This is a genomic window from Bradyrhizobium sp. Rc3b (assembly GCF_900114915.1).
Taxonomy (GTDB): domain Bacteria; phylum Pseudomonadota; class Alphaproteobacteria; order Rhizobiales; family Xanthobacteraceae; genus Bradyrhizobium.
On record NZ_FOUS01000004.1, the window covers coordinates 112,445 to 170,115 of the forward strand.

Here is a 57,671-nt window from a genome sequence, read left to right on the forward strand (position 1 = left end):
GAGCGCGATGACGAAGCCGGCGCCGATGATCGCGGCGAGGATCTGGGCGATCAGGCGCGTGCGCGCCGGGCCGATCAGGCGAAACAACAGGATGGTGACGGCGATCGCGACCGCCGCGGCCGACAGGCCCATGACGACGACCACCCCGAATGCGCTGAGCCAGCGCGCCCCGCCGCCGATCACGAGCACGTCGATGAAGGGCGTCGAGAACAGCAGCGCGATCGCGGTGACGGTCAGCGCGATCGCGGCGATGCGGACCGAGAACAGATTGGCGAGCGTCGCCGGCGAGGACATGATCAGGTCGAGATCGGCGCGGGCGTAGAACACCCGCGTCACCGATTCGATCGCCTGCGACAGCATCAAGGTCCAGGCGAGAAAGATCGTCGCCGAGATCACGATCAGCGAGGATTTGTCGAGCGGCAGCTGCAGATCGGCGAAACGGCCGATCACCGCCCAGGCCGGCAGGTGCAGCAGCGCGGCGAAGCAGATGAGGCCGATGACGGCGGCGCGCGCCCGCTTGCGCCGTCCGCCGGTCATCATGGCGAACCATTCGCGCCAGGCGAGCCGGAGCTCGTGGCGTGCGAACCAGGAGAGCGCGGTGGCCGAGCTCATGCGGCTTCCGGAAGCGTCACCAGCGCGATGAAGAGATCCTCCAGGCTGGTATCGGCATGGCCGTTCTGCTGGCGCAGCTCGGTCAGCGTGCCCTCGGCCACCAGGCGGCCCGAGGCGATCACGCCGATGCGGTCGGCCATGCGCTCGGCGACTTCGAGAATATGCGTGGTCATGATGACGGTGCAGCCGGCGCGGACACGTTCGCTGAGCAGGCCCTTCACGTGGCGGGCGGAGACGGCATCGAGCCCCGTCAGCGGTTCGTCGAGAATGATGAGGCGGGGATCGTGCACCAGCGCGCCGGCGAGCGCGACCTTCTGGCGCATGCCCTTGGAAAAGCCTTCGCAGCGCTCGTGTCGGTGCGGCTCGAGGCCGAGCGAGCCGAGCAGGTCCTGCGCGACCGGCTCCGAGACCGACGGCGCGATGCCCCAGAGGCCGGCGACGAATTCGAGATATTCGAGCGGGGTCAGCTTGTCGTAGATCATCGGCTCGTCGGAGACCCACGCCATCACCTGCTTGGCGGCGACGGGATTTTCGAGCGCATCGATGCCGAAGATCGAGACCGCGCCGGCATCGGGCCGCAGCAGGCCCGCGACCATGCGCAAAGTGGTGGTCTTGCCGGCGCCGTTGGGACCGACCAGCGCATAGAATTCGCCGGCGTGGATGGTGAGATCGAGGCTGTCGACCGCCAGACGGTCAAAACGCTTCGTTAACCCCAGGACTTCCAGCGCCGACTTGTCCCGCTTCATGACGCCCACACTATCCGGGTTTTGCATCGCTCGCGACCATGATCCCAAGATGTTTCGGCACCGTGAATCTACGGCCCACAAATTCCGCCATCCGGTTTCGACTAATGGCAAGTCACCGTTTGTTGACAGTACGGAGCGGTTCAGGCTGAATTGGTTCCGGACAAATGGCGCTAACGCAGCGAGACGACTGCGTAGCGACTGGACACAAGATGCGGCAAGGCGGTCGGGAAGAGCCGCCGGCTGTATCGGGAGGACGCGCGTCAATGCTGGATTTCGTTCAGCAGCTGGTCAGCGGTGTTGCGCTCGGCTGCGTCTACGGCCTGATCGCGCTCGGCTTCGTGCTCGTCTACAAGGCCACCGAGGTCGTTAATTTCGCCCAGGGCGATCTGATGATGCTCGGCGGCTTCTTCGCCTTCACCTTCATCGGCATGATGGGCCTGAACTACTGGATCGGCTTTGCCGGTGCGGTGGCCGCGATGGCGCTGTTCGGCATGCTGGCGGAGCGCGTCGTGGTGCGGCCGATCCTCGGCTATCCGCAATTCTCCATCATCATGGCGACCATCGGCCTCGGCTATTTCCTGCGCTCGGTTGCCGGCATGATCTGGGGCACCGATGATCTGAAGATCGAGACCCCGTTCAGCCAGGGCGTGCTCCGCATCGGCTCGCTGGTGCTCGCCTACGACAAGCTGTCGGTGATCGCGGCGACGATGATCCTGTGCACGCTGCTCTATCTGTTCTTCAACAAGACCACGCTCGGCACCGCGATGCGCGCCAGTTCCGAGAACATGCTCGCGGCCTACTACATGGGCATTCCGGTCAAGCGCGTGGTGTCGATCGTCTGGGCGATCAGCGCGGCGGTGGCGACCTGCGCCGGCGTGCTGCTGGCGCCGATCACCTTCATCCATTCCAATGTCGGCCTCGTGCTTGGCCTCAAGGCATTTCCCGCTGCGGTCCTCGGCGGCTTCGGCTCGATCCCGGGCGCCGTGGTCGGCGGCGTCCTGATCGGCGTGATCGAGAGCATGGCCGGCTTCTACCTGCCCGAAGGCTGGAAGGATGTCGCGCCGTATCTCGTGCTGCTCGCGGTGCTGCTCTTGAAGCCCGAAGGCCTGTTCGGCCACCACGTCCGCAAGAAGGTCTGAACGCCATGCGCTTCCTGTTCAAGACCGACTATGAGGACGACATCAAGCTGTTCCCGCATTCGGGCTATCTGGTCTCGTACGGCATCCTGCTCGTACTGCTGCTGATCGCGCCCTATGTGCTCTCCAGCTATTTGATGAGCCAGCTCGTCTTCGTCTGCATCTATGCGATCGTCGGCGTCGCGCTGCTGATCCTGACCGGCTTTACCGGCCAGGCCTCACTCGGTCACGCCGCGTTCCTCGCCATCGGGGCCTACACGGCGGCATATTTGCAGAAGTACAACGTGCCGTTCCCGGTTTACTTCCTCGCCGCCGGAGGTTTGACCGGCATCATCGGTGCGATGGTCGGCTTTCCCGCTTTGCGCCTGACCGGCATCTACCTCGTCATCGCCACCATCTCCTTTGCCCTGATCGTCGAGGAGATCCTGGCGCGCTGGGAAAGCGTCACCCACGGCAACGAGGGTATGCGGGTGAAGACGTTGTCGCTGCTCGGCGTCACCGTCCCGCGCGACAGCCCCACCTTCTATTTCCTCTGCCTCTCGGTGCTGGTGCTGACCATCGTCGGCACGCTCAACCTGCTGCGTTCGCCGACGGGCCGCGCCTTCGTCGCGATCCGCGACAGCGAGACGGCGGCGCGCAGCATGGGCGTCAATGTCGCGCTCTATAAGGTGAAGTCCTTTGCGATCTCGGCGGCAATCACCGGCTTTGCCGGCGTGCTGTTCGCGCACAAGCTCTCCTTCATCTCGCCGGAGATGTTCACGCTCCAGCTCTCGATCGAGTTCATCATCGTGATCCTGATCGGCGGTACCTTCAGCCTGCACGGCGCGGTGCTCGGCGCGATCTTCATCGTGATGATCGATCCGTTCCTGACCTATCTGAAGGACGACATGCCCGGTATGATCGCTGGGATCGCCGCGACGTTCGGCGCCGGCCCGGCCACCGCCGGCAACATCCAGTCGAAGGTCGCGGCCTTCGCCTCGCTCAACGGCCTCAAGGGCGCGATCTACGGCATCATCATCGTGCTGTTCGTGTTGTTCGAGCCGCTCGGTCTCTACGGCCGCTGGCTGAAGATAAAACTCTTCTTCCAGCTGTTCCCGCTCTACAAGCGCGCCACCTTCAAGCGGCAGAAGATCTACGTGAAGTCGGAGCGGAACCGATGAGCTATTTCCGCGCCGAGAATCTGTCGCTGCATTTCGGGGGACTCAAGGCCGTCGATGCGGTGTCCTTCGCGGTCGAGAAGGGCGAGATCCTCTCGATCATCGGGCCGAACGGTGCGGGCAAAAGCTCGATCTTCAACCTGATCTCGCGGATCTACCGGCCGACCTCGGGCCGCATCTTCTTCGAGGATCAGGATATCACCGAAGAGCCGCCCTACGACATCGCCAAGCTCGGCATCGCCCGCACCTTCCAGAACATCGAGCTGTTCGAGAATGCGACCGTGCTGTCCAACCTGCTGGTCGGCCGCCATCGGCATTCGACCACGCAGCTCTGGCAGGAGCTTTTGTTCCTGCCGAGCGTGCGCGCCAACGAGAAAGTCCATCGCCGCAGGGTCGAGCAGGTCATCGAATTCCTCGACCTCGAACCCTATCGCGACAAGCTGATCTCGGGCCTGCCTTACGGCGTGCGCAAGGTGATCGAGCTGGCGCGCGCGCTGTGCTCGGAGCCGAAGCTGATCCTGCTCGACGAGCCATCGTCCGGCCTCAATGTCGAGGAAACCGACGACATGTCGTTCTGGATCCGCGACATGAAGAGCGAGCTCGGCGTCACCGTATTGATGGTCGAGCACGACATGTCGCTGGTCAACCGCGTCTCCGATCGCGTCATCGCGCTCAACTACGGCCGCGTGCTGGCGATGGGGTCGCCCGCCGAAGTCCAGCAGCATCCCGACGTCGTCGCTGCGTATCTGGGAGCTTGACGCATGGTTGCCGCCGTCACGCCCGAAATCATCTTAAAACTCTCCAACATCGAGAGCTATTACGGGCCGATCATGGCGATCCGCGGCATCTCGCTGGAAGTGCCGCGCGGCCGCATCGTCACCCTGCTGGGGGCCAATGGCGCCGGCAAGACCACGGTGCTGAAGACCATCTCGGGCATTCTCGACCCACAGAAGGGCTCGATCGAATTCCTGGGCAAGCCGATCCAGCGCATGGAGGCCGACCGGATCGTGCGGCTCGGCCTCAGCCATGTGCCGGAGGGACGCGAGGTGTTTCCGTTCCTGTCCGTGCGCGAGAACCTGATGATGGGGGCCTATCCGCGCAAGGACCGCGCCGGCGTCGCGGAGGATCTCGAGCGCGTCTATGGTTACTTTCCGCGGCTGAAGGAGCGCATCAACCAGCCGGCCGGCCAGCTCTCGGGCGGCGAGCAGCAGATGCTGGCGATCGGCCGCGCCCTGATGAACCGGCCGACGCTGCTGCTGCTCGACGAGCCGTCGCTCGGCCTGTCGCCGCTGCTGGTGAAGGAGATCTTCACCATCATCCGCCGCGTCAACGAGGAGCAGGGCATGTCGATCCTGCTGGTCGAGCAGAACGCCAAGGTGGCGCTGGAGACGGCGCATTACGGCTACGTGCTGGAGATCGGCCGTATCGTGATGAACGACACCTGCGACCGCTTGATGCATTCCCAGGACATCCAAGAGTTCTACCTTGGCGCCAAGGAAGCGGGCGCGCGGGGCGAGCGGCGCTGGAAAAAGAAGAAGACGTGGCGGTGAGGAAGAGCTGGCAGTAAGATGAGCTTGCCATCCGCACTCAAGACCGCCGGCAAGGCAGGCAGCGGAGGCAGGCGACAAGGAGGAGACGTGCATGGCCCGACCGGCGGTGCTGACGGTCGCTGATACGATCGCGAAGAGCTTCTTGCGCGCTGCGGAGACGCGGGGCGATCGGCCGGCCATCCGCGAGAAGAAATTCGGCATCTGGCAGCCGACAAGCTGGCGCGAATGGCTGGCGATATCGAAAGAGATCGCCTACGCGCTTCACGCCTCCGGCTTCATGCCCGGCGACGTCGCCTCCATCATCGCCAATGCCGTGCCGGAATGGGTCCATGCCGACATGGGCATCCTGTGCGCCGGCGGCGTCGCTTCGGGCATCTACCCGACCGACGCGTCGTCCCAGGTCGAGTATCTCATCAACGATTCCCGGACCAAAGTGATCTTCGCCGAGGACGAGGAGCAGCTCGACAAGATCCTCGCCTGCCGCTCGCGCTGCGCGAGCCTGCAGAAGATCATCGTGTTCGATATGGAGGGCCTCAGCGGCTTCTCCGACGACATGGTGATGTCGCTCGACGAGTTTCGCGCGCTCGGCCGCAATCACATGGTCGGCCGCGAGGCGCTGTGGCAGGAGATGCTCGACAGCCGCGGCGCCGGCGATCTCGCGATCCTGGTCTATACCTCCGGCACCACCGGTCCCCCCAAGGGCGCGATGCATGCCAACCGCAGCGTCACGCACCAGATGCGTCACGCCAACGACTTCATCCCGGCGCAGGAGGACGAGGACAGGCTGATCTTCCTGCCGCTGTGCCACGTCGCCGAACGCATCGGCGGCTACTACATCTCGGTCGCACTCGGCTCGGTGATGAATTTCGCCGAGAGCCCGGAAACCGTGCCGGACAATTTGCGCGAGGTGCAGCCGACCGTCTTCCTCGCGGTCCCACGCATCTGGGAAAAATTCTACTCCGCCATCACCATCGCGCTGAAGGATGCGACCCCGCTGCAGCAATGGGTCTATCGCCGCGCCATCGGCATCGGCTACCGCATGGTCGATTACCGGATCGAAGGCAAGCCGCCGCCGCTGTCGTTGCACCTCGCAAGCCGGATCGCCTACCGGCTCGCATTCCGCAACATCCGCCGCATGATCGGGCTCGATCGCTGCCGCGTCGCCTTCACCGGCGCAGCGCCGATCGCGCCGGAGCTGATCCGCTGGTATCTCGCGCTCGGCATCGACATGCACGAGCTCTACGGCCAGACCGAGAATTGCGGTGTCGCCACCATGATGCCGGCGGAGCGGATCAAGCTCGGTTCGGTCGGCACCGCCGTGCCCTGGGGCGAGGTCACGCTGTCGCCCGAGGGTGAGATCCTGATCAAGGGCGACTTCCTGTTCATGGGTTACCTGAACCAGCCGGAGAAGACCGCCGAGACAATCGATCAGCGCGGCTGGCTGCACACCGGCGACGTCGGCACCATCGACAATGAAGGCTTTGTCCGCATCACCGACCGGATGAAGGACATCATCATCACCTCCGGCGGCAAGAACATCACGCCGTCCGAGATCGAGAACCAACTCAAATTCTCGCCCTACATCTCCGATGCGGTCGTGATCGGCGACAAGCGGCCGTATCTGACCTGCCTCGTGATGATCGACCAGGAGAACGTCGAGAAGTTCGCCCAGGACCACGACATTCCCTTCACCAATTACGCGAGCCTGTGCCGGGCGACCGAGATTCAGGACCTGATCGGGCGCGAGATCGAGCAGGTCAACGGCAATTTTGCCCGCGTCGAGACCATCAAGAAGTTCTACCTGATCGAACGCCAGCTCACACCGGAGGACGAGGAGCTGACGCCGACCATGAAGCTGAAGCGCGGCTTCGTGAACAAGCGCTACGCCGCCGAGATCGAGGCGATGTATCGCGAGCGCGCGGTTGCTTGAGCAAGATCCGGAGGATCATGCTCAAGAGAGATGGATTTGAGAAAACGGCGAAGGCTTGAGAGGCCCGATCCTTCGCTCAACACGGGCCACTGAAGGAGGACTGCAATGTCGAAATCGCTGAAGGCGCTGGGCCTGGCGGTGAGCGCCCTTGCGCTGACCTGTCTGCCGGCCGCCGCTCAAACCAAGGTCACCAATGAAGGCATCTCGGCATCCGAGATCGTCATCGGCACGCATCAGGACCTGTCGGGCCCGATCAAGGGCTGGGGCGTGCCGGTCTCCAACGGCATGAAGATGGCGGTCGAGGAGATCAACGCGGCGGGCGGTGTCCAGGGTCGCAAGATCAAGCTTGTCGTCGAGGATAGCGGCTACGATCCGAAGAAAGCTGTGCTGGCTTCGCAAAAGCTGATCGAGCGCGACAAGATTTTCGCGATGGTGGGACCAATGGGATCGCCGACCGTGCTCGCTGCGCAGGATATCCTGCTCGACGCCGGCGTGCTTCAGCTCTTCCCGCTGACGGCGGCCGAGTTCACCTTCAAGTTCGATGCGGCCAAGCCGCAGGAGCGGCTGAAGTTCAACAACCTCCTGCCCTATGTCGAGAGCACGCGCGCAGCGCTCAAATACATGATTGAGGCAAAGAATTTCAAGAAGCCGTGCATCATGCATCAGGACGACGAGTACGGAAAAAACGTGCTCGATGGTTTTAACCAACAGCTCGCCGCCATGAAGGTGCAGCCGGCCTCGATCACGAGCTACAAGCGCGGCGCCTCCGACTTCTCGGCGCAGGTCGCCAAGATGAAGTCCGACGGCTGCGACCTCGTCGTGCTCGGCGCGGTCCTCCGTGAGCCTATCGGCACGATGACCGAGGCCAGGAAGCTCGGCTGGGAGGTCACCTTCCTCGGTGCCACGCCCGTCAACGTGCTCGAAGTGCCGGCGCTCGGCAAGGAAGTGGTGGAAGGGCTGTATGCCGCTTCGAACTTCGAAATCCCCTACGAAGACACCGCGAAGGGAAAGGTGAAGGACTGGCTCGTCAATTACAAGAAGATGTTCAACGCCGACGCCAATACGCAGGCGATCATCGGCTACAATGCGGTGATGACGTTCGCGCATTATGCCAACAAGGCTGGCAAGGATCTCACTGGCCAGAAGATGCTCGACGCGCTGGAGTCCGGCGACAAGTTCCAGGATATCTTCAATTCGCCGCCGACCGTGTTCTCGAAGACCAACCATCTCGCCACCACCGTCACCCAGGTGCAGCAGGTGAAGAACGGCCGTTGGGTGCTGGTGAAGGACAATCTGATGTTTTGATGAAGGGCGGCTCTCGCGACACGACCGGTGCACCCTCTTCCCTTGCGGGAGAGGGTGGATCGCCGCAAAGCGGCGAGCCGGGTGAGGGGTCTCTATCCTCACGAATAGCCTAGCGAGCGGAAAAACAACTCATCCGGCGCCAGAGCCGAAGCTTGGCTTCGGCGTTTTCTCCCGCAAGAGGAGAAGGAAGAAGCTCGCCAAGCTGAGCGAAACTCAAGATCCCCCGCTCGCCGTCCCCGAATTCACCGGTGCCAACTCGTCCTCGCGGCAGCGCCAGCCGTCGGCGGCTTTGACGAACGCAAAAGTGCGCTGGATCCTCAGGCGGCGCGTCACGTTGAAGGCTTCTGCCGAACGCTCCTTGTTGGCGGCGCTCGGCTGCGGGAGGCCGGTCCTGGCGTCCCAGCAGGTACCGGTGCAGCTGGATGCGACCTTGCTGCACATGGTGAAGGGCGCCAGCACCGCCATTTCGATTTCGCCGGTGACCTGCGCCTCCTGTTCGGTCACCTGGCTGTCGAGCGCGTAGACGCGGTTGATGCGGAGGAAGCTGCCGCACGAATTGGCCGCATGGATCCGCGCCGCGCAGAAGTCGACCGCGTCGGTGTCGGGGATGCGGGCCGCGACCTGCCGGCCGAACACCTTTCTGGGGTCGCCCTTTGCCGTGCGGATCTCGTCGGCCTTGTGCTTTAGATGGTCGGAGAGACAATCCTCTGCGGATTCGAGCTCCTGGAGCGGCACGTTCTCCTTGCCGACCAAATTGCATTTGCGATCGCGCTCTCGTGTCCACCTGCCATATTCAGCGAAGGCAAAGCGCGCTGCGGTCGGGTCCAGCTTGCCGATCAGGCCGAGCACCTGGCCATTGAGCTCCGTTTCGGCGAGTGCCAGCGACGGGTCCGCACAGATCACCGCGCCCGCCGCGGTGTTGGCGGCAAGGCAGTCGAAATCCGGATCGCGCAGGATCGCGGCGCGCTCCTCTGTCACCTTGAGCAGGCACGCCTTTACCCGCTCGAAATCGTCGGGGCGGATCGCGGTCTGGCCGACGATGCCGCAGCCGAGATTGCGCTGGCGGATCCAGATCGCATTCTCCTCGATCGCGGGAAGGCGATCGGGCAGGCGGGCGAGCCGCGCCTCGATCGCGGTGTTCAGCTTCTCGGCGGCGGCGGCAAGCGTGGCATCACCGCAGAACAATTGATTGCCGGGGTCGCGAATCTGCTGGCAGTTGTTCTTGGCGAACAGCGGCAGCCGATCGGCGATGGAGCGGTCGGACTGCGCTGACGCGGGTGAGGCGAGCGCCAGCAACGCAATCACAGTCAGCACGATGAACCGCATTCCCGTCGCCCCCGCAAAGCCGTGGCTATGCTAGCCGTCCGGATCGCGTGGTGGAATGGGTTTTTGGTGAACCGAGGTTCGTAGCCCGGCTGAAGCGTAATCCGGGATTCGAGCGATAAGCGACCGCGCCCCGGATTTCGCTGCGCTCCATCCGGACTACAAGATGGCTCAGCGCGCCTCGACGGCCATCATCGAGACCTGCATCGGTTCGTCGACATATTTCATCACGGCCGACCGATGAAGCGCGAACAGCGGCTGGTAGCTCCGCGCAGCGTCGTCCTCGACCATCGCCATGCGGCGGTTGTCGAGCATCAGCCAGCGGCCATCGAGGCGCGCGGCGACAACCGCATGCTCCTCGCCGGCCCTGACGTCGCGCACCACGACGATGCGGAGATCCTCGGCGGCCACGCCCGCCAGCCGCAGCGCGGCCAGCTTGGCGATGGCATAGTCCTCGCAATCTCCGGCGCCGCGCGCGAAGGTCGCCAGCGGCGAGCTCCAGACGTCGTCGATGCCGTCATTGGCGGGCCGGATGGCAAGGTTGATGGCGCGGTTGGTCTCACCAAGCCGGGCGCGGCCATCGCGGGCGCGGGCCTGGTCGACGATGGCAAGCAGCTTCAGGGCCGCGGGCGAAGCGCAATTGTCGCGGTCACCGTCGCATAGCGCGAGCTGCACCATGTCGCCGTCGAGCTTGTCCTTCAGCAGGAGCCATTTCTGTTGCAGGCTGCCGGCGGAGATGGCGAAGGCGAACACGCCGAACGGCTCGGCGGATTTGCGCACGAGTAGGCCTGCGCCCGGCGACAGCAGCGTGCCGGCGCGAAGCTCGGCGGCCGACCCACACAGGACCAATCCGCACAGGACAAGGATTGCGCGCCAGGCGCGCGAGCGAGCAGCGGTCTCCATCTGACATCCCCTTCCGGCTTCGGTCCAAGTCCCCCTCGACCTGAACGCGCCGGGCTTTGTTGCTTTCGCGGAGATAGTGCGAGACAGGCTGTTTTGTTCTGCTTAACGCGCCCGGCTGGGGTTCCAAATCCGGGGAACAGGCTGAAACAGGCCCGTCCAAATTGCGTAAAATTTTACGATTCGCCGGCTAGGAGGTGTCAGTCTGCCGCGAAATCGAGCCAATTGCAGACACAGGTTGTGGCAGTGCCGAATCTGGGTCCTATGGCTAACGACCCCCCTATTTCATGGGGTTCTGTTAGTTAGGTCACAGATTTAAGTGCGTATTTGCCGCAGGATGCTGCGGGACCTCGCGAAGGTAAGATGACGCAAGTATCTGCTCTTTGACTATACGGCAGGTTACTTTGGATGACTGGAAATGCGCGGAAACAGGCCGAATTCGACTTCCGAATATTTAAAAGGTTACTTTCGCTTCTCTGGAGCGACGCCAAGACGTGGGGTTTCCTGGGGCCAAGTGATGCGAAATCACACAAGCAATAGATGGTATCGCTAAGGACTTGCTAATGCTATGCAAGCTTAGGCGGTCGATACTTACTTAAATTTTAACCCTTTTTACGGTGCCCGGTTGAACTACGCTGGCCAATTTGACGCCGCGATTGCTTTGGATGGCCAGGGTTCCCGCTCGCCCGGCGGTGCCCATGTCGATTCCTTTACGGCGAAGGCGCACGGTTACGTGCCTGAGGGCGCGTTCGTTGTTCCCGACCCCAACCTGATCTTCAACGGCGAATTCAAGCGTGCCGGTCTCGATCTCGTGCTGTCCCACGAGGGGCACGAATTCGTCGTTCACGATTATTTCAGGGGCGAAAAGCGTGCCGCGCTCGCCTCGCCCGACGGCGCCCATCTCACTGGCGAAATCGTCAACGCGCTTACGGGTCATGTCCAGGTTGCTCAGGCCGCGCCCGGCGGCGCGGCCGCAGCCCAGGTCATCGGCCACGTCACCAAGCTCGTGGGCAGCGCGACCGCGATCCGCAACGGCGTCTCGGTCATCCTGAACAACGGCGACAACGTCGAGAAGGGTGACGTGGTCTCGACCGGCGCGGATTCCACGCTCGGCATCACCTTCATCGACGGCACCGTGTTCGGCCTGTCCTCGAATGCGCGGATGGTGTTGAACGAGATGGTCTACGACCCCAACGGGTCGAGCAATTCCTCGCTGCTGAGCCTCGTCGCCGGCACCATCACCTTCGTCGCCGGCGAGACCGCCAAGCACGGTGACATGAAGATCGACACGCCGGTTGCCACCATGGGCATCCGCGGCACCGCCGTGCTGACCCAGATCAACTTCGTCGTTCCCGCCGGTGGCGGCGATCCGCAGCCGCAGGCGAGCTTCCAGGTGCTGGTCGAACCGAACGGCACGACGGGCTCCTACATCCTGTTCGACAAGGTCACGCTGCTGCCGATCGCGACGGTCAACCAGGCCGGCCAGATGATCCAGATCAGCGGCGGCAACGTCTCGATCTCCAATGCGCTGATGTCGCCGGATGTTCAGAAGCTGATCACGGACGTGTTCACGCTGAAGTTCACCGACAACAACACCAACACCAAGCTGACCACGAACTTCACCGACACGCTCACGCCGATGAGCCTGGACGTGGTGTTCAAGTCGGGGGGCGGCGCCGTCGCGACCGCGACATTCGTCAATCTCAATCCGCAGGGATCGGAGGCGCCCAGCACGTCCACGCCGCCCATCGTGCGTATCCCCGGCCAGCCGATTGTGCAGAGCTTCGACGCCGGCGGCAATGTGAAGTCGGCGTTCGCGCTGACCGAGCGTGCTGACACCACCGGCGACACGCATTCCGATACGATTTCCGGCCTGATCAGATTCGTCGATCAAAACCTCGGCGACCGGCCGACGGTGAGCATCAGCCTCGCCGAAGCGCCGAACTATGTCTACAAGGACGTCGGCCAGCACGACGTCACCGGCTCGCTCTCGGCGCTCCAGAAGCAGGACATCGCGGCGACCCAGATCCAGATCAACGTCGCCCCCGACGCCGGCAACAATAACAACGGCTCGGCGGTCTGGACGTACACGATCCCGGACAAAGTCTTCGACTTCCTCGCGGCCGGCGAAACGCTGACGCTGACCTATATGGTCCGCGTCGACACTAATTTCGCAGTCAATCCCGAGTCCAAGTTCATCCCGATCACCATCACGGTCACGGGAACGAACGACAAGCCCACCGTCGCGACGTTGGGCGGAACCGTCATCGAGAAGGTCGGGACCGGCAACGAGACTCTGGATACCATCACGGGCACTGTCACCTTCACCGACGTCGATCTGACCGACCGCCCGATCGTGAGCGCGGCGCTCTCGTCGACCCAGCCGTTCAAATATCTCGATGCGCAAGGCCACGACATCACGTCGACGCTGACGCCGCAGCAGCTCGCGGCGATCGCCGCCGTCGAGGTGCCGCTGACCGTGGTACAGGGCGCGGGAAACAGCAATAACGGTTCGGCCACCTGGACCTACAGCGTTCCCGACCATCTGTTCGATTTCCTCGCCAAAGGCGAGAAGCTGACCCTCAACTACGTGGTGCAAGTCGATGACGGGCACGGCGGTGTCGTCAGCACGCCGGTTACCGTGTCCATCGACGGTGCGGACGTCAATGTCGAGGGCACCAACGACGTGCCGACGATCGTCGAAGATCTGACCACGCCGACCGGTGCGGTGACCGAGGATACGGCGGCCACGCTCGCCGCCAACGGCACCATCACATTCAACGAGCCTGATCTCACGGACACCCACACCGCGAGTTTTTCGCTGAAGTCGACGATTTCGAGCGCGCATCTGCCGGGCTTCAGCGACGGCACCTCGCATATCGGCACGTTCAGCCTCGGCTCAGTGAATGAAAGCCCGGGCGCCAGCTCCCGCGGGTCAGTGGGCTGGACCTTCACGCTCGACGACAACGACCCGGTGCTGCAGTCGCTGGCGGAAGGGCAGACCATCACGCAGGTCTATACTGTCAGGATCGACGACCATCACGGTGGGACCGTCACGCGGGACGTCACGGTCGTCATCACCGGCAAGAACGACGCGCCGACCGTGACCAGCGGTGCCGCGGCGGCGACAGGTCATGTCGTCGAGGACGCGGGCCTGACGCTGTCGATCGACGGCACGCTGGCGATTCAAGACCTCGATCTGATCGACACCCATGCGGCGCAGGCGGTGTTCAAGTCGTCGTCCATCAGCTCGGCTCTGCCGGGCTTCGATGCCGACAGCACGCACATCGGCACGTTCACGATCGATCAGTCGGTGCTGGAGTACAATACCGACACGAGCAATGGCGCGACGCTGGGTTGGCATTTCAGCCTCGACAACAGCAATGCAATGCTGCAGTCGCTGGCGCAGGGCCAGACCATCACGCAGGTCTATACCGTTACGTTCGACGATCATCATGGCGGTATCGTCAGCCAAGACGTCACCGTCACGATCACGGGCGTCAATGATGCACCGACGATCACGAGCGATGCCGCCGCAGCGACGGGCGCGGTGACCGAGGATGAGTGCGCCTCGCTCACGGCGGACGGCACGCTGGCGATCCAGGATCTGGACCTGACCGACACCCACACGGCGGCATGGTCGTTCAAATCTTCGTCCGTCAGCTCGGACCTGCCGGGCTTCGGAGCCAGCTCGCATATCGGCACCTTCACGATCGATGCGGTGTCCGAATCCGGCAGCGACAACGACGACGGCGCGACACTGGGCTGGCATTTCACGCTCGACAACAGCGACCCCGTGCTGCAGTCGCTGGCGGAAGGGCAGACCATCACCCAGGTCTACACCGTTACGCTCGACGACCAGCATGGCGGCAAGATCAGCCAGGACGTGACCGTCACCATCACCGGCACCAACGATGCGCCGGCGGTGTCCTATGTCACGTCGGACTACATGAACTTCGACGGCCAGACCATCGCGGTCGGCGAGGTGCCGACCGTCGCGTCCGATGGGGTTACGCTGGATGGCTGGGTAAACTGGAACGGAGGCGCTGCGCCCGACGGCCAGGTCCTGTTCTACAACGGCAATACCTCGACAGCCGGCTTCGGTCTTATCGGTACCGTCGTCAGCGGCAATCTGGAGATCGAAATTCTCGAGGGAGGCGTCGATATCCTGGATACCGGCTTCGCGCTCACTGCAGGGCAATGGCATAACCTCGCCTTGACGCGCGATCAGGGTACCTTCACGCTTTTTGTCGATGGGAACGCCGTCTACTCCCACAGTGGAGGCGTGAACGCGGTCGGCAGCGGCCAGGATCCGTCCTACATGATGATCGGGGCCGCAAGCGACAGGTACGCCCCCGGCTTCGGGGCGCAGGGCTTCACCGGCTCGATCGCCGATGTCAGCGTCTGGACCACCGCGCTGACGCAAGCTCAGATCCAGTCGATCGACTTCACCGCGCTCACCGGCAACGAGGCCAATCTGGCCGCGTATTACCAGCTCGCCGACGGCGGTGGGACCACGGCCTCCAATGCGGTCAACCCCGCCAAGAGCCTCGCCATCGCGGGCGATGCGGACTGGGCAAGCAGCACCTCCGGGCCGGGCGGCGCCGTTGCCGATTTGGTGGAAACCAATGCCGGCCAGCTTGCGCATGGCGTGCTGGTGGTCTCCGACGTCGATGCGACCGATCACGTCACGGTGGCGGTCAGCGAGGTACAGGTTACGCTCGACGGCGTGCTGCAAACGGGCAGCGTCGGCGGGTTGTCGAATGCCGACCTCCTCGCGGATCTCACTGTCCCCTCGGGTGATATCCTCGACGGCACCGCGACTCATACGCAGTTCACCTGGACCTTCAATTCGCACGGGCAGGCGTTCGATTTCCTCGCCGCCGGCCAGACGCTGTCGCTGCAATACACGATCGTTCCGTCGGATGCCGAGGGCGCTGGCACGAGCGCAGTCGTTACCGTCAACATCGCCGGCAGCAACGACGCGCCGACGCTGGCCGATCGCCACATCGGACCGCTCGAGGATACGACGGCCGACGACACCTTCTGCGATCTGACCGGGACGTTGGCGGGCAACGATGTCGATACCGGCGAGACGGCGACGCTGACCTATGCCGTCATCAACGCGGATCACCATGCGGCGACGACAGCTGGCGGACTCTACGGGACGCTGACGGTCAATCCCGATGGCAGCTACAGCTACGTTCCGAACGCCGCCGCGATCAACGCGCTGGCCGACGGCTCCTACGCGGATATTTTCACGGTCCAGACCACAGATGTGCACGGTGCAACCGGCACGGCCACGCTCACCGTGGACGTGACCGGCGCGGACGAGAGCGACGCTCCGGTGATCGACGTCGACCAGATTTACGTCACGCAGGAAGGCGACATGGTGTTCGTCCATGGCATCACCGTCGCCGACGCCGACGCTGCTCCCGATGAAACCTTCATACTCACTGCGGCGGCGGATTCGGGCACATATGTGGAGCCAGCATCGACGTCCGATACCTTGGCGAGCGTCAATTCGGCCCTTCAATATCTGACATACGCCGAGCCGAGCCCAGGTGGGACTGCGACGGATAAGCTGGCGATCACCGTCACCGACAGCCACGGTGCGAGCGATACGGTCAACCTGATCTTCAATCTGGCCGAACAAGGCCCGGTGACCCTCGCCAGCACAGATGGCAAGGATGTGTTGTTCGGGACGGGCTATCAGGATCAATTCGTGTTCGCGGCCAATTCGAATCGCGACATCATTCTGGATTTCACGCACAATCAGGACCACATCGACCTGTCGGCCGTCGTGACCACCGCCAGCGTGTCCGACTGGATGGCTCAGCACGTGGCTGCGTCTGGAACGGATACTTTGATCACGCTCGATGCGGCGAACACCATCCTCGTCAAGGGTGTCAGTCTTCAGGCGAGCGACTTCATAGTGCATTCCTGACACCCCTGGGCGAAGCCGATCGTTGGCACACCAGGTCGGAGCTGCCGCTCGTCGTCAAAGCGTGATATTCCACCAGCATGAAACGTCTCAAGATCCTGCGACGGTGGTTTGCGCGAAAGTTCGGCTTTGCGCGGCTGATGTGCCTTGCGCTGCTGGTCGTGTTCGCCGGCGCGCGGCTGTGGGACCCGCCGCCGATCCAGGAATTGCGGCTGCGCACCTTCGACATGTTCCAGCTGATCGATCCTCGCCATAAGACGGCGCGGCCGGTTACCATCGTCGACATCGACGACAAGAGCCTCGCCAGGCTCGGACAATGGCCGTGGCCGCGCACGCGCATCGCCGACCTGATCCAGAACCTCACCAACAATGGCGCGGTGGCGATCGGCTTCGACGTCGTGTTCTCGGAACCCGACCGGCTCAACCCGGACCTGGTCGCGAGCCACATGCGCTATCTGGACGATGCCACCCGCGCCAAGCTGCGCGAGCTACCGAGCAACGACCAGATTCTCTCCGATGCGATCAAGCGCTCGCGCGTGGTGCTGGGCGAGACGGGGCTTCCCGAGGTTTTGACCGAGCTTGATAAATCACTTCCGCTCACGGGGGTGGCGACCGTCGGCGAGGAGGGCGCCGAACGCTTCCTGTTCGAATTTCCAGGCTTGCTGCGCAACGTGCCGATCATCGAGAGGGTTGCTGCCGGCCGCGGCCTGTTTTCGATCAGGAAAGAGCGGGACGGGTTCATCCGCCGCGTGCCGATGATCATGCGCGCCCAGGGCAACATCATGCCCTCGCTCAGCCTCGAGATCCTGCGGGTCGTCACGGGCACGCCGACGCTGCTGGTCAGGACCGACAAGACCGGCGTGCGGGCCGTGCGCCTCAAGGGCGTCGAGATCCCCACTGACAAGAACGGCCAGTTCTGGGTGCACTACGCCCGCCGGGATCCCTCGATCTACGTCTCCGCGGCCGACGTGCTCGACAACAGCGCGTCGCCGAGCAAATTCGCCGGCAAGCTGGTACTAGTCGGGACCTCCGCGGCCGGGCTCAACGACATCAAGACCACGCCGGTATCCTCGACCATGCCGGGCGTGGAGATCCACGCCCAGGTGCTGGAGAGCGTGCTGAGCGGCGCGGCGATCTCGCAGCCAAATTACGCACTCGGCGTCGAGCTGCTCGCCGCGCTCATCATCGGCCTGCTGGTGATCATATTCACGCCGAATCTCGGACCGGTGCGCCTGGTGCTTGCGGGTGGGGCCTTCGCCGCGATCCTGGTCGGCGTATCCTGGTTCTTCTACGCACAATACCGCTATCTCATCGACTTCACCTACCCGTTGCTGTCGACCACCGCAGTCTACCTGACGCTGATCTTTGCGAGCTTCGTGCGCGAACAGCGGCAGCGCGTGCAGATTCGCGGGCAATTTGCGCAATACATGTCGCCGGTGCTGGTCGAGCAACTCGTGCAATCGCCGGAGAAGCTCGTGCTCGGCGGCGAGGAGCGCGAGATGACGATCATGTTCTCCGATGTGCGCGGCTTCACGACGATCTCGGAGAGCTACAAGCACGATCCACAAGGGCTCATCGAGCTGATGAACCGCTTCCTGACGCCGCTGACCGACGTCATCATCGAGCGGAAGGGCTACATCGACAAATATATGGGCGACGCCATCATGGCGTTCTGGAACGCGCCACTCGACGATGCCGAGCACCAGATCAACGCCTGTGAGGCCGCGATCCAGATGCTGGAGCAGATCGACACGGTCAACAAGGAGCGCGAGCAGGAAGCCGCCGAGGGCGGCCGCGTCTACATCCCGCTCAATGTCGGCATCGGCCTCAACACCGGCATCGGCGTGGTCGGCAACATGGGCTCCGACCTGAAGAAGAACTACTCGGTGCTCGGCGACAGCGTGAACCTGGCATCGCGCCTCGAAGGGCAAACCAAGGAATACGGCTTTCCCATCATCGTCGGCTCTCGCACCGCGCTCGCCGCCAAGGACAGGTTCGCGATCCTCGAGCTCGACTTCATCATGGTCAAGGGCAAGACCGAGCCGGAGGTGATCTACGCCATCGCCGGGCGCGAGGACGTCATGCATTCCGGCGCCTTCCAGCGCCTGCGCAACATCACCATCGAGATGCTCGGCTGCTACCGCGGCCGCGACTGGCAGGGCGCACTCGATGCGATCGAACGCGGCCGTCACAGCGAAGACGCCGATACGCTGGAGAAGCTGTTCAGGCTCTACGAGGCGAGGATCAAGGATTTCCAGCTCAACCCGCCGCCGGAAGGCTGGACCGGGGCCTATGCGCTGCTGACGAAGTAGTGGGTGCGGGGCTCCGCTGGGGCCTCAACGATGGTGTCGTCCCTGCGAACGCAGGGACCCATAGCCACGGGGAGCGGTTACGGCGCGAACCGGCAACTCCGAGTCGTCGACAAACTACTCCCTGTGGTTATGGGTCCCGAGTCTGCGCTGCGCTTGCCCGGGACGACAGCCGTGTTGGACGCGGCGGTGTGCCCGAAGCAAAAACTCTCGTAGGGTGGACAAAGGCGCGCAGCGCCGTGCCCAGGATCTTGCTGGCAAATGGAGAAATGGTGGGCACGCTACGCTTTGCCCACCCTGCGACACCTGTGTTCCCCTCACTCCATCCCGATGGTCGTCAGATCCTGAAACCAGTGCTGGGCCTGCACGAACTGCTTGATCTTCGGCGACAGCGCGTGCGGGTTGGTATCGTGCACGACCCAGACCAGCGCGGCGTCGTCCACGATCAGCGCGTGCGCCTGCGCCAGCAGCTCGTCCTGCTTGGCGCTGTCGAACGTCTGCTTGGCCTCGTCTATCAGAGCATCCACCTCCGGATTCTTGTAGCCGCCCCAGTTGACGCCGACCGGCGCGATCTGGCCCGAATGGAAGAAGCGAACGATAGCGTAAAGCGGGTCTGACGTGACGTAGGCGATGTTGTTGGCGGTGATGCCGGCATTGATCTCGTCGGCCGCGCCCTTGCGCCAGTGCGTGTAGAGCGTCTCGAGCTCGACCACCTTGAAGTCGATGTCGATGCCGATCTCTTTAAAACTCTGCTGCAGGAATTCGTTCATCGGCAGCGACAGCATCTGGCCGGTGCCTCCTTGCGCGATGATGAAGGTGGCCTTCAGTGGCTTGGCCTTGGAGTAGCCGGCCTCCTCGACCAGCTTCTTCGCTGCAGCCAGATCGTATTTCAGCTCGAAGCCCGGCTTGCCGAACCACGGGCTCGACGGGTCGACCTGGCCCTTGGCAGGCTTGGCAAGGCCATTCATCAGCCCGACCACGGCGTCACGGTCGATCGCGAGGTTCAGCGCCTTGCGCAGGCGGATGTCGGTCCAGGGCGAGCCCGGCAGCACGCTGAGATGATAATTCCAGACATGCGGTGTGACGTTGTCGACGAGCTTCATGCCGGCCGCTTTCAGTTGCGGCACGGCATCCGGCGCCGGCGTCTCGATCAGATCGACCTGTCCCGCAAGCAGCGCGTTGGTGCGGGTCAGTGCTTCCGGCATCGGCACCAGCACGATCTTGTCGGCCTTCGGGATGCGCTTCTTATTCCAGTAGTCCGGGTTCTTGCTGAGTTCTGCGAGCTCGCGCGGCACCAGCTTGGTCAGCTTGAACGGGCCGGTGCCGGAGGGCTGGCTGGCGAACTTGTCCCAATCCTTGCCGAGCTTGTCGTACTGCGCAGGGCTCGACACCAGAAACCACAGCATCTGATAGGGGAAGAAGGAGTCGACCGTCTTCGTGGTGATCTCCACGGTGAAATCGTCGACCTTGGCGTAGCTTGCAACGGAGGGAAGGCGGGTCTTCACCTGCGCGCTCTGCCGTTTGTCGAATTGCGGCGCCTTGTCGTTGAGCACCTTGTCCAGATTCCAGATCACGGCGTCGGCGTTGAACTCGCTGCCGTCGTGAAACTTGACGCCCTTGCGAAGCGTGAAGCGCCATTTGGTCTTGTCTGCATCATCCACCTTCCACTCGGTGGCGAGCCCCGGCACCAGCTTGCCAGGCCGGTCGGCGACATCCATCTCCCAGGCGACCAAGGGATCGTAGATCGTGTAAGCCGTGAACTGATAGGCGCCGGCGCCGCGATCGGGCTGACCCGTGGTGAGCGGAATGTCGGCCATCGAGATGCCGTAGCGCACCACCGTTTCGGCGCGCGCCGAGATTGCGGACAACGCCAGCGCAAGCACGGCGAGACAAATCGATAGACGAACACGCATGGCCCAAAGCTCCCAGGGGATTTCGGGACCGAACTTGCAATCTTGATGCCAGAATAGGCAGCGCGGCGCGTGCACCCGCCTGCGGCCTACAAGGACTTGTCGTCGCAGGGCCAAATCGCAGAATAAGTTTCTCTTTGGCATAGCCATTGCATACGATTGCATCAAAAATAGTCATCGAAGCCGGAAAAGGATTGAGGCGATGCTTACTAAGAAGAAGAAGAACACGCGCGCGGCATTGATCGCGGTGCTCGCTCTAACGACGGCGGCCGCATGGCCGCGTGAGGCCAGTGCCGAAACCGTGCTGCGCATCGGCATGACCGCTGCCGATATTCCGCGCACGTTGGGCCAGCCGGATCAGGGTTTCGAAGGCAACCGCTTCACCGGCCTCACCATGTACGACGCGCTGACCGGCTGGGACCTGTCCTCCGCGGAGAAGGCGAGCGTGGTGATTCCCGGCCTTGCCACCGAGTGGAAGGTCGACGATGCCGACAAGACCAAGTGGGTTTTCAAGCTGCGCCCTGGCGTGACCTTCCATGATGGCTCCCCGTTCAATGCGGATGCGGTGGTGTGGAACGTCGAGAAGGTGCTGAAGCAGGACGCGCCGCAATTCGACGCCAGCCAGGTCGGCGTCACGGCCTCGCGCATGCCGACGCTGGCCTCTGCGAAGAAGATCGACGACATGACCGTCGAGCTCACCACCAAGGAGCCCGACAGCTTCCTGCCGATCAACCTGACCAATCTCTTCATGGCGAGCCCGGCGAAGTGGCAGCATTTCTACGACAAGGCCGAAGGCGCCGACGCCAAGGCCAAATCGCAGGCGGCGTGGACAGCCTTCGCCAAGGACGCCGCAGGCACCGGCCCGTGGAAAATGGCGAGCTTCACGCCGCGCGAGCGGCTCGAGCTCGTGAAGAACGCGAGCTATTGGGACAAGGCGCGCGTGCCCAAGGTCGACAAGATGGTGCTGCTGCCGATGCCGGAGGCCAACGCACGCACCGCGGCGCTGCTCTCCGGGCAGGTCGACTGGGTCGAGGCGCCGGCTCCGGACGCGCTGCCCGAGCTGAAGCAGCGCGGCTTCAAGCTCTACGCCAACGAGCAGCCGCATGTCTGGCCGTGGCAGTTCTCCCGCGTCGAGGGGTCGCCCTGGAACGACATCCGCGTGCGCAAGGCCGCCAACCTTTGCGTCGATCGCGAAGGCCTCAAGGACGGCCTGCTCGCCGGCCTGATGGTGCCGGCGACCGGCACCTTCGAGCCCGGCCATCCCTGGCGCGGCAAGCCGAGCTTCGAGATCAAGTATGACAAGGCGGCTGCACAAAAGCTGATGCAGGAGGCCGGCTTCGGCCCCAACAAGAAGCTGACGGTGAAGACGCAGACCTCCGCCTCGGGTTCGGGCCAGATGCAGCCCTTGCCGATGAACGAGTATCTCCAGCAGGCCCTTGCCGAATGCTATTTCGATGTGCAGCTCGACGTCATCGAATGGAATACGCTGTTCACCAACTGGCGCCGCGGCGCCAAGGATCCGTCGGCCAACGGTTCGCACGCGACCAACGTGACCTATGCGGCGATGGATCCGTTCTTCGCGCTGGTGCGCTTCCTGCAATCGGGCATGGCGCCGCCGGTCTCGAACAATTGGGGTTTCATCAACAATCCCAAGTTCGACGAGCTGGTGAAGAAGGCCCGCCAGACCTTCGATCCCGCCGCGCGTGACGCCGCGCTCGCCGAGCTGCACGCGGCCTCCGTCGACGATGCCGCCTTCCTGTACGTCGCCCACGACGTCGGCCCCCGCGCGATGAGCCCGAAGGTGACCGGCGTCGTGCAGCCGAAGAGCTGGTTCATCGACTTCTCGCTGGTGTCGATGAAGTAGTTCGCACCACACGAACAGTGCACCCTCTCCCCTTGTGGGAAAGGGTGGCTTCGCGACAGCGAAGCCGGGTGAGGGATCTCTCTCCGCGAGTGGCCCTTTCCCTCATCCGATAACGCTGTATCCGCGGGTAGAACCCCTCATCCGGCGCCGTAGCCGAAGCTTCGCTTCGGCGTCGACTTAAAAACGGCCGCCGGAGGCGGCCTATGCCACCTTCTCCCACAAGGGGAGAAGGAAGAAAGAACCAAACGTGCTCGCCTATATCGCCAGACGCATCGTCTACGTCGTTCCGATCGTCATCAGCGTCGCGCTGGTGTGTTTTCTGCTCGTGCACATCACGCCGGGTGATCCGCTGGTCGCGGTGCTGCCGGCCGATGCCTCGCAGGAGCTCGCCGCGCAGCTCCGTTCCGCCTATGGTTTTGATCGCCCGCTGCCGGTGCAGTTCGGCTTGTGGCTGATGCGCGCGCTGCACGGCGATCTCGGCAATTCCATCGCGACGGGGCGCCCCGTGCTCGCCGAAGTCATGCGCGCCGTCAGCAATACCGTCACGCTGGCGATTGCCGCCGCCATCATCGGCTTCACCATGGGCATCCTGCTCGGCCTGATCGCCGGCTACTTCCGCGAGACCTGGATCGACAAGGTCGCGACGTCCTTTGCCATTGCGGGCGTCTCCGTGCCGCACTACTGGCTCGGCATGGTGATGGTCATCATCTTCTCGGTGCAGCTGAACTGGCTGCCCGCGGTCGGCGCCGGGCCCGGCGGCTCCGCCACCTGGGCCTGGGACTGGGCACACCTGCAATACCTCGTGCTGCCCGCGATCACGACATCGGTAATTCCCATGGGCATCGTCACCCGCACCGTGCGCGCGCTGACCGGCGACATCCTGAGCCAGGATTTCGTCGAGGCCTTGCGCGCCAAAGGTCTGCACGAGCGCGGCGTGTTCCGCCACGTCATCAAGAACGCCGCGCCCACCGCGCTCGCGGTAATGGGGCTGCAATTGGGTTACATGCTCGGCGGCTCGATTCTGATCGAGACCGTGTTCTCCTGGCCGGGCTCGGGCTTCCTGCTCAACTCGGCGATCTTCCAGCGCGATCTGCCGCTGCTGCAGGGCACGATCCTGATCCTGGCGCTGTTCTTCGTCTTCCTCAATCTCATGGTCGACATCGCGCAAGCCGCGATCGATCCGCGCATCAAGCGGGGCTGATAATGAGTTCAGCTGTCGCCACGCAAAAGGTGCTCCTCCTCTCCCGCTTGCGGGGGAGGGGCGGGGTGGGGGTGTCTCCGCAATCGAGGACCCCCAAGAGGAGAGAACCCTCACCCGGCGCGCGGGACGATGCTTCGCATCGCCCGGAGCGCCGACCTCTCCCGCAAGCGGGAGAGGTGCACCACCTCCTTGGCTCGCATCGATCGTACCAACGACTGGGAGCCAGCCAATGAGCGAGCTTCCGTTGTCCGCCACCGCCGATGCCGCGCTGCAGGCCGCGCCCGCGACCAAGGCGCGGGGTTATTGGGCGACCGTCGGCCGCCGCATCCGGCGCGACAAGGTCAGCATGGCCTGCGCGCTGGTGTTGCTGCTGATCTTCCTGTCGGCGATCCTCGCGCCCTGGCTGGGTCTGGAAGATCCCTACAAGGGCTCCATGATCCGCCGCCTGCGCCACATCGGCACCGTTAGCTACCCGCTCGGCACCGACGAGCTCGGCCGCGACATGCTGGCGCGGCTGATCTATGGCGGGCGGCTGTCGCTGGTCATCGGCATTCTGCCCGTGATCCTTGCCTTCTGCATCGGCACCTCGCTCGGCCTCGTCGCCGGCTATGTCGGCGGCAGGCTCAACACCGCGATCATGCGCACGATCGACGTGTTCTACGCCTTTCCTTCGGTGCTGCTGGCGATTGCGATCTCCGGCGCGCTGGGGGCCGGCATCCTCAATTCCATCGTGTCGTTGACCGTCGTGTTCGTGCCGCAGATCACCCGCGTCGCCGAAAGCGTCACCACAGGCGTGCGCAACATGGACTTCGTCGAGGCCGCGCGTGCCTCGGGCGCCGGACCCATCACCATCATGCGCGTGCACATCCTCGGCAACGTGCTTGGCGCGATCTTCGTCTATGCCACCAGCCTGATCTCGGTCTCGATGATCCTCGCCGCCGGTCTCTCCTTCCTCGGTCTCGGCACAAAACCGCCGGAGCCGGAATGGGGCCTGATGCTCAACACATTACGCACCGCGATCTACGTCAATCCCTGGGTCGCCGCATTGCCGGGCGCTATGATCTTCGCGGTCTCGATCTGCTTCAACCTGCTCTCGGACGGCCTGCGCAGCGCCATGGACATCAGGAACTAGGCCATGAGCGAAACCAACACATCCGTCGAAATGTTGGAGCCGGTCGAAGACCGCGGCGGCGTCGCGCAGCCGCTGCTGCAGGTCAACGGGCTGACCAAGCACTTCCCTGTACGCGGCGGCCTGTTCGCCGCCAAACGCACCGTGCGCGCCGTTGACAACGTCTCCTTCGCCGTTGCCAAGGGCGAGACCGTCGGCATCGTCGGTGAATCCGGCTGCGGCAAGTCCACCACCGCGCGCCTGCTGATGCATCTGATGCCGCGCGACACCGGCGACATCATCTATGACGGCATGACCGTCGGTCAGTCGCTGTCGCTGCGTGAATTGCGCCGCGGCATGCAGATGGTGTTCCAGGACTCGTACGCTTCTCTCAACCCGCGCCTGACGATCGAGGAATCGATCACCTTCGGCCCGAAGGTGCACGGCATGGCCGATGGCGCGGCACGCGCATTGGCGCGCGAGCTGCTCGGCAAGGTGGGCTTGCGCCCGGAGAACTTCGCCAACCGCTATCCGCACGAGATCTCCGGCGGCCAGCGCCAGCGCGTGAATATCGCACGCGCGCTGGCGCTGTCGCCGCGACTTGTGATTTTGGACGAAGCGGTCTCCGCGCTCGACAAATCGGTCGAGGCGCAGGTGCTCAACCTGCTTGCCGATCTCAAGCACGAGTTCGGCCTCACCTATCTGTTCATCAGCCACGACCTCAACGTCGTGCGCTACATCTCGGATCGCGTGCTGGTGATGTATCTCGGCGAAGTCGTCGAGCTCGGCCCGGTCGACCAGGTCTGGGACAGTCCTGCGCATCCCTACACGCGCGCGCTCCTTGCGGCGATGCCGTCGTCCGACCCCGACCGGCGCACCGAGCAGCCGCCGATCACCGGCGATCCGCCCAATCCGATCGACCCGCCCCCGGGCTGCCGCTTCCACACCCGTTGCCCGTTTGCGGAGCCGCTCTGCGCAAATGCGACACCAAAGCTCACCGCGCTCGATAATATGGGCCACGAGACCGCGTGCTACATGGCGATTCCGGGTTCAGGCCATAGCCGCGCGCCCAGGGAGAAGACCGCATGACGAGACCGACACCGAAAGAGATCAAGCCCATCGCGCAAATCGCCGGCGTCCCCGTGGACGACGAGATCGCGACGCGTATCTCCAATTCCATCGGGCCTGCCTTCGAAGGCTTCGCAGCCATTGCCGGCACGCTGCCGTTCGACCTCGAGCCCGCGCTCTATCCGATTGCGCAGACGCAGAAGGTGTCGAAATGAGCGCTGAGCCCGCATTGATGACGCTCACCGAGGTCGCGCGCGCGATCGCGATGAAGCAGCTGTCCTCGCAAGAGGTGACGCGCGCGCTGCTGCAGCGCGTCGCGCAGTGGCAGCCGCATCTCAACGCCTTCATGTCGATCGAGGCCGAGGCTGCATTGAAAGCGGCGGAGGCCGCCGATTCCGAGCTCGCCAAGGGCAATGTCCGTGGTCCCCTGCATGGCGTGCCGCTCGCGCACAAGGACATGTATTACGATGCCGGCCACGTCGCGACCTGCGGCTCGCTGATCCGCCGCGATTTCGTACCGACCGTGACCTCCACGGCGTTGCAGCGGTTGAAGGACGCCGGCCAGGTCCGCCTCGGCACGCTGCATCTGGCCGAATTCGCCTATGGCCCGACCGGGCATAACGCCCATTACGGTCCGGTGCGCAATCCCTGGAACGTCGCGCACATCACCGGCGGCTCGTCGTCGGGCTCCGGCTCGGCGGTGGCCGCGCGGCTGACCTATGCGGCGCTCGGCTCCGACACCGGCGGCTCGATCCGCATGCCCGCGCATTTCTGCGGCGTCACGGGATTGAAGACCACGGTCGGTCGCGTCAGCCGGGCCGGCGCGATGCCGCTATCGCAGTCGCTCGACACCGTCGGCCCTCTCGCCCGCACCGCCGAGGATTGTGCGCTGCTGCTGGCGCTGATGGCCGGCGCGGACCCTGCGGACTCCACCTGCAGCCACGAGCCGCTGTCGGACTATGTCGGCGCGACCAAGGGCTCGCTGAAGGGCCTGAAGATCGGCGTGCCCAGCTCGTTCTATGTCGACGATCTCGATAGCGAGGTCGCGCGCGTGCTGGACGAGACTATCGCCGTGCTCAAGCGCGAGGGCGCCGACATCGTCACGGTTGAGCTGCCGGACCAGCGCCAATTGTCCTCGGCGAGCCAGCTCGTGCTCGCCGCAGAAGCTGCGGCATTCCACAAGCGCTGGATGATCGAGCGTCCGCAGGATTATGGCCCGCAGGTCCTGATGCGGCTGCAGAACGGTCTCGCCGTTCCCGCCATCACCTATCTCGAGGCGATGCGTTGGCGCGGCCCCGCGCTCGCTGCGCACCATGCGGCCACTGCAGGCGTCGATGCGGTGGTCGCACCGGCGTCGCCCGTGCCGGCGCCGACGATCGAAGAGAGCGATGTCGGCGGCGGGCCGAACGCACCGGCCATGGTGCAGCGGCTGACGCTGTTCACCCGCCCGGTCAACTTCCTCGGCCTGCCGTCGCTTACCGTGCCCTCAGGCTTCACGAAGAGCGGCCTGCCGGTCGGCATGCAGCTGATCGGCCGCTCCTTCGACGAAGCGACCCTGCTCACCATCGGCGCCGCCTTCCAGCGCGTCACCGACTATCACGATCGATTGCCGAAACTGCCGTCATGACAAAGCTCGTCGAGATTTCAGGCCTCAACATCCGCTTCACCGGGGAGCGCACGGTCTATGCCGTGAACGATCTCAGTCTCTCGCTGGGTAACAGCGAGGTGTTGGGCCTGCTCGGCGAGTCCGGTTCGGGCAAGAGCGTGACCCTGCGTGCGCTGATGCGGCTGTTGCCGAAGAAGCGCACGCAGATTTCCGGCGCCGTCAACGTCATGGGCCGCGACGTGCTCGCCATGAACGACGAGGAGCTGTCGTCCTTCCGCGGCCAGACCGTGTCGATGATCTTCCAGGAGCCGGCATTGGCGCTGGATCCGGTCTACACCATCGGTGCGCAGATCGCCGAAAGCGTCGTGCGCCACGAGGGCAAAAGCTACGCTGAGGGCAGGGCACGCGCACTCGAAATGCTCGAGGTTGTGCGCATTCCCTCCGCAAAACGCCGGCTCGACGCCTATCCGCACGAGATGTCCGGCGGCATGCGTCAGCGTGCCATGATCGCGCTGGCGCTCGCCTGCCGGCCAAAAATCCTGCTCGCGGACGAGCCGACCACCGCGCTCGATGCCACCGTGCAGATCCAGATCCTGCTCTTGCTGCGCGAGCTGCAGCGCGAGTTCGGCATGTCCGTCATCTTCGTCACCCACGATATCGGCGTCGCCATCGAGATCTGCGACCGTGTCGCGGTGATGTATGCCGGCCAGATCGTGGAGCAGGGCACGCTTCGCGACATCGTCCGCAGCCCGGTGCATCCCTATGCCAAGGGCCTGCTCGCCTCGACGATTCACGGCGCCAAGCGTGGCGCCCGGCTCGAAACCATCCCCGGCACGCCGCCCTCGCTGGCCGAGAAACCCCACAACTGCTCCTTCGCCCCGCGCTGCGCCGTGGCGCAGCCCCGTTGCCTGGAGCAATTGCCTGCCAATGTGCCGGTCGGGCCGGGCCGGGCGGCGCGATGTGTGCTGGCGGAGCAGGCGGCGGCGCTGTCATAATATTCGAGCGGCGCTGCAGCAGCGCTCCTTCCTTTGAAATTCCTCCATGGCAACACCTAGTTGTCACAGTTCACCGGGGACCGCAGGCAAGAGCCGTTCTACTTTGCATGGGGTTGTTTTCGACTTTTTGCCGGAGCGGGTGAAGCGGCTAGCATTCACACCCCATTCATCCCGGTTCCCGTTCCATGCGGCCGTTCATGGAGAGGGACCAGACTTATGTACATTTCCAACGAAGGCCTGCTCGTCATCCTGTTCGTCGGCCTGGTGGCCGGCTGGCTCGCCGGCAAGGTGGTGCGCGGAACGGGGTTCGGGATCATCGGCGACATCGTGGTCGGCATCGCCGGCGCGCTGGTGGCGAGCTTCCTGTTTCCGAAGCTCGGCATTCGCCTCGGCACAGGCCTGGTCTCGGAGATCGTCTATTCCGCCATCGGCGCGGTCATCCTGCTGCTGGTGGTGCGGCTGGTGCGGGGCGGCGGCCGGTTCTAGTAACCGCCCGGTTCGATCGATCGGAACTAGCCGCCTCTCCAGGACTGGGGAGGCGGCGGCGGCCACTGCACCAAAAAGCCGCAAAGACTGTGAATTACCGGACTTGCGTGCGGGGCCATCAGGGGTAGATGTGGGCTATCAGGATTTTGGATGAACCCGGCTGCGTTGGACGCAGCGCGAACATGATGTTAATCCGGGGCGAGTACCCTGAATTGCCCGTGAAATCAGGGGCCTTGGCCCCCACCTGAAAGAGATCAGACTGATGGCAGCCGGTCCTGGCGTCCGCCGTTCAGAACTCGGTGACGCCTTGCGCGCTTGTCGCACGGCGTTCATCGGCGTCGGCTTGATGAGCTGCATGATCAACCTGCTCTATCTGACCGGGTCGATCTTCATGCTGGAGGTGTACGACCGGGTGCTGCCGAGCCGCAGCGTCCCGACCCTGGTCGGCCTGATCATCCTCGCCAGCTTCCTCTACATGGCGCAGGGTGTGCTCGACATGATCCGCAACCGGATCCTGGGGCGGATCGGCACCGCGCTCGATGAAGCCCTCAACAAGCGCGTGTTCGACACCATCGTGCGCCTGCCGCTGCTGGTCGGCAGCCGCAACGAGGGCCTGCAGCCGCTGCGCGATCTCGACAACGTCCGCTCCTTCCTCGGCGGCATGGGCCCGAGCGCGTTCTTCGACCTGCCCTGGCTGCCGCTCTATCTCGCCATCTGCTTCGCCTTCCACGTCATGATCGGCGTCACCGCCCTGGCCGGCGCCATTATCCTGGTCGGGCTGACGCTGGTCACCGAGTTCATGTCCCGCCAGCCGGCGCGCGAGGCGATGGGGCTTGCCGCCCAGCGCAACGATCTCGCCCAGGCCAGCCGCCGCAACGCCGAAGTCATGGTGGCGATGGGCATGGCCGGCCGGATGAACGAGCGCTGGAGCGAGGCCAACGAAAAATACCTCGCCGGCAATCAGCGCGCGAGCGACGTCGCCGGCGGTCTCGGCGCGGTCGCAAAGGTGCTGCGCATGATGCTGCAATCGGCCGTGCTGGCGGTCGGCGCCTATCTCGTCATCCACCAGGAGGCGACCGCCGGCATCATCATTGCCGGCTCGATTCTGTCCGCCCGCGCGCTCGCGCCGGTCGATCTCGCCATTGCGCACTGGAAATCCTTCGTCGCGGCGCGCCAGAGCTGGCACCGCCTCACGCGCCTGCTGGAGCAGATGCCGGCGCAGACGATGCCGACCCAGCTGCAGGCGCCCACGAGCCGGCTCTCGGTCGAAGGCGTCGCCATGGTGCCCCCCGGCGACCAGCGCCTCATCGTGCAGGACATCACCTTCGCGCTCGCCGCGGGCAACGGCCTCGGCGTGATCGGCCCGAGCGGCTCCGGCAAATCGTCGCTGATCCGCGCGCTGGTCGGGGTCTGGCAGCCGGTACGCGGCAAGGTGAGGCTCGACGGCGCGGCGCTCGATCAATGGTCGTCCGACATGCTCGGCCGGCACATCGGCTATCTGCCGCAGGACGTCGAATTGTTCGGCGGCACCATCGCCCAGAACATCAGCCGGTTCGATCCCGAGGCGACGTCCGAGGGCATCATCGCGGCGGCGAAAGAGGCCGGCGTGCACGAGATGATCATCAAGATGCGCGAGGGCTACAACACGCAAGTCGGCGAGCAGGGCACGGCGCTTTCCGCCGGCCAGGCGCAGCGCGTGGCGCTGGCGCGCGCACTCTATGGCAACCCCTTCCTGATCGTGCTCGACGAGCCCAACTCCAACCTCGACACCGAAGGCGACGAGGCGTTGACCCGCGCCGTCCGCGCCGCCCGCGAGCGCGGCGCTATCGTCGTCGTGGTCGCGCACCGCCCGATCGGCGTCGAGGCGGTCGACCAGGTCCTGGTGCTGCGCGACGGCCGCATGCAGGCGTTCGGACCCAAGGAGCAGGTGCTCGCCCAGGTTCTGCAGCCGCGTGTGACGCCGCCGGCCCCGATCAAGATCGTCAGCGAAGGCGGAGTTGCCAAGCCATGAGCACGATGGCCATCGGCGGCCCGAAGCCGGCCGCGAACAAGACCGTACGCGAATCCATCAAGTTTCACCTGATCCTCGGCTTCGTGATCGTGCTGGTCCTTGTCGTCGGTCTCGGCGGCTGGGCCTCGACCGTGCTGATCTCGGGTGCGCTGATCGCGCCGGGCCAGATCGTGGTCGAATCCAACGTCAAGAAGGTGCAGCATCCGACCGGCGGCGTGGTCGGCGAGGTGCGCGCCCGCGACGGCGACCTGGTCAAGGCCGGCGACATCGTGGTGCGGCTCGACGACACCGTCACCAAGGCCAACCTTGCCATCGTCACCAAGAATCTCGACGCCGCGCAGGCACGTGCCGCGCGCTTGCAGGCGGAGCAGCGCGGGGTCGACAGGATCGAATTTCCGCCATCCCTGCTCGAGCGTGCCAGCGATCCCGACGTCAAGCTGCTGCTCTCCGCCGAAACCAAGCTTTTCGACGTCCGCGTCAACGGCCGCACCGGACAGAAGGCCCAGCTTCGCGAGCGCATTACGCAGCTCAACGAGGAGATCGCGGGCCTCAGCGCCCAGGAGAAGGCCAAGGATCAGGAGATCGCGCTGGTGCAGAACGAGCTCACCGGCGTGCGCGAGCTCTACGACAAGCGTCTGGTGCAGATATCGCGCCTGACCCAGCTCGAACGCGACTCGGCCCGTCTCAACGGCGAACGCGCGCAATACATCGCTTCGCGCGCCCAGGCCAAGGGCAAGATCACCGAGACCGAGCTGCAGATCATCCAGGTCGACAAGGACGTTGTGAGCGAGGTCTCCAAGGATCTGCGCGAGACCAACGACAAGATCGGCGAGCTGATCGAGCGCAAGGTCGCCGCCGAAGACCAGCTTCGCCGCATCGACATCCGCGCGCCGCAGGACGGCATGGTGCTGCAATCCACGGTGCACACGGTCGGCGGCGTCATCACCGCCGGCGACGCGCTCATGCTGATCGTGCCGCAAGCCGACGATCTCCAGGTCGAGGCCAAGGTCAATCCGGTCGACATCGACAAGCTCCAGATCGGCCAGAAGACGCTGCTGCGCCTCTCCGCCTTCAATCAACGCACCACGCCGGAGCTCAACGGCCTCGTCAGCCGTGTCTCACCCGACGTCACCACCGACCAGCGCACCGGACAGAGCTACTACACCATCCGCGTCTCGATGCCGGCCGAGGAGATCGCCCGTCTCGGCGAGGTCAAGATGATCCCGGGCATGCCGGTGGAAGCCTTCGTCCAGACCGGCGACCGCACCATGCTGTCCTATCTGATGAAGCCGCTGCACGACCAGCTGATGCGGGCGTTCCGGGAAAAGTGACACGCGAAAGCGCGTCATCCCGGAGCGCGCTTAGCGCGCATCCGGGATCTCGTGCGGCACACGCGGTCTCGTAGGGTGGGCAAAGGCGCAACGCGCCGTGCCCACCATCTTTCCCACGAACAAGTTGGTGGGCACGCTTCCGCCTTCGCTCTTCGAGCTACGGCGGACAAGTCGCTTTGCCCACCCTACGGCACCGCCTTCTTTGCTATAGTTCGACTCAAAGCCCCAGCAACCCGGCGGTCGAACAATGCAATCCCCATCCTCCATCGCCACCGAATCCTTCTCCGACGCCTCCCTCGCCGTCGCGCGGCTCGAAGAGATCTATGAGCGCAACACCAAGTTCCTGCGCGACCGGTTCGAGGCCTATGTCGGCGGCGAAGCGATCACGACGCGGGTGCGCGCCTATTATCCCTTCGTCCGCCTCACCACCGCGACGCATGCGCGGCTGGATTCGCGTCTCGCCTACGGCTTCGTCGCCGGGCCCGGCGTGCATGAAACCAGCGTGACGCGGCCGGATTTGTTCCGGAGCTACCTTATCGAGCAGATCGGCCTCCTGATCCAGAATCACGGCGTGCCCGTCGAGATCGGCGAGTCCGCCGAGCCGATCCCGATCCACTTCGCCTATCGCCGCGACATCAACATCGAAGCTGCGATCACCACGAGCGAGAATTCCCCTGTCGCGCGATCGCTGCGCGACGCCTTCGACGTGCCCGATCTCGCCACCATGGACGATTCGATTGCCGACGGCACCTTCGAGCTTCGGCCCGGCGCGCCCGAGCCGCTGTCGCTGTTCCGTGCTGCCCGCGTCGATTACTCGCTGCGCCGGCTCTATCACTACACCGGCACTGACCCCGAACATTTCCAGAATTTTGTTATTTTCACCAACTATCAGTTCTATGTCGACGCCTTCGCGCAGCTCTGTCAGCAGCGGCTCCAGTCCGGCGAGGCCGGCCTTGAAGCCTTTGTCGCGCCGGGCAATGTCATCACGCGCAGCGGCGGCGCAACCGGTGGCGTTGCGCCCGCGCGCATGCCGCAGATGCCGGCCTTCCACCTGGTCATGCCGGACTACCGCGGCATCACGCTGATCAACATCGGCACTGGTCCGTCCAACGCACGCAACGTCACCGACCATGTCGCGGTGCTGCGCCCGCATGCCTGGCTGATGCTCGGCCATTGCGCGGGCCTGCGCAACACGCAGCGGCTCGGCGATTACGTGCTCGCGCACGGCTATGTGCGCGAGGACCATGTGCTCGATCGCGAATTGCCGCTATGGGTCCCGATCCCGGCGCTGGCCGAGATGCAGGTCGCGCTGGAAGAGGCGGTTGAGGACGTTACCGGCCTCGAAGGTTTCGAGCTCAAGCGCCTGATGCGCACGGGGACGGTGGCGAGCGTCGACAACCGCAATTGGGAGATCTCCGGGCCTGAGGTGATCCGACGCATGTCGCAGTCGCGCGCGGTCGCGCTCGACATGGAATCGGCCGCGATCGCCGCCAACGGCTATCGCTTCCGCGTTCCCTACGGCACGCTGCTCTGCGTCTCCGACAAGCCGCTGCACGGCGAGATCAAGCTCGCGGGCATGGCCAGCGAATTCTACCGCCGCCGCGTCGGCCAGCATCTCGAGATCGGCCTGAAGGCGCTGGAACGGCTCAAGCAGCAGGAATCGGAGCGGCTGCATTCGCGAAAGCTGCGCAGCTTTGCCGAGGTGGCCTTCCAGTAAAGGACACTGGAACTGTCGTACGCATGCTGACGCCTCCATGAGCGCAGCGTCCCGGAATATTGCCGCCGAGGCAGGGTTATCAATTGGTCCGGGGCCGCTTGAAACACAGGAGGCAGACATGAGCGCAGCGATGATCAGGCGCGTCGTGTTGGGTACGTTCGCGGCAGCCCTATTGTGCTCGCCGGCATTTGCCGCGGGCGGAGGCGGCGGTGGCGGAGGCGGGGGCGGCGCCAGTTCCACGGATCCGTACGCCGGCGCTTATTCGGATCAGAAGTCGCAGCCGACCTATCCGAAGCGCCCGGGCGCCAAGGCAACCCAGAAAGGCAAGAAGCCGAACAATCAGTCCAGCATCGGCGATCCCGCATTCGCGGCCGGCTACCGCGTGGCCTATGACACGATCTACGGGCGCAACGACTACGCGGCCGCGATCGCGCAATTGAAGTCGCTCGGGCATGACGATCATCCGAATGTCGCCAACCTCATCGGCTACTCCTATCGCAAGCTCGGCGACTACGAGCAATCGCAGGTCTGGTATGAGCGCGCATTGAAGGCCGATCCGAACCACGTGCTGACGTGGCAATATTACGGGCTGTGGCAGCTCGAGCGGGGCAATCGCGAGCAGGCGCTTTATCATTTGAGCCGGATTGCCTCCATCTGCGGGACCGGTTGCGAGGAGTATCGGTCGCTGGCCGCGGCGCTCGACAGGCCGACCGGCACGGCGCTCGTCTACTGAAGCTGGAGAGCAGCCGGTTCGTCGAGCCGCTGCTGATGGGCGTCGGATGACCGCCACGTCCTTCGGCGCGGATAGTGACAAGGCGTCAGATTTTCAGCATTGTCCCGTTCGGGGGCGCGAACGGGACAATTGGATGCCGCTGACGCGCGACAAGATCATCGGCCATGACCTCGAACGGCTGGCCTTTCGCTTCACCATGCTGAGCGGCGACGAGGTCGTGCAGTGCCAGATCAGCGACGCCGCGATGGACGAGCTCGCGGGCATGCAGGGCACCGAAAGCAGCGCGCGGCAGGCGCAGTTCTTGTCGTTGCGCGAGACCATCGAGCGGATCGCGTCAGATCTCTACGACGAAGCACCGCGATTCCAGGGATATGTGGTGCGGATCTTCATGAGGCATTTGGGGCGGTGATGCCACATACTCCGGTGTCATCGCCCGCGCAGGCGGGCGATCCAGTACTCCGAGACAGTTGTGATTAAATCGATGGGCCGCGGCGTACTGGATGCCCCGCTTCCGCGGGGCATGACAGCGGTATTTGCGGCGAGACTATTCTTACTCATTCGAGAAGCAGCTCACCGCTCCAATTTCCTCAACAACAGCCTCAGCGCCGTCGCCGCGAACATTTGCATGTTGCCGAGCCGGTCGTTGTTGCCGGTCTCCAGCGTCATGACCTCCGCCACAGGTCCGCTCACCGCCATGCAGCTATGGCCGGCGGCGTCGCCGTAGCGGTTGCCGGTGGGGCCGGCTGCACCGGTCTCGGACAGGCCCCAGTCGCTGCCAAAGCGCGTTCGCATCTGCTTCGCCAGCAGTTGCGCGTAGGGCTCCGACGAGGAGCGAAAGCCCTTCATGCCCTCGTCCGAAATATCCATCAGCACGCGCCGGGCATCGCGGGTGTAGACGACCGCGCCGCCGAGGAAATAGGCGGACGCGCCGGGCACCGCGAGCAGGCTGGCCGCGATTAGGCCGCCGGTCGAAGATTCCGCGACAGCAATGGTCTGTTTGCGCACGATCAGTTTGGCTGCGACCTGTTCCGCAATGCCGACGAGCTCTTTCATTCCGCAACCCCTCATTCCTTCGCAACCGAGCTCAGCCTTCCTAGCATATGACAGGACGCTTGGCTGAGTTGCGGGCGACGGGCAGGCCTGCTTGAATGGCGGGTACAAGAAGAGACATGCGAGGGAACGTGAGAAGGGAGACGTCATGGCGTCCCTGATCGCCGGCGGGGTGGATTGCGACGTGCATCCGGCCGTGCCGCATCTGACCAGCCTGCTGCCGTACCTGAACGACTATTGGCGCGATCAGGTGACGACGCGCGGCATGGTCGACCTTATCTCGCAATCCTATCCTCAGAGTTCACCGATTACGGCGCGGCCAGACTGGCGCCCCGAAAGCGGAAAACCCGGCGAAAGCCTGGAGGACATGCAGCGCCATGTGTTCGATGCTTTTAAGCTCGAACATGCCATCTGCAATCCGCTCTACGGCGTGCAGATGGTGTTTTCGGAAGATTTGCAGGCCGCCTTCTGCCGTGCGCTGAACGACTGGTTGGCGCACGAGTGGCTCGATCGCGACAAGAGGCTGCGCGGCTCGATCGTGATCCCGACGCAAAGCGTCGAGAAGGCCGTGGCAGAAATCGAGCGCTGCGCGCAGGACAAGCGCTTCGTCCAGGTGCTGATGCTGGTGATGGGCGACACGCCGCTCGGCAAGCGCGCGCTGTGGCCGATCTATGAAGCCGCGGAACGGCTGGAACTACCCGTCGGCATTCACGCGGGTTCCGCCTATCACAATCCGCCGACCGCCGTGGGATGGGGTTCCTACCACATCGAGGATTATGTGGGGCAGGCCCAGGCGTTCCAGACCCAGCTCACCAGTCTGATCGTCGAGGGCGTGTTCGCCAAATATCCGCGCCTGAAAATGGTGATGCTGGAATCCGGCGTCTCCTGGATCTCTCCCTATCTCTGGCGCCTGCACAAGTTCTGGCGCGGCGTGCGGATGGAGACGCCTTGGGTCGACCGCGCGCCGCTGGATATTGTGCGCAGCAACATCCGTTTCTCCTTACAGCCATTTGATGCGCCGCCGGACGAGGCGACATTAATTCGCCTGTTTGATCATATGCAGTCCGACGAATTGGTCCTATTCTCCACGGACTATCCGCACTGGCAGTTCGACGGCCAGGACGCGCTGCCCGAAGGTCTCACCCCCGATCTCGTGCGCAAGATCATGATCGAAAATCCACATGCGACCTATCCCCGCCTGAAATGAGCCCGCTGCCAAAGGAGGCAAGGCGATGAATATCCAATTCCGCGAGAGCCAAGAAGCCGCTTCCCCACTGACCGTCAAAACCGCGATCGCGGACTGCGACATCCATCCGGCACGCGCCACCCGCACCGAGCTTTATCCCTATCTCGCCAAACGTTGGCAGCATCATCTCGAAGTCTACGGCGTCCATGCCTATCAGGGCATGATGGAAGGCCCGCCCTATCCGAAGGCCCAGCCCAACGCCTCGCGCCGCGATGCCTATCCGCCCGAAGGCGGCCCGCAGGGCTCCTCGCTGTCCTTCATGCAGAAGCAGCTGCTCGATCCCAACAACGTGCAGCTGGGCGTGCTCAATCCGCTCAACACCGGGCAGGGCATCCGCAATCACGAACTCTCAGCCGCTTTGTGTTCGGCGATCAACGACTGGCAGATCGACAAATGGACCAGCAAGGACAAGCGGCTCAAGGCCTCGATCGTCGTCGGCAATGAGGACGGGCTGTCGGCCGCCGCCGAAATCCGCGAGCGCGCCGGCGACAAGAACTTCGTGCAGGTGCTGCTGCTCAGCCGCAATGTCGAGCCGCTCGGCCAGCGCCGTTACTGGCCGATCTACCAGGCCGCGGAGGAAGCCGGCCTTCCCGTCGGCGTCCACGCCTTCGGCTTCGGCGGCAATCCGATTACGCCGTCCGGCTGGCCGTCCTATTACATCGAGGAGATGGTGGGGCACTCGCAATGCCAGCAATCGGCGCTGGCGAGTCTCGTGCTGGAGGGGGTGTTCGAGCGCTTCCCGAAACTGAAGATGGTGATGATCGAGGCTGGCTTCGGCTGGGCGCCGTCGCTGGCCTGGCGGCTCGACAAGACCTGGCAGCGCCTGCGCAGCGAGGTGCCGCATGTAAAGCGGCCGCCGTCGGAATATATCCGCGAGCAGGTATGGTGGACGACGCAGCCGATGGAGGATCCTGAAAGCCGCGAGGATCTGTTCGATGTCATCAACTGGATCGGCTGGGATCGCCTGTTGTTCGCCACCGACTATCCGCATTGGGACTATGACGAGCCCTCCCGCGTCTTGCCTCCAGGCGTCAGCGAGGCCAATCGCGAGGCGTTCTATCTCGGCAATGCGTGCGCGCTGTACGGGATTGGTTGATGGCGCGGCATGTGATCGCGCCGGTCGATGAACTGCCGCCGGGGACGCGAAAATTTCTGGAGATCGACGGGCGGCCGATTGCGGTCTTCAACATCAAGGGTGAATATTTCGGCCTGATGAACCGTTGCCCGCATCAGGGCGCGGCGCTGTGCGAGGGCCCGCTGATCGGTCTTGCGCAGTCGAAGGAGCCCGGCGAGATCGAATACACCAGGCTCGGGGAGATCATCCGCTGCCCCTGGCACGGCTGGGAGTTCGACATCCGCACCGGCCAGTCCTATTGCGATCCCCGCCGCTTCCGCGTGAAGGCCTATCCGGCCCATGTCGAGCCGGGCGCGAGCGTGGTGAAGGGGCCATATGTGGCCGAGACGATCCCGGTGAAAGTCGAGAGCGATTACGTGGTGGTGGAGCTGTAGCCCCATCTCTTTACCCTCCCCTGGAGGGGGAGGGTCGATCGCGCGGAGCGCGAGCGGGGTGGGGTGATCTCTCCCCAGGGGCAGCGTTCGATGCGGAGGGACCTTCACCCCACCCCGTCTCACATTATCGCTGCGCTCAATGTGAGCCGACCCTCCCCCTCCAGGGGAGGGTAAGAGGCGGCGATGATCGAAGCGACCATCAACGCCCCGCCACAGGCTCGGCCACCGCATCATATGTCGGCACCGCCTTGCCGCCGCCGCGGTACACCGTCGAGGCCGCGATGATGCCGAGCAGTGCAGCGAGCATCAGCCAGAAGCCGGGCGAGGCCTTGTCGCCGGTATGCTCGATCAGCAAGGTCGAGGCGAACGGCGTGAAGGTGCCGAACAGGGCGGCGGCGAGCGCGAAGGCGAGCGAGAAGCAGGTGGTGCGCACATGCGCCGGCACGATCTCGACCAGCGCGCCGAGCATGGTGCCACTGTAGACGCCGAAATAGAACGAGAACATCATCTCGACCGCGAGCAGCTTGCCGAAGCTCGGGGCCGTCACCAGCCAGTGCAGCGCCGGGTAGGCGGTGACGAGCGACATGCAGGCGATCGCGATCAGCACCGGCTTGCGGCCGATCCGGTCGGACAGCGCGCCGCCGACCGGGTTCCAGAAGAAGTTGGTCACGGCGACGAGCAACGTGACCAGCAACGCGTCCTGCGTCGACAGCTTCAGCACGGTCTTGCCGAAGGTCGGCGTGTAGACGGTGACGAAGTAGAACGTCGTCGTGGTCAGGATCGCGATCATCATGCCGAGGATGACGATGCGCCAGTTGGCGAGCGCGGAGGCGAACACCTCGCTGGCCGTCGGATGCTTTTTCATGGCGAGGAAGGCCGGCGTCTCCTCCAGCGTCCGCCGCAGGACAAAGATCAGGGGGATGATCAGGCAGCCCACGAAGAAGGGAATGCGCCAGCCCCAGGCGGCGACGGTGTCGGCCGGCATCACCTCCGAAAGGATGTAGCCGAGGATCGAGGCGACGAAGATCGCGACCTGCTGGCTCGACGACTGGAAGGAGGTGTAGAAACCGCGATTGCCCGGGGTGGAGATCTCCGAGAGATAGACCGACACGCCGCCGAGCTCGACGCCGGCGGAGAAGCCCTGCAGCAGACGTCCGACCAGCACGATGATGGGCGCGGCGATGCCGATGGTCGCATAGCTCGGGCAGAATGCGATGACGACGGTGCCGAAGGCCATGATGGCGAGCGTGACGATCAGGCCCTGGCGGCGGCCGATGCGGTCGATGTAAGCGCCGAGCACGATCGCGCCGACCGGCCGCATCAACGCGCCGAGCCAGAACACGCCGAAGGTGTTGAGCAGCGATGCGGTCTCATCAGAGGAGGGGAAGAACGCCTTGCCGATCGCGGCGGCATAGAAGCCGAACAGGAAGAAGTCGAACTGCTCGAGAAAATTGCCTGACGTGGCGCGCAGGATGGCGCCGATGCGCGATTTGATCGCGGGTGGATTGGTCGATGCGGCTGGTCCAGCCATGGCGTTGCTCCCCTTGGAAAGGTCTGGCCGGACCGGGAAATCATCCCACGGCAAGGCGACAGAGGCTGCGACAATCTGCCACGCCTCTTCCCGCGCGAGGCGGGGGGAGTCAATCCGTTTTGCGGAGGAAGCTGCTGATTTTTCAGGCCTTATTTTGCGTTGCAGCAATCAGCCATTGGCGGAATGCGGTCAGCTTCGGTGCTTCGCGGCGCCCCTCGGGCGCGACCAGGTAGAAGCCGGCGTCGGCCGGCAGCGCGATCTTGAAGGGCACCACGAGGCGGCCCTTGGCGATGTCGTCCTGGACGTAGGAGGTCCGTCCCATCGCGACGCCAATGCCGTCGATCGCGGCCTGGATGGTCATGAAGATCATGTCGAAGGTGATACCGGGGTGCCTCGCGATGTCGGCCGGCAGGCCTGCCGCGGTCAGCCAAAGCCGCCAATCGTCGCTGTTGGCGCTTGAGGTGTGCAGCAGCGGATGGTTTCCCAGATCTTCGGGCCGGCGCAGTGGCTTGTCGCCACGCAATAGCGACGGACTGCACACCGGAAACAGCTCATCCGCCATCAGCCAGTCGGCGCGCAGGCCCGGCCATTGGCCGCGGCCGTAGCGGATCGCGGCATCGACATTGTCGCGTTGGAAGTCGACGAAGCTGGTCGAGGTGGTGATACGAACGTCGATGCCGGGATGCTGCTCCTGGAAATCCGTCAGCCGCGGCAACAGCCATTTTGCGGCGAGCGAGGCCAGCGTTGAGACCGTCAGCACCTTGTCGTCGTCCTTGCGCAGCAACCGGTCGGTCGCAAGCCGGAGGTCGTTGAAGGCAGCGCGGACGCCGGGGAGGTAGTCGCGCGCCTCCGGGGTCAGGGCCAGCGCACGGTTCTGCCGGATGAACAGGCGGATGCCGAGCTCCTCCTCGAGCCTTCGGATCTGATGGCTGATCGCGGTCTGCGTCACGTTCAGCTCGGCCGCCGCCAGCGTGAAGCTGAGATGGCGCGCGGCGGCCTCAAACGCCCGCAATCCGTTCAGGGACGGCAATCTGGCAGTCATTTGGCAGCAGGATACATGACGTTATTTCATGCGAAAAGGTACAAATTGTCGTTTGTCGCAGTGCACCAGGAAGCAGATATTAGCGGACAACTTAGCTCCAGGAGCTGAAAATGTCTACTTTGACTGACAATTGGATGACAAATCATCATGCACCGGGCCTGATCGAGCAGATCGGCGAGACGCTTCACGTCTGGCACGAGCGCTACCGGACCAGGCGCGAACTCACGCACTGGACCGCGCGTGATCTCCACGATGTCGGGCTGTCCTGGTCCGACATCGCCTACGAGGCCGACAAACCCTTCTGGCGGGCCTGATTGGCCGCCAGGCCGGCGCCGCCTCATCAGAGGGGCGCCGGCGGTCCTTTTTGTCTCGAGCATGTGTCATGACCGTTCTTCGCCTGGAAGATCTGAAGCAATATTCGGACACGCTGCGCACCCGGCAGGGTGAGGCGCTCAATGTCCGCTTCGTCGAGCCGCGCGATACCGACGAGCTTCAGCACTATTTCCGCTCGCTCTCGACCCGCTCCCGCTACAACCGTTTCTTCGGCGCGATCAGCGAGCTGCCGAACGGACTGCTGCACGACTTCCTTCAGATCGGCGAGCGCGAACGTTTCACCGTGGTCGCGACCATGATGGTCGACGGCTTCGAGACCATCGTCGCCGAGGCGCGCTATGCGCTGCAGGCCGAAACCGCGACGCTTGAATTCGGCCTGTCGGTTCATGATCGCTGGCAGGGCCACGGCATCGCCACAGCGCTTTTGAAGAATCTCGAATGCCGCGCGGCCGCGCTTGGCGCCGAGCACATCTTTGGCGACACGCTACGCTCCAACGAGGCCATGGTCTCGCTCGCCCGCAAATCCGGTTTCGCCTTCGTCAATCACCCTGATGATTGGAAGCTGGTGCGCTTCGACAAGGAGATCAGCGTCGCGGCAAAGGATATCCCCTGCGCGAGCTGGCGCCTCGCCGCCCTTTCCCGTCAGGCCGAAAGCCCCTCAGCCTCGGTTTGACATCACTGCAAGCCCGGCCTGGTCATCCAGCGCCGGGCGTTTTTTTTGCTTGCAGATCCGTCATCCTGAGGTGCGAGACGCGCGGCGCAACGCGACGCGCGGGGAGCCTCGAAGGATGAGCGGCCCCTTCTGCATCCCCGGTGTCGGACTTCGCGCAGCAACAGTCGGGCCGTCGCCCTTCGAGGGCCGCTGAAGAAGCGGCCACCTCAGGGTGACGGTCATAGATCTTCGAACGCTGCTACTTCCCCGTGAACACCGCTTTCCGCTTCTCGATGAAGGCCTGCACCGCCTCCTTGTGATCGGCGGTCGTGGTAAGGCGGATCAGCCGTTCGGCTTCGTGGTCGCGCGCGGTTTCGAAGTCGAACAGCACGGCTTCGTCGAGATTATCCTTCATGTAGCGCAGCGCGAGGCGCGGGCCTTCGGCGAGCGATTTGGCCAGCGCGAAGGCCTCGGCTTGCAATTTGTCATCGGGCACGACTCGGTTGACGAGGCCGATGGCCTCGGCGCGCGCGGCATCGACACGGTCGCCGGTGAACATCAGCTCGCGCGCCCGCGCGGTGCCGACGAGGCGGGTGAGCAGCCAGGCGATGCCGTAATCACCACTCAGCGCGATACGGGCATAGCCGGTGGCGACGAAGGCCGATTGCGCGGCGATGCGGATATCACAGGCCATGGCGATGGCGAGTCCGGCGCCAACCGCGGGCCCGGGCAGGGCGGCGATGGTCGGCTTGCGCACCGACACCAGCGCGCCGGTGAGCAGCCGTTGCCGTTCCTGCAGATCGGCGATGCGATCTTCCAGCGGCATCTCGAGCTTTGCCTTGTCGCGATGGGCGCCCATGCCCTTGACGTTGCCGCCGGCGCAGAACGCTTCGCCCGCGCCGGTGATCAGCAGCGCGCCGACGCCGGGGTTCTCGCCGCAGCTGCGGATCATCGTGCGCAGCGCCGGTGTCAGCGTATCCGACAGCGAATTGCGCGCGTCCGGCCGGTTAAGTGTGATGACAGCGACGCGGTCGCGGATGACGCAGAGGAGCTCGTTGGTGCCGGTGTCGATGGTGGTTTCACTGCTCATTATTCCTCCCCACTCTCGTAGGGTGGGCAAAGCGAAGCGTGCCCACCATTGCTTTTCGCGTCCGAGATGGTGGGCACGGCGCGTTGCGCCTTTGCCCTCCCTACGGCATCTCGCCTCAGAACTTCTCCACCCAGGGCCGCAGCTCGAGCTCCCAGCTCCAGGCGCTGCGCGGCTGCTGCAACACGTTCCAATAGCTCTGCGCGATCGCGTCGGGATCGAGCATCGAATCCGGCTTGTCTTCGGCTTCCGTCCGCGCCGCGCTACGGATGCCGCCGTCGATCACGAAATGCGCGACATGAATGCCTTGCGGCGACAATTCGCGCGCCAGGCTCTGCGCGAGGCCGCGTAGCGCAAACTTGCCCATCGCGAACGAGGCCGACTGCGCGTAGCCCTTGACGCTGGCGGAGGCGCCGGTGAACAGGATCGCGCCGTGCTTGTTCGGCAGCATGCGTTTTGCAGCCTGTTGCGCAACCAGAAAACCGCCATAGGCGCTGACCGCGATCGCGTTGGCGACGTCGGCAGGGACGAGGTCGACGAACGGCCCGCGCGTGCGGCCGCTGGCATTGTAGACCACGAGGTCGGGCGTGCCGATCTCGCGCTCGACCAGGCCAAACAGCCGCTCGACCTCCTCCGGATCCGCCGCGTTGCAGGCATAGGCCTTCGCGCCGGTCTCGCTACAGAGCGCGCCCAGCTTCTCGATCTTGCGCGCCGCCAGCGCGACGCGAATGCCTTGCGCAGCCAGCAAGCGCGCCAGCGAAGCGCTCAGGCCTTCGCCGGCACCGACGATGAGGGCGATCTTGTATTTCGGATGTTCCATGGCGTGATCTCTCGCAGACGGGAAGCCGTTGATCTATGCATGGTCCGCACGGACAACCAGCCGGGACGTTCACAATTCCGCAGGGCGAGTTTGCTCCCTCGCGGCGATCATGCCGCCCTGACGATTTGCGGCTTTATCCGCATCCGCCGCTGGAGCATGATCGACATCATTCCAAGCGGCAAGCGCCAAATCAGCGCAAAATGTCCGCACGACGGAAACCAAGAGGACGATCATGCCCAAGCCGGCCCCAGCGCAGCCGAAGAATGTCGTGGCCGCATCATCCGGACTGCTGGCGCCCGACACCACGGGGATGAACTTCTACCGCGCCGATCCCGCGCTGACCGACCTGCTCCGCATCCATCTCCCGGAAAATCTGTTCCGCCATATCGAGCCGCATCTCGATCGTCTCGGCGAACTCGCCGGCGGCCGGCTCGACGACTGCGCGCGGCTCGCCGACCGTCATACACCGGTGCTGCACCAGCGCGACAAGTTCGGCCGCGACGTGCAGTGGATCGAATATCACCCGGCCTATCGCGAATTGGAGAACGCGGCGTTCGGCGAGTTCGGCATCCACGCGCTCTCGATCCGCAAGGGCATCATGGGCTGGCCGGACAAATATCCCGTGGTGGCCAAGCACGCCTTCACCTTCCTGTTCAACCAGACCGAATTCGGCATGGGCTGTCCGATCAACGTCACCGACGGCTGCGCAAAGCTGCTGGCGAATTTCGGCAGCGAGGCGCTGAAGGCGAAATATCTGGACGGCCTGACCCAGACCGACATGAGCAAGCTAACGCAAGGCGGCCAGTTCATGACCGAGAAGGAGGGCGGCTCCGATGTCGGCACGCTGACCACGCGCGCGGTGCAGGAGGGCGACCATTGGCGCCTCACTGGCGAGAAATGGTTCTGCTCGAATGCGGATGCGAAAGTGGTAATGCTGCTGGCGCGCCCCGAAGGCGCCGGCCCCGGCACGCGCGGCGTCGGCCTGTTCCTGATGCCGCGCTTCCTCGACGACGGCTCGCAGAACCACTACCGGATCGTGCGTCTGAAGGACAAGCTCGGCACACGCTCGATGGCCTCGGGCGAGATCAAGCTGGAAGGCGCGATCGCCTATGCGGTCGGCAAGCTCGACCGCGGTTTCGTGCAGATGGCCGAGATGGTGAATTCGTCGCGGCTCTCCAACGGCGTCAAATCCACCGCGCTGATGCGCCGCGCCTATCACGACGCGATGACGGTGGCGACAAATCGCGTGGTATTCGGCAGCCGCATCATCGACCTTCCCCTCGGCCGGCGGCAGATGCTGAAGATCATGCTGCCGGTCGAGCAGGCGCTGTCGATGAGCTTCCTCACTGCGGACGCGCTCGACCGCGCCGAGGCCGGCAGCCAGGATGCCGCGGCGCTGCTGCGCATCCTCACCCCGACGCTGAAGTTCCGCGCCACGCGCGATGCGCGCAAGGTCTGCGGCGATGCGCTCGAGATGCGCGGCGGCATCGGCTATATCGAGGAATTCGCGACGCCGCGCCTGCTGCGCGATGCGCATCTCGGCTCGGTCTGGGAAGGCACCGGCAACATCGTCGCGATTGATGCGCTCCGGCGCGCAGTCGGTCGCCATGGCGCGGAATCCGCGCTGTCAGCCGATCTGCATGCGCGGCTCGATGACAGTGCATCCGTGCCGCAGGCCTGGCGCGACAATCTACGTGGCCTCGTCGATCGTGCGGTGGGTTTTGCGCGAGAGGTCGCGGGGAAATCCGAGAACGAGGCCGATGCGCGTCGTGCAACGAGTCTGCTCTATCATGTCGCCAGCGCCGTCGCGTTCGCCTGGGAGGCACATCGCATCCACGAGATGCGCGGCGATGCGCGCCGGTTGCTGTTGTCGCGGCTCGTCATCGATCATCGGGTGGCGCCAAGCGATCCGTTCCGGCTGACGGAAAATGCGACGCAAGCCAGGATCGCCGCGCTGCTGCTCGGCGACAGCTCAGCCGGCATGAGCGAGGTTGGCGAACTGGTTCTGGCAGCGTAGGCTGCACGCCACGATCGAACCAAGAAACGCGACAGGGAGAGCTCGATGAAGGCCGCCGTCCTCTATGAAGTCAACCAGCCGCTCGTCATCGAGGACGTCAGCCTGCCGAAGCCGGGACCGCGCGAAGTCTTGATCCGCACCACGGTCGCCGGGCTCTGTCACTCCGACCTGCATTTCATGGAAGGGCTCTATCCGCATCCGCTGCCCGCGGTGCTCGGCCACGAGTCCGCTGGTGTCGTCGAGCAGGTCGGCTCCGATGTCACTTACGTCAAGCCGGGTGACCACGTCGTCACTTGCCTGTCGGTGTTCTGCGGCACCTGCGACAACTGCACCACGGGCCGCACCGTCCTCTGCACCGACACCACCGTGAAGTTGCTGCCGGGCGCCTCAAACCGGATGCAGTGGTCCAAGCCTGAGAAGCTGCACCAGTTCCTCAATCTCTCGTCCTTTGCCGAACAGATGCTGGTGCACGAGAACGCCATCGTCAAAATCCGCAAGGAGATGCCGCTCGATCTCGCCGCGCTGATCGGCTGCGGCGTCATCACCGGCTATGGCGCGGTGGTGAATACCGCGAAGGTGACGGCCGGCGAGACCGTGGCGGTGATCGGTTGCGGCGGCGTCGGCATGGCCGCGATCAACGGCGCGCAGATCGCCGGCGCCGGCCGCATCATCGCCATCGACACCAATCCGGCCAAGCTCCAGCTGGCGACCAAGCTGGGTGCGACCGACATCATCAACCCCGCCGACGGCGACGTCGTGAAGCAGGTGCGCGATCTCACCAATGGCGGCGTGCATCATTCCTTCGAGGTGCTCGGCCGCAAGGAGACAGCCGAGCAGGCGTTCGGCATGCTCGCCTCCGGCGGCACCGCCACCATCGTCGGCATGATCCCGTTCGGCCAGAAGATCGAACTGCACGGTTTCGATTTCCTGCGCGAGCGCCGGATTCAGGGCTCCTCGATGGGTTCGAACCATTTTCGCGTCGACATGCCGCGCTTGGTCGACTTCTACCTGCGTGGACGGCTGCATCTGGAGGACTGGATCTCGGCGAAATTGAAGCTGTCCGAGATCAACGAGGGTTTTGCCAACATGAAAGCCGGCAAGACGCTGCGCAGCGTGATCGTGTTCGACAGCTAGCGCCACGGACGCCGTCGTCGCTCGAAAATCAAGTCAACGCGACGCGGCCGGACCGTCGGCCGAGGCGCAACGTGTCTCCTTCACGAGCAACAGCGTCATGGCCGTGGCGAGACCCGCGACGAGCATATACGCGACGGATACGTTCAAGCCGGGACCCGCGAACAGCAGATAGGAGAACAATCCCGCAGTCGACGCGGTGAAGCCAAGCCAGGCAAACCTCGGAAGGCGAAATCCACGTTCGCCGTGGCGGAGATCGAGCACGAGGTAGAACACGAGAAGGGTGTTGCAGAGCGCCGCCGGCAACAGGCCCATGACGATCTCGCTCTCGAATGCGAGGTAGGATAGCACGCCATCGACTTGGGCAATCACCGCGAACGGCAGATAGCGCAAATTGAGGCAGGCCAGGGCGATCGCCGCAAGCTCGAACCCGTAGAAATAGCGCTCGTGCATCTTCGGAAGCAAATACGGCATGAGGATGAGCGATACGCACGCGACGAGCAGAATGAACTCCGGCCCCGTCCGCCTGGACTGTGCGATGAAGATCGATAGGGCAAGCCCGCTCGCCGCCGCGAGCACGAGGCCGGCGGCGACGCCGACCGTGTACGGCGTTCCTCCCGCGAACACCCAGATATTCGCTGCATTCATGGTCAGGTGATGAAATGTGTTGGCCTGGCCGAGATAGATCCCGAATACGGAGACCAGGGACCTGCCGGCGACGAGAACCGGAATGGCGAGGATCGCATAGGCTCCCGGAATAGCGGCAAGCCATGCCAGGTGGATCCTGCGGCGCAGGATCATGCCCAGCACGAACGGCCCCAGGAAGACGCCTTGGGCTTTCACCGAGCAGGCCACTGCGAACGGCACAACGCCGTTTCGGTCCCGCATGAACATCGCCACGGAAATCAGCGCGAAGAAGGTCCAGATCGAATCGGCCTGTCCCCACATTGCGCCATTGAAGAGCACCGTCGGCGCAAGCCACACCGCGCAGAAGGCCAGGGAGGCGCGCAACGGCACACTTGTCACGCGCCAGACCATCTGGGCCACGACGATCGCGCAGCCGAACTCGAATATGGCCGAGATCATCTTCACGAGGGAGAGCGGCTGGCCCAGCCAGTCAAATCGGGCGGCGATCAGCAGCAGGTAGCTGTAGAACGGCGTGTAGTTGGTGAAAGCCTCGGCCAGCCCGCCAATGCCGTGATCTCGAGCAAAGCTATACCAGGTGATGTACTCGGCGGCGTCAGCGGTCGCGTGTTCCCGCGCGAGGTAACGGAGCACAAGGCCCACGAGCCCGCACCCGATCGCTATGGCGATCGGAATCCGCCATCTCTCGGGCAGCGTCTCGTCTGGATTGACGCGATGATAGGGGTCGCGAAGCGCACCTATCTCAATTGTATCGTTTGTCACGCAATCACTCTCGCCGGATTCGCAGCGTGTCCTCCCGACATGCTCGAGATCGATGCCCTGAGGGGACCTCTCGTCGACTGCAATTTTGACGGGCGAACGATTGCCAGCTGGATAAATCTCAGATGAGCGGTTTGCCCATTGCTCGGGAAAAGATTGTTTGGTTAGCGATTGCTTTATGGCAGTCGTCGAATCCCGCGGTGCGAGGGGGGAACGGCAGCGTCCCCTCCTCACCGCGACACGTGTGCCGACACCGCGAGCCACTTGCCATTTTGCTTCGCCCAGCAATCGGTGTAGCGCCCCGTCGCCTGCTGGCCATCCGCCGTGGTGTAGCTCGTCGCGGCGTGGATGACGGCGAAGTCGCCCATGATGCGGATGATGACGTCGCGCTCTTTCAAGTTCCGGATAGCGATCGGCCGCGCTGTCTGCTCCAGGAAAGCGGCACGGTCGACCAGCGTCTTGTCGGGATTGGAGCAATAAAACTCCGCCGCCAGGATTTCGTCGAAACGCTTGACGTCGCAGTTCTGCACGGAGGCAACGTAGTCACGGTTGAGGGCGGTCAGTTGGTCGAGGTCCTGGCTCATGCTGCTTCCTTTCCGTCATTCCGGGGCGCCCGACGCGCGAGCCCAGAAATCGCGACGTTGTCGTCCTCCGTCATCGCGAGGAGCCCGCGACAAGATTGCGAAGCAATTTTGCGCCGGCGACGAAGCAATCCGGACTGTCGCCTCGGAAAAATTCTGAATTGCTTCGCTTCGCTCGCAATGACGGGAAGAACTAGTCATTAAATAGTGGCGGCGGCGTGAACCCGCCGAACTCACGCTCGATCAGTTCAGCGAGCTTGAGCGGCGTGCGGTCTTCGAGGAAGGGGCCGATGATCTGGACGCCGACCGGCAGACCATCCTTCGACAGGCCGAGCGGAACGGCCGTGGCCGGCAAGCCCGTCAGCGTGGCGATGCCGGGCCAGGCAAGCTGGTCCGGATAGACATGGTCCTTGCCGTCGATATTGATCCGGCGCTTCTCCTGCTCCGGCGAATGATCATGCGGATAGGCGGGGGTCGGCATGATCGGGCAGATCACCGCATCGAATGACCTGAACAATTGCCGCCACTGCGCACGCAGCCCGGCGCGCGCGCCTTCGTCGAACACCCAGGCCTGATGGCTCGAGGTCATGCCGCGCAGGCGCTCGGCCGCAAGACTCTTGTCGTCGGGCGAGAGTTGCGCCGCGCCGGCCCGCGCGCCGGCGAGAATGTCCGGCGGAAGGAAGGCGCCCAGGAAGCTCATCAGCATGCGCATATAGAGACGCGAGGCCTCCCGGAAGTCCGGAAACAGCGGGCTTTCGCGCGCGACGTTCGCGCCGGCGCCCGTCAATCGCCCGGCCAGCGTGTCGATCGCGCCGCGAATGTCGGAATTCGCAGGCAGCAGCGGATGGCTGTCGATCACAAGCAGGCGGAAATCCTTCAGCCTGTCGTGGCGTGCGTCCGGCAGCGCCAGCTTGTATCCGATGCCGAGGTCGACCGGATCGGGACCGGCCATCACGTCCAGCAACAGCGTCAGATCGGCTGCACTGCGGGCCATCGGGCCGATCACCGCCATATCGCGTTCCATCGGGACCGCAGGAAATGGCGGCGGCGTATGGCCGCGCGTGGGACAGAGATTGTAGGTCGGCTTGTGCGCATAGACGCCGCAATGGAATGCCGGCACGCGCAGCGAGCCGCCGATGTCGGATCCGAGCGAGAGCGGTCCGTAGCCGGCCGCAAGCGCTGCCGACGAGCCGCCTGATGAGCCGCCGGGTGTGCGGCCGAGATCGTATGGATTGTTCGTCGTGCCGTAGATGTCGTTATAGCTCTGCCAGTCCCCCAGGCCCACGGGAACATTGGTCTTGCCGAGAATGACGCCGCCGGCGTTCTTCACCCGGGAGATCGACAGCGCGTCCTCCGTTGGCTTGAAATCCTTTTGCGGCGTCCAGCCCCAAGTTGTGGGCAGGCCCGCGATGTTGAAGGATTCTTTCACCGTCACCGGAATTCCGAGCAGCGGTTTTTTCTCGCCGCGCGCCAGCGCCACATCCGCCTCGCGTGCCGCACTGCGGGCGCGATCAAAATCCCGCACGCAGATCGCATTGACCTTGCCGTCGTGACGCTCGATGCGGTCGATGGCATCCTGTGTAAGCTCGACCGCGGAGACCTTCTTTGCGGTCAATGCGGCCGACAGCTCGACCGCGCTCTTGAAACTCCATTCCGATCTGGCCACGGCGCTTCCCCTGCTCTTGTTGTCGGAGGATGATGCGCAGTTTGCCCGAATGCTGCAACCGCCGTTTGATCGCGATTGATGCCCGGTCGAGCCGGGGCATGACAGCGAGGGTGGGGGCTTACGCCGCCCCGATCAACACGCCGACCGCGAGCACGATCGCGCCGCCGAGCACGATCTGGAACACGGCCTGGAGGAACGGCGTGTCCATATAGCGGGAGCGAATGAAGGCGATCGCCCACAATTCGAAGAACACGACGACGCAGGCGATCGCCGTTGCGATCCAGAACGCATTGGCCCAATGATCCGGCACCAGATAGGGCGCGGTATGGCCGAGCCCGCCGAGCGTCGTCATCGCGCCGCAGGTGATGCCGCGCAGCCAGGGCGAGCCGCGCCCCGTAAGCGATCCGTCGTCGGACAGCGCCTCGGCAAAGCCCATGCTGATGCCGGCGCCGATCGAGGCGGCGAGGCCGACCAGAAACGTTTGCCAGTTCTGGTGGGTGGCGAAGGCCGCCGCGAACAGCGGCGCCAGCGTCGAGACCGAGCCGTCCATCAATCCGGCGAGGCCCGGCTGCACATATTGCAGCACGAACATGCGGCGGTTGGTGCGATCCTCCTCGGCGCGGACGTCGGAATTCAGGATCTCGCCCGTCAGCTTTGCGGCGGTCTCCTCGTGACCTTTCTCGGCTTCGGCGAGATCGCCGAGCAGGCGGCGCACGCCGACGTCCTGGGCCTGTTCGGCGGCCTTCACGTAGAAGCGCTCCGCCTGCATCTCCATGGTCTCGACTTCCCTGCGGATGGCGTCGAGCGACAGGTTCTTGGTGAGCCAGACCGGGCGGCGGCGCAGGAATCCCTTGACGTCCTCGCGCCGGATCGGCGGCAGATGCTTGCCGAAGCGCTGCTCGTACAATTCCAGCAACATGTGCCGGTGGCCGCGCTCCTCCTCGGCCATCTCCTCGAAGATCTTAGCCGTGTCCGGGTAACGCTCGCGGAGGTCCTCGGCGAAGGTCATGTAGATGCGGCTGTCCTCCTCCTCGGAGGAGATCGCGACCGCAAGCACCTCGCGCTCGGTCAGATCGGCAAAATTCTTCACGGCGGCCCTGTATCAGTAGTTTAGAATTATTCTAAACTATATAAGGGGCCGGAGTTCCCGGGTCAAATCACGCGGTGCGGGTTCTGGCGAGGAAGTCCAGCAGCAGCCGGTTCACCTCGGCGGGCTGCTCCTGCTGCACCCAATGTCCGGCGCCGTCGACGAGATGGCAGCCGAGCATCCTTGTGCAGCCGCGCCCCTGCATCGCCTCGAACACGCCCGGACGCTGGTAAGTGCCCCAATCCTGCTTGCCTGAGATGAAGCATGAGGGCACGTCGATGCTGCGTCCTGCAAACAGCTGCATCTCGCTGTTGAGCATGCCCGACGTGCCGTAGCGATACCATTGCAGCCCGCCCTGGAATCCGGTGCGGCCATATTCGGCGCTGTAATAGGCGAGGTCGCTGTCCGGCAGCCATTGGTTGGCGGCGATCGCGGCGGGCGAGGGCATTTCCTTCGCCACCGTCTCGGCCATGGTCTGGTTCAGGTCCATCACATAGTAGGTCGGCAGTTTCGCGAGTTCATCCGCCGACCAGGACTTCAGCGGATACGGCTTGTTGTCGGTCCAGTCCGCGCTCTTGTGATGATAATAGGCGCGCAGGAAATCATGGACGCCCTGCGGCGCGTGCTGCATGTCGGCGTTCGCCTCGCGTGTCGAATAGTACCATTGATAGTGCTTGCGCGGCCGCGGCAGCGCGGCGAGCTCGCGATGCACGGAGTCTTCGGCGGGCGGCTTTGCTGGTGTGTCGACGGTATTGAAGGGCAGGGGCGGCGGCCCGCCGAACGGCGCGCTCATCATCGTCACCGAACGAAACACATCAGGCCTTATCAGCGCGCACCAGGATGCGACCGGGCTGCCGAAATCGTGCCCGACCAGATCGACCTGCTTGTAACCGAACGCCGACACCAGTCCGAGCGCATCGCGCACCAGGTTGAAGTGCGAGAAGGGCGCGAGATCGCCGTCGTACTCCGCGCGCCATCCCGTCGTGCGGCCATAGCCGCGCTGGTCCGGCGCGATCACGTGATAGCCGGCCGCAGCCAGCGTCGGCATCACCTTGCGCCAGGAGAAGGCGAGCTCGGGAAAACCGTGCAGCAAGAGGACGCATGGCCGCCCCTTGGTCTCGAACCCGGCCTCCAGCACATGCATGCGCAAGCCGTTGATGCCGTCGACATAACGCGAGCGGATTCCGGCGGGCAGGGGGATGTCGGGGAGTGCGGGCATCGTGTCTCTCCACTCGGGTGGAATCGCAGGGTGGGCAAAGCGGAGCGGGCCCACCATAAAGAGTGGTGGGCACGGCGCGCGAAGCGCGCGCCTTTGCCCACCCTACGGCATCTCGCTAAACAGCCGCGCACACGAATGCACTGCCCTTGCGCCGGATCTTCCCCACCGAGGGCGAGGGGAAATGCGCGGTACAGCACAGCGTGTCGGTGTCGCAATAGCGTTCCAGGAAGCTGCGGCGCGTTTTCGCTGCCGCGACCGGATCGACGTCGAACTTGATCGACAGCTCCGGATAAAGCGTCTGCAGCGGCGAGTGCATGAGATCGCCGGAGAACACGGCATCGTCCTTGCCGCGGCCCATCGTGATGGCGATGTGGCCCGGCGTGTGACCAGGCGTCGGCAGGATGCGGACGTGATCACCGATCTGATGATCGTTGCCGACGAGCTCGTGCCTGTTGGCCTCGACCACCGGCAGCACGCTGTCGGCGAAGGGCGGAATCTCCGTCTTCGCATTCTCCGCGAACCAGTGGTCGTATTCCTGCCTGGCGAAGACGTAGCGTGCCTTGGGGAAGGTCGGCACCCAGCGGCCGTTCTCCAGCCGCGTGTTCCAGCCGACGTGATCGACGTGCAGATGCGTGCACATCACGAAGTCGATGTCCTCGACCGCAAATCCGGCGGCGCCCAGCCCGCGCAGATAGGTGTCGTCGGCTTTCATGTTCCATTTCGGCCGATTGGGGCGCGGCTTGTCGTTGCCGATGCAGCTGTCGATCAAAATGGTGTGGTGCGGCGTCTTCACCACATAGGACTGAAAGCACAGCAGCAGCACGTCCTGGTCATCCAGCGCCTTGCTCTCGCGCATCCAGGCCCGATTCTCGGCCAGCACCTCCGCCGTCAATCCCGGCAGCATCTCCAGCGCCGGGACGAACGAGGTTTCCTGCTCGATGACGCGATGGATGGTGAGATCGCCGACCGAGAACTTCAGGCTCATGAGAACTCCGGTTGTACAGCATGATTCCGGAAAAGTGTGCAGCGGTTTTCCGACAGGATCATGCTCAGACAATCAAGCTAAAGCGCGATGACGATCATCGCGCTTTAGCTGGCCGGCGGCACCGAGATCTTCACGGAGGGCCGCTCCAGCATCTTCTGATGGAAGGCGTCGAGCTTCGGATAGGCCTTGCGCCAGCCGCAATCGGCGAAGCGGAAATCGGCATAGCCGAGCACGCAAACGAGGCCGATCTGCGAGATGTCGAAGGGACCATTGAGGACTTCGGGCATGTTCTCGAAGCGCGCCATGCCGGTCCAGGCGCGGTTCCAATGGTCGTCCGACCACGCCTGCCATTGCAGGCCCTGCGGCCGCACCATCTTCTCGTAGCGGCACAGCAGCATGGAATCGAGCATGCCGTTGATCAGCGAGTGATTGGTCTTGGCCTTCCAGCGCCGCGGGCCATAATCCGGGATCAGGCTGCCGCCGGCGATCTCGTTGAGATATTCGACGATGACGTAGGAATCCAGGATGACGTCGCCATCATTGGTGATCAGCACCGGCAGCTTCTTCAGCGGCGTGATCTTCGAATAGTCCTCATTGGCCGTGCCCGGTGCGACGCTTGCGGGCACGAGCTCGATCTTGTCGATCAACCCGAGCTCGATCGCGGCGATGCGCACCTTGCGGGCGAAGGGCGAGGCGGGGGAGAAGGTGAGTTTCATTGGAAATAACCTCTATCCAGGCACACAGTCCTCATCCTGAGGAGCGCGCCTCTTGGCGCGCGTCCCGAAGGATGGACAACGAGGGACGCTCTCTCGTTGCCCGGCGCGAACGCCGGGCAACCGTGCTTGTGGCGCATCCTTCGAGACGCGCGCGTTGCGCGCTCCTCAGGATGAGGGCGGCGGCTTACGCCGCGATAATCTCCTGCCTCTGCTCGCCGAGACCCTCGATGCCGAGGCTGACGACGTCGCCGACATTGAGGAAGGTCGGCGGCTTCATGCCGAGGCCGACGCCGGGCGGGGTGCCGGTCGTGATGACGTCGCCGGGCAGCAACGTCATGAACTGCGAGACATAGGAGATGCACTTGGCCATGGAGAAGATCATGGTCTTGGTCGAGCCGGTCTGGCGGCGCTGGCCGTTGACATCCAGCCACATCGACAGGTTCTGCACGTCCTTGATCTCGTCCTTGGTTGCGAGCCACGGTCCGAGCGGGCCGAACGTGTCGTGCGACTTGCCCTTGGTCCACTGTCCGAGGCGCTCGATCTGGAAGGCGCGCTCGGAGACGTCGTTGCAGACGCAGTAGCCGGCGACGTGGTTCAGCGCGTCGGCTTCCGAGACATATTTCGCACGGGTGCCGATGATCGCGGCGATCTCGACCTCCCAGTCGAGCTTGGTCGAGCCGCGCGGCTTTTCGACCGCATCGTTCGGGCCGGACAGCGATGTGTTTGCCTTCATGAAGATGATCGGCTCGCTCGGGATATCGGCGCCGGTCTCCTTGGCATGGTCGGAGTAGTTGAGGCCGATCGCGACGAATTTCGAGATGCCGGTGACGGGCGCGCCGAACCGCGGCTTGCCGGAGACCGCCGGGAGTGAGGCGGGGTCGAGGCCTGCCAGCTTCTTCAGGCTCTCGGGCGAATAGGCCTCGCCGGTGAGGTCCTTCAGATGCGCCGACAGGTCGCGTAACTGGCCGGATTTGTCGATCAGGCCGGGCTTTTCCGCGCCCTTCTCGCCATAACGAACAAGCTTCATTCTCGTTTCTCCCTAGGAATGGACCGATCGGTTAAACAGCTTCATGGAACAGGGCGGCGGGAAATTCAACCGCCCAGAGCGGGGCGCATTGCAGCCCTTCCCTCGTGGCGTAGGCGGAGGTGGGTTAGCCGAAGGCGTAACCCACCACGTCTGCCTCCGCGAGGACGGAAGAGGTGGATTACGCCGAGCAGATGCGCTTCGCGCATCTGCAGGGCTAATCCACCCTACGAATTCTACGATTGCAGCGCCACAAACCTGAATGCCTCTCCATCCCGCCTGATATGCCCGGCCGAGAAATGGCCGCCGATCACCAGCGTCGGCGTGTCGGCAAAGCGGCCGAACAATTCGCGTCGTGTTTCGGCCGACTGCGTCTGGTCGGAATCGGCGGTCGAGGACCAGTCGAGATGTGCCATCTGGCAAGGGTGATGGGCGACGTCACCCGTAAGCAGACCCTGTTCGCCATCCGATCGGATGAGAATGCTCATATGGCCGGGACTGTGGCCGGGGGTCGGGATCATGCTGATCTCCTCGCACAGCTGGTGATCGCTCGGGATCAGATCGGCCCGGCCGGCATCGACGATCGGCTTCACGGAATCCTCGAACACGGCCCGCTTGTCCGGCTCGGTCGAATGTTCCAGCCAATGCTCGTATTCGGTCTTGCCGAAGACGTAGCGTGCCTTGGCAAATGTCGGCACCCATCGGCCGTCGACCAGCCGCGTATTCCATCCGACATGATCGACATGAAGATGCGTGCATAGCACCGTGTCGATGCTGTCGGGCGCAAAGCCCGCCGCCATCATCGTCGCCAGGAACGGTGTGGTGCGGTTGTTCCAGGTCGGAACATTGCGGCCCTGCTTGTCGTTGCCGAGGCCCGTATCGACAACGATGCGGCGCGAAGGCGTCTCCACCACCAGCGAATGGATCGACATTTTCAGCCGGCCCTCTTCGGTGGCAAAATGCGGGATCAGCCAGGGCAGCTTCTGAACCTCTGCGTTGCTCGCGAGCGGCAGGATGAAGCGGGTCGAGCCGACCGTCTCCAGCTCCACAATCTTGGTGATTTTGACTTGGCCGACCTTCCACTGCATCCGGCGCCTTCCCATGTTCTTGCCTTGATGCCGAAAGATGCGCCGTTTCCGCCATCAAGCGCAATGGATCATCTGACGCGGTGCGGCGTTATCGCGGGAACCCCAGGAAAAAGCCGAAGAGGAAGCCATGCCAGAGCTTGCGATTTCCGCGGAGAAGGTCGCCTTCATCATCGAGAAGGCGCGTGAATTCGACGTCAAGGAGGGCGATTCCGATCCGGATTCCGGCTCGAACGCGAGCGATGACGACGCGCTCGATGTTCTCGAGGACGACGGCTCCGATCCTGTCGTCCAAGAACTCGGAAGCTTCATGATCGCCCTGAACGAGGACGAGCAGCTCGATCTCGTCGCGCTGACATGGCTCGGTCGCGGTGACGGCACGATCGACGAGTGGGACGATTTGCGCGCCCGCGCGGTGGAGGCGCGCACCGAATATCGCAGCCCGCGCCGCGAAACCGTGCATTATCTGCTTGGCGAGCCGATGCTGGGCGATCTGCTCGCCGATGGTCTCGACGAATTCGGCATCGACTGGACCGACGAGCGC

49 protein-coding genes (2 of these 49 running past the window's edge) are annotated in these 57,671 nt (G+C 64.1%); 29 read left to right on the forward strand and 20 right to left on the reverse strand.

Annotated elements, in window-relative coordinates:
- Together BM190_RS10575 and BM190_RS10580 are read right to left on the reverse strand one after the other, a co-directional pair.
- On the reverse strand, positions 1 to 612 hold the 5' portion of the coding sequence (locus BM190_RS10575; RefSeq protein ID WP_092254184.1) for a permease. 924 nt of this gene lie to the left of the window's left edge; the window shows 612 of its 1,536 coding nt (coding positions 1-612); the start codon lies at positions 610 to 612; its stop codon lies beyond the left edge, outside the window.
- Positions 609 to 1,358 (reverse strand): ABC transporter ATP-binding protein, encoded by a 750-nt coding sequence (locus BM190_RS10580; protein WP_026202537.1) that lies wholly within the window; start codon positions 1,356 to 1,358, stop codon positions 609 to 611. The genes BM190_RS10575 and BM190_RS10580 overlap by 4 nt, the downstream gene beginning before the upstream one ends.
- Before the next feature lie 263 nt (positions 1,359 to 1,621).
- Here BM190_RS10580 and BM190_RS10585 point away from each other — a divergent pair, with 263 nt between their 5' ends.
- The 6 genes from BM190_RS10585 (at position 1,622) to BM190_RS10610 (ending at position 8,436) form a co-directional block, all read left to right on the forward strand.
- Positions 1,622 to 2,497, forward strand: coding sequence for a branched-chain amino acid ABC transporter permease (locus tag BM190_RS10585; RefSeq protein WP_018321344.1), 876 nt, complete (start codon positions 1,622 to 1,624; stop codon positions 2,495 to 2,497).
- A 5-nt stretch (positions 2,498 to 2,502) separates the two neighbouring features.
- Positions 2,503 to 3,654 carry a branched-chain amino acid ABC transporter permease gene (locus tag BM190_RS10590; protein WP_092254186.1) on the forward strand — a complete coding sequence of 384 codons (1,152 nt, stop codon included), beginning with the start codon at positions 2,503 to 2,505 and terminating at the stop codon, positions 3,652 to 3,654.
- The gene (locus BM190_RS10595; protein WP_018321346.1) at positions 3,651 to 4,409 is read left to right on the forward strand and encodes an ABC transporter ATP-binding protein; all 759 of its coding nucleotides are present in this window, start codon (positions 3,651 to 3,653) and stop codon (positions 4,407 to 4,409) included. The genes BM190_RS10590 and BM190_RS10595 overlap by 4 nt, the downstream gene beginning before the upstream one ends.
- A gap of 3 nt (positions 4,410 to 4,412) precedes the next feature.
- Complete coding sequence (locus BM190_RS10600) at positions 4,413 to 5,201, forward strand: ABC transporter ATP-binding protein (RefSeq protein ID WP_092254188.1); 789 nt, start codon at positions 4,413 to 4,415, stop codon at positions 5,199 to 5,201.
- A gap of 91 nt (positions 5,202 to 5,292) precedes the next feature.
- Complete coding sequence (locus BM190_RS10605) at positions 5,293 to 7,131, forward strand: AMP-dependent synthetase/ligase (protein WP_092254190.1); 1,839 nt, start codon at positions 5,293 to 5,295, stop codon at positions 7,129 to 7,131.
- 105 nt (positions 7,132 to 7,236) lie between these two features.
- Entirely contained in the window at positions 7,237 to 8,436 is a 1,200-nt protein-coding gene (locus BM190_RS10610; protein ID WP_018321349.1) for an ABC transporter substrate-binding protein, read from the forward strand.
- Positions 8,437 to 8,649: 213 nt separating this feature from the next.
- Here BM190_RS10610 and BM190_RS10615 read toward each other — a convergent pair whose 3' ends face one another.
- Positions 8,650 to 9,762 carry a lysozyme inhibitor LprI family protein gene (locus tag BM190_RS10615; RefSeq protein ID WP_092254192.1) on the reverse strand — a complete coding sequence of 371 codons (1,113 nt, stop codon included), beginning with the start codon at positions 9,760 to 9,762 and terminating at the stop codon, positions 8,650 to 8,652.
- 168 nt (positions 9,763 to 9,930) lie between these two features.
- Positions 9,931 to 10,662 (reverse strand): transglutaminase-like cysteine peptidase, encoded by a 732-nt coding sequence (locus tag BM190_RS10620; protein ID WP_092254194.1) that lies wholly within the window; start codon positions 10,660 to 10,662, stop codon positions 9,931 to 9,933.
- 658 nt (positions 10,663 to 11,320) lie between these two features.
- Here BM190_RS10620 and BM190_RS10625 point away from each other — a divergent pair.
- Both BM190_RS10625 and BM190_RS10630 read left to right on the forward strand, forming a co-directional pair.
- Positions 11,321 to 16,606: a VCBS domain-containing protein gene (locus BM190_RS10625; protein WP_244550633.1), complete on the forward strand. Its 5,286-nt coding sequence runs from the start codon at positions 11,321 to 11,323 to the stop codon at positions 16,604 to 16,606.
- A gap of 77 nt (positions 16,607 to 16,683) precedes the next feature.
- The gene (locus tag BM190_RS10630; RefSeq protein ID WP_092254197.1) at positions 16,684 to 18,915 is read left to right on the forward strand and encodes a CHASE2 domain-containing protein; all 2,232 of its coding nucleotides are present in this window, start codon (positions 16,684 to 16,686) and stop codon (positions 18,913 to 18,915) included.
- A gap of 314 nt (positions 18,916 to 19,229) precedes the next feature.
- Here BM190_RS10630 and BM190_RS10635 read toward each other — a convergent pair whose 3' ends face one another.
- A complete protein-coding gene (locus BM190_RS10635) occupies positions 19,230 to 20,825 on the reverse strand; it encodes an ABC transporter substrate-binding protein (protein ID WP_177237024.1) in 1,596 nt (531 codons plus the stop codon).
- A gap of 199 nt (positions 20,826 to 21,024) precedes the next feature.
- On the opposite strand from BM190_RS10635, the gene BM190_RS10640 reads away from it, so the two are divergent.
- The 13 genes from BM190_RS10640 (at position 21,025) to BM190_RS10700 (ending at position 35,351) form a co-directional block, all read left to right on the forward strand.
- Entirely contained in the window at positions 21,025 to 22,686 is a 1,662-nt protein-coding gene (locus BM190_RS10640) for an ABC transporter substrate-binding protein (protein WP_092254201.1), read from the forward strand.
- A gap of 247 nt (positions 22,687 to 22,933) precedes the next feature.
- Complete coding sequence (locus BM190_RS10645) at positions 22,934 to 23,887, forward strand: ABC transporter permease (RefSeq protein WP_092254203.1); 954 nt, start codon at positions 22,934 to 22,936, stop codon at positions 23,885 to 23,887.
- A 229-nt stretch (positions 23,888 to 24,116) separates the two neighbouring features.
- Complete coding sequence (locus BM190_RS10650) at positions 24,117 to 25,019, forward strand: ABC transporter permease (RefSeq protein ID WP_092254205.1); 903 nt, start codon at positions 24,117 to 24,119, stop codon at positions 25,017 to 25,019.
- Positions 25,020 to 25,022: 3 nt separating this feature from the next.
- Entirely contained in the window at positions 25,023 to 26,084 is a 1,062-nt protein-coding gene (locus BM190_RS10655; protein WP_177237025.1) for an ABC transporter ATP-binding protein, read from the forward strand.
- Positions 26,081 to 26,278 carry a hypothetical protein gene (locus tag BM190_RS10660; RefSeq protein ID WP_018321359.1) on the forward strand — a complete coding sequence of 66 codons (198 nt, stop codon included), beginning with the start codon at positions 26,081 to 26,083 and terminating at the stop codon, positions 26,276 to 26,278. Before BM190_RS10655 ends, BM190_RS10660 begins: the two co-directional genes overlap by 4 nt.
- Positions 26,275 to 27,690, forward strand: coding sequence for an amidase (locus BM190_RS10665; RefSeq protein ID WP_092254207.1), 1,416 nt, complete (start codon positions 26,275 to 26,277; stop codon positions 27,688 to 27,690). The genes BM190_RS10660 and BM190_RS10665 overlap by 4 nt, the downstream gene beginning before the upstream one ends.
- Positions 27,687 to 28,664 (forward strand): ABC transporter ATP-binding protein, encoded by a 978-nt coding sequence (locus BM190_RS10670; protein WP_018321361.1) that lies wholly within the window; start codon positions 27,687 to 27,689, stop codon positions 28,662 to 28,664. Before BM190_RS10665 ends, BM190_RS10670 begins: the two co-directional genes overlap by 4 nt.
- A 216-nt stretch (positions 28,665 to 28,880) precedes the next feature.
- Entirely contained in the window at positions 28,881 to 29,150 is a 270-nt protein-coding gene (locus BM190_RS10675) for a GlsB/YeaQ/YmgE family stress response membrane protein (RefSeq protein WP_018321362.1), read from the forward strand.
- 262 nt (positions 29,151 to 29,412) lie between these two features.
- On the forward strand, positions 29,413 to 31,161 hold the full coding sequence (locus BM190_RS10680; RefSeq protein WP_092254209.1) for a type I secretion system permease/ATPase: 1,749 nt from the start codon (positions 29,413 to 29,415) through the stop codon (positions 31,159 to 31,161).
- Positions 31,158 to 32,492 (forward strand): HlyD family type I secretion periplasmic adaptor subunit, encoded by a 1,335-nt coding sequence (locus BM190_RS10685; RefSeq protein ID WP_018321364.1) that lies wholly within the window; start codon positions 31,158 to 31,160, stop codon positions 32,490 to 32,492. The genes BM190_RS10680 and BM190_RS10685 overlap by 4 nt, the downstream gene beginning before the upstream one ends.
- A gap of 247 nt (positions 32,493 to 32,739) precedes the next feature.
- A complete protein-coding gene (locus BM190_RS10690) occupies positions 32,740 to 34,209 on the forward strand; it encodes an AMP nucleosidase (RefSeq protein ID WP_092254211.1) in 1,470 nt (489 codons plus the stop codon).
- A gap of 118 nt (positions 34,210 to 34,327) precedes the next feature.
- Positions 34,328 to 34,942, forward strand: a complete 615-nt coding sequence (locus BM190_RS10695) for a tetratricopeptide repeat protein (RefSeq protein ID WP_092254213.1) — start codon at positions 34,328 to 34,330, stop codon at positions 34,940 to 34,942.
- A 133-nt stretch (positions 34,943 to 35,075) separates the two neighbouring features.
- Positions 35,076 to 35,351 carry a DUF1488 family protein gene (locus BM190_RS10700; protein ID WP_020508771.1) on the forward strand — a complete coding sequence of 92 codons (276 nt, stop codon included), beginning with the start codon at positions 35,076 to 35,078 and terminating at the stop codon, positions 35,349 to 35,351.
- Between the two features lie 161 nt (positions 35,352 to 35,512).
- Here BM190_RS10700 and BM190_RS10705 read toward each other — a convergent pair whose 3' ends face one another.
- Entirely contained in the window at positions 35,513 to 35,995 is a 483-nt protein-coding gene (locus tag BM190_RS10705; protein WP_092254217.1) for a CinA family protein, read from the reverse strand.
- Positions 35,996 to 36,140: 145 nt separating this feature from the next.
- Here BM190_RS10705 and BM190_RS10710 point away from each other — a divergent pair, with 145 nt between their 5' ends.
- Genes BM190_RS10710 through BM190_RS10720 form a run of 3 tightly spaced genes read left to right on the forward strand, consistent with a single transcriptional unit; the run spans position 36,141 to position 38,747 of the window.
- A complete protein-coding gene (locus BM190_RS10710) occupies positions 36,141 to 37,199 on the forward strand; it encodes an amidohydrolase family protein (protein ID WP_092254219.1) in 1,059 nt (352 codons plus the stop codon).
- A gap of 25 nt (positions 37,200 to 37,224) precedes the next feature.
- Positions 37,225 to 38,334, forward strand: a complete 1,110-nt coding sequence (locus BM190_RS10715; protein ID WP_092254221.1) for an amidohydrolase family protein — start codon at positions 37,225 to 37,227, stop codon at positions 38,332 to 38,334.
- Positions 38,334 to 38,747 (forward strand): Rieske (2Fe-2S) protein, encoded by a 414-nt coding sequence (locus BM190_RS10720; protein WP_018321371.1) that lies wholly within the window; start codon positions 38,334 to 38,336, stop codon positions 38,745 to 38,747. The genes BM190_RS10715 and BM190_RS10720 overlap by 1 nt, the downstream gene beginning before the upstream one ends.
- 199 nt (positions 38,748 to 38,946) lie before the next feature.
- On the opposite strand, the gene BM190_RS10725 is transcribed toward BM190_RS10720, so the two are convergent.
- Together BM190_RS10725 and BM190_RS10730 are read right to left on the reverse strand one after the other, a co-directional pair.
- Positions 38,947 to 40,278: an MFS transporter gene (locus BM190_RS10725; protein ID WP_018321372.1), complete on the reverse strand. Its 1,332-nt coding sequence runs from the start codon at positions 40,276 to 40,278 to the stop codon at positions 38,947 to 38,949.
- A 142-nt stretch (positions 40,279 to 40,420) separates the two neighbouring features.
- Positions 40,421 to 41,320, reverse strand: a complete 900-nt coding sequence (locus BM190_RS10730) for a transcriptional regulator GcvA (RefSeq protein ID WP_018321373.1) — start codon at positions 41,318 to 41,320, stop codon at positions 40,421 to 40,423.
- Between the two features lie 110 nt (positions 41,321 to 41,430).
- On the opposite strand from BM190_RS10730, the gene BM190_RS10735 reads away from it, so the two are divergent.
- Together BM190_RS10735 and BM190_RS10740 are read left to right on the forward strand one after the other, a co-directional pair.
- Complete coding sequence (locus BM190_RS10735) at positions 41,431 to 41,634, forward strand: DUF1127 domain-containing protein (RefSeq protein WP_092254223.1); 204 nt, start codon at positions 41,431 to 41,433, stop codon at positions 41,632 to 41,634.
- A gap of 68 nt (positions 41,635 to 41,702) precedes the next feature.
- On the forward strand, positions 41,703 to 42,326 hold the full coding sequence (locus BM190_RS10740; protein ID WP_092254225.1) for a GNAT family N-acetyltransferase: 624 nt from the start codon (positions 41,703 to 41,705) through the stop codon (positions 42,324 to 42,326).
- Between the two features lie 238 nt (positions 42,327 to 42,564).
- Here BM190_RS10740 and BM190_RS10745 read toward each other — a convergent pair whose 3' ends face one another.
- The 3 genes from BM190_RS10745 to BM190_RS40355 all read right to left on the reverse strand — a co-directional run bounded on the left by BM190_RS10745 (position 42,565) and on the right by BM190_RS40355 (position 44,452).
- Complete coding sequence (locus BM190_RS10745; protein ID WP_018321376.1) at positions 42,565 to 43,395, reverse strand: enoyl-CoA hydratase; 831 nt, start codon at positions 43,393 to 43,395, stop codon at positions 42,565 to 42,567.
- Positions 43,396 to 43,510: 115 nt separating this feature from the next.
- The gene (locus BM190_RS10750; RefSeq protein ID WP_092254227.1) at positions 43,511 to 44,212 is read right to left on the reverse strand and encodes an SDR family NAD(P)-dependent oxidoreductase; all 702 of its coding nucleotides are present in this window, start codon (positions 44,210 to 44,212) and stop codon (positions 43,511 to 43,513) included.
- A gap of 69 nt (positions 44,213 to 44,281) precedes the next feature.
- A complete protein-coding gene (locus BM190_RS40355; RefSeq protein ID WP_177237026.1) occupies positions 44,282 to 44,452 on the reverse strand; it encodes a hypothetical protein in 171 nt (56 codons plus the stop codon).
- Here BM190_RS40355 and BM190_RS10755 point away from each other — a divergent pair.
- Together BM190_RS10755 and BM190_RS10760 are read left to right on the forward strand one after the other, a co-directional pair.
- A complete protein-coding gene (locus tag BM190_RS10755) occupies positions 44,445 to 46,229 on the forward strand; it encodes an acyl-CoA dehydrogenase family protein (protein WP_092254229.1) in 1,785 nt (594 codons plus the stop codon). The two genes, BM190_RS40355 and BM190_RS10755, sit on opposite strands and share 8 nt — an antisense overlap.
- A 45-nt stretch (positions 46,230 to 46,274) precedes the next feature.
- Positions 46,275 to 47,363 (forward strand): Zn-dependent alcohol dehydrogenase, encoded by a 1,089-nt coding sequence (locus BM190_RS10760; RefSeq protein ID WP_028140641.1) that lies wholly within the window; start codon positions 46,275 to 46,277, stop codon positions 47,361 to 47,363.
- Positions 47,364 to 47,396: 33 nt separating this feature from the next.
- On the opposite strand, the gene BM190_RS10765 is transcribed toward BM190_RS10760, so the two are convergent.
- The 9 genes from BM190_RS10765 to BM190_RS10805 all read right to left on the reverse strand — a co-directional run bounded on the left by BM190_RS10765 (position 47,397) and on the right by BM190_RS10805 (position 57,130).
- Positions 47,397 to 48,647 carry a putative hexosyltransferase gene (locus BM190_RS10765; RefSeq protein WP_244550634.1) on the reverse strand — a complete coding sequence of 417 codons (1,251 nt, stop codon included), beginning with the start codon at positions 48,645 to 48,647 and terminating at the stop codon, positions 47,397 to 47,399.
- 347 nt (positions 48,648 to 48,994) lie between these two features.
- On the reverse strand, positions 48,995 to 49,348 hold the full coding sequence (locus BM190_RS10770; protein ID WP_092254233.1) for a nuclear transport factor 2 family protein: 354 nt from the start codon (positions 49,346 to 49,348) through the stop codon (positions 48,995 to 48,997).
- Positions 49,349 to 49,538: 190 nt separating this feature from the next.
- Positions 49,539 to 51,011 carry an amidase gene (locus BM190_RS10775; RefSeq protein ID WP_092254235.1) on the reverse strand — a complete coding sequence of 491 codons (1,473 nt, stop codon included), beginning with the start codon at positions 51,009 to 51,011 and terminating at the stop codon, positions 49,539 to 49,541.
- Positions 51,012 to 51,129: 118 nt separating this feature from the next.
- Entirely contained in the window at positions 51,130 to 52,101 is a 972-nt protein-coding gene (gene mbfA, locus BM190_RS10780; protein WP_092254237.1) for an iron exporter MbfA, read from the reverse strand.
- A gap of 67 nt (positions 52,102 to 52,168) precedes the next feature.
- Positions 52,169 to 53,317, reverse strand: coding sequence for an alpha/beta hydrolase (locus tag BM190_RS10785; RefSeq protein WP_092254239.1), 1,149 nt, complete (start codon positions 53,315 to 53,317; stop codon positions 52,169 to 52,171).
- Positions 53,318 to 53,432: 115 nt separating this feature from the next.
- Complete coding sequence (locus BM190_RS10790) at positions 53,433 to 54,302, reverse strand: MBL fold metallo-hydrolase (RefSeq protein WP_092254241.1); 870 nt, start codon at positions 54,300 to 54,302, stop codon at positions 53,433 to 53,435.
- Between the two features lie 104 nt (positions 54,303 to 54,406).
- A complete protein-coding gene (locus BM190_RS10795; protein ID WP_092254243.1) occupies positions 54,407 to 55,018 on the reverse strand; it encodes a glutathione S-transferase family protein in 612 nt (203 codons plus the stop codon).
- A 184-nt stretch (positions 55,019 to 55,202) separates the two neighbouring features.
- Positions 55,203 to 56,045 (reverse strand): fumarylacetoacetate hydrolase family protein, encoded by an 843-nt coding sequence (locus BM190_RS10800; protein WP_018321387.1) that lies wholly within the window; start codon positions 56,043 to 56,045, stop codon positions 55,203 to 55,205.
- 233 nt (positions 56,046 to 56,278) lie between these two features.
- Positions 56,279 to 57,130, reverse strand: a complete 852-nt coding sequence (locus BM190_RS10805; protein ID WP_177237027.1) for an MBL fold metallo-hydrolase — start codon at positions 57,128 to 57,130, stop codon at positions 56,279 to 56,281.
- Between the two features lie 127 nt (positions 57,131 to 57,257).
- Between BM190_RS10805 and BM190_RS10810 the strand changes: the two genes are divergently transcribed.
- Positions 57,258 to 57,671, forward strand: the 5' portion of a protein-coding gene (locus BM190_RS10810) for a DUF3775 domain-containing protein (RefSeq protein WP_026202540.1). The gene runs 63 nt beyond the window's last position; 414 of the gene's 477 nt are visible here — the first part of the coding sequence; it begins with the start codon at positions 57,258 to 57,260; the stop codon falls past the right edge of the window.

Bases quoted from the DNA above. Each gene is read 5' to 3' on its own strand.
- BM190_RS10580 (WP_026202537.1), bottom strand. From the start codon at position 1,358: ATGAAGCGGGACAAGTCGGCGCTGGAAGTCCTGGGGTTAACGAAGCGT.
- BM190_RS10755 (WP_092254229.1), top strand. From the start codon at position 44,445: ATGCCCAAGCCGGCCCCAGCGCAGCCGAAGAATGTCGTGGCCGCATCA.
- BM190_RS10725 (WP_018321372.1), bottom strand. From the start codon at position 40,278: ATGGCTGGACCAGCCGCATCGACCAATCCACCCGCGATCAAATCGCGC.
- BM190_RS10655 (WP_177237025.1), top strand. From the start codon at position 25,023: ATGAGCGAAACCAACACATCCGTCGAAATGTTGGAGCCGGTCGAAGAC.
- BM190_RS10750 (WP_092254227.1), bottom strand. From the start codon at position 44,212: ATGGAACATCCGAAATACAAGATCGCCCTCATCGTCGGTGCCGGCGAA.
- BM190_RS10660 (WP_018321359.1), top strand. From the start codon at position 26,081: ATGACGAGACCGACACCGAAAGAGATCAAGCCCATCGCGCAAATCGCC.
- BM190_RS10670 (WP_018321361.1), top strand. From the start codon at position 27,687: ATGACAAAGCTCGTCGAGATTTCAGGCCTCAACATCCGCTTCACCGGG.
- BM190_RS10590 (WP_092254186.1), top strand. From the start codon at position 2,503: ATGCGCTTCCTGTTCAAGACCGACTATGAGGACGACATCAAGCTGTTC.
- BM190_RS10735 (WP_092254223.1), top strand. From the start codon at position 41,431: ATGTCTACTTTGACTGACAATTGGATGACAAATCATCATGCACCGGGC.
- BM190_RS10650 (WP_092254205.1), top strand. From the start codon at position 24,117: ATGAGCGAGCTTCCGTTGTCCGCCACCGCCGATGCCGCGCTGCAGGCC.
- BM190_RS10795 (WP_092254243.1), bottom strand. From the start codon at position 55,018: ATGAAACTCACCTTCTCCCCCGCCTCGCCCTTCGCCCGCAAGGTGCGC.
- BM190_RS10630 (WP_092254197.1), top strand. From the start codon at position 16,684: ATGAAACGTCTCAAGATCCTGCGACGGTGGTTTGCGCGAAAGTTCGGC.
- BM190_RS10675 (WP_018321362.1), top strand. From the start codon at position 28,881: ATGTACATTTCCAACGAAGGCCTGCTCGTCATCCTGTTCGTCGGCCTG.
- BM190_RS10740 (WP_092254225.1), top strand. From the start codon at position 41,703: ATGACCGTTCTTCGCCTGGAAGATCTGAAGCAATATTCGGACACGCTG.
- BM190_RS10805 (WP_177237027.1), bottom strand. From the start codon at position 57,130: ATGCAGTGGAAGGTCGGCCAAGTCAAAATCACCAAGATTGTGGAGCTG.
- BM190_RS10790 (WP_092254241.1), bottom strand. From the start codon at position 54,302: ATGAGCCTGAAGTTCTCGGTCGGCGATCTCACCATCCATCGCGTCATC.
- BM190_RS10785 (WP_092254239.1), bottom strand. From the start codon at position 53,317: ATGCCCGCACTCCCCGACATCCCCCTGCCCGCCGGAATCCGCTCGCGT.
- BM190_RS10635 (WP_177237024.1), bottom strand. From the start codon at position 20,825: ATGCGTGTTCGTCTATCGATTTGTCTCGCCGTGCTTGCGCTGGCGTTG.
- BM190_RS10760 (WP_028140641.1), top strand. From the start codon at position 46,275: ATGAAGGCCGCCGTCCTCTATGAAGTCAACCAGCCGCTCGTCATCGAG.
- BM190_RS10600 (WP_092254188.1), top strand. From the start codon at position 4,413: ATGGTTGCCGCCGTCACGCCCGAAATCATCTTAAAACTCTCCAACATC.
- BM190_RS10595 (WP_018321346.1), top strand. From the start codon at position 3,651: ATGAGCTATTTCCGCGCCGAGAATCTGTCGCTGCATTTCGGGGGACTC.
- BM190_RS10800 (WP_018321387.1), bottom strand. From the start codon at position 56,045: ATGAAGCTTGTTCGTTATGGCGAGAAGGGCGCGGAAAAGCCCGGCCTG.
- BM190_RS10610 (WP_018321349.1), top strand. From the start codon at position 7,237: ATGTCGAAATCGCTGAAGGCGCTGGGCCTGGCGGTGAGCGCCCTTGCG.
- BM190_RS10745 (WP_018321376.1), bottom strand. From the start codon at position 43,395: ATGAGCAGTGAAACCACCATCGACACCGGCACCAACGAGCTCCTCTGC.
- BM190_RS10730 (WP_018321373.1), bottom strand. From the start codon at position 41,320: ATGACTGCCAGATTGCCGTCCCTGAACGGATTGCGGGCGTTTGAGGCC.
- BM190_RS10720 (WP_018321371.1), top strand. From the start codon at position 38,334: ATGGCGCGGCATGTGATCGCGCCGGTCGATGAACTGCCGCCGGGGACG.
- BM190_RS10605 (WP_092254190.1), top strand. From the start codon at position 5,293: ATGGCCCGACCGGCGGTGCTGACGGTCGCTGATACGATCGCGAAGAGC.
- BM190_RS10710 (WP_092254219.1), top strand. From the start codon at position 36,141: ATGGCGTCCCTGATCGCCGGCGGGGTGGATTGCGACGTGCATCCGGCC.
- BM190_RS10620 (WP_092254194.1), bottom strand. From the start codon at position 10,662: ATGGAGACCGCTGCTCGCTCGCGCGCCTGGCGCGCAATCCTTGTCCTG.
- BM190_RS10770 (WP_092254233.1), bottom strand. From the start codon at position 49,348: ATGAGCCAGGACCTCGACCAACTGACCGCCCTCAACCGTGACTACGTT.
- BM190_RS10640 (WP_092254201.1), top strand. From the start codon at position 21,025: ATGCTTACTAAGAAGAAGAAGAACACGCGCGCGGCATTGATCGCGGTG.
- BM190_RS10615 (WP_092254192.1), bottom strand. From the start codon at position 9,762: ATGCGGTTCATCGTGCTGACTGTGATTGCGTTGCTGGCGCTCGCCTCA.
- BM190_RS10695 (WP_092254213.1), top strand. From the start codon at position 34,328: ATGAGCGCAGCGATGATCAGGCGCGTCGTGTTGGGTACGTTCGCGGCA.
- BM190_RS10690 (WP_092254211.1), top strand. From the start codon at position 32,740: ATGCAATCCCCATCCTCCATCGCCACCGAATCCTTCTCCGACGCCTCC.
- BM190_RS10700 (WP_020508771.1), top strand. From the start codon at position 35,076: ATGCCGCTGACGCGCGACAAGATCATCGGCCATGACCTCGAACGGCTG.
- BM190_RS10705 (WP_092254217.1), bottom strand. From the start codon at position 35,995: ATGAAAGAGCTCGTCGGCATTGCGGAACAGGTCGCAGCCAAACTGATC.
- BM190_RS10585 (WP_018321344.1), top strand. From the start codon at position 1,622: ATGCTGGATTTCGTTCAGCAGCTGGTCAGCGGTGTTGCGCTCGGCTGC.
- BM190_RS10680 (WP_092254209.1), top strand. From the start codon at position 29,413: ATGGCAGCCGGTCCTGGCGTCCGCCGTTCAGAACTCGGTGACGCCTTG.
- BM190_RS10715 (WP_092254221.1), top strand. From the start codon at position 37,225: ATGAATATCCAATTCCGCGAGAGCCAAGAAGCCGCTTCCCCACTGACC.
- BM190_RS10665 (WP_092254207.1), top strand. From the start codon at position 26,275: ATGAGCGCTGAGCCCGCATTGATGACGCTCACCGAGGTCGCGCGCGCG.
- BM190_RS10685 (WP_018321364.1), top strand. From the start codon at position 31,158: ATGAGCACGATGGCCATCGGCGGCCCGAAGCCGGCCGCGAACAAGACC.